50 protein-coding genes (2 of these 50 running past the window's edge) are annotated in these 57,671 nt (G+C 66.1%); 11 read left to right on the forward strand and 39 right to left on the reverse strand.

What is annotated here, in order from left to right:
- On the forward strand, positions 1-404 hold the 3' portion of the coding sequence (phoB, locus tag IE191_RS04925) for a phosphate regulon transcriptional regulator PhoB (protein ID WP_022676280.1). It extends 286 nt beyond the left edge of the window; 404 of the gene's 690 nt are visible here — the last part of the coding sequence; its start codon lies beyond the left edge, outside the window; the stop codon is at positions 402-404.
- 57 nt (positions 405-461) lie between these two features.
- Here phoB and IE191_RS04930 read toward each other — a convergent pair whose 3' ends face one another.
- Positions 462-1,343 carry a LysR family transcriptional regulator gene (locus IE191_RS04930; RefSeq protein WP_191323239.1) on the reverse strand — a complete coding sequence of 294 codons (882 nt, stop codon included), beginning with the start codon at positions 1,341-1,343 and terminating at the stop codon, positions 462-464.
- A gap of 233 nt (positions 1,344-1,576) precedes the next feature.
- On the opposite strand from IE191_RS04930, the gene IE191_RS04935 reads away from it, so the two are divergent.
- Both IE191_RS04935 and IE191_RS04940 read left to right on the forward strand, forming a co-directional pair.
- Positions 1,577-1,840: a hypothetical protein gene (locus IE191_RS04935; protein ID WP_229815111.1), complete on the forward strand. Its 264-nt coding sequence runs from the start codon at positions 1,577-1,579 to the stop codon at positions 1,838-1,840.
- Positions 1,841-1,858: 18 nt separating this feature from the next.
- Positions 1,859-2,743 (forward strand): bestrophin family protein, encoded by an 885-nt coding sequence (locus IE191_RS04940; protein WP_191323240.1) that lies wholly within the window; start codon positions 1,859-1,861, stop codon positions 2,741-2,743.
- 1 nt (position 2,744) lies between these two features.
- Here the strand turns inward: IE191_RS04940 and IE191_RS04945 are convergent, their stop codons facing one another.
- The 21 genes from IE191_RS04945 to IE191_RS05045 form a co-directional block, all read right to left on the reverse strand.
- Entirely contained in the window at positions 2,745-3,017 is a 273-nt protein-coding gene (locus IE191_RS04945) for a DUF1467 family protein (RefSeq protein WP_191323241.1), read from the reverse strand.
- A gap of 39 nt (positions 3,018-3,056) precedes the next feature.
- Positions 3,057-4,652 carry a ribonuclease J gene (locus IE191_RS04950; RefSeq protein ID WP_373299242.1) on the reverse strand — a complete coding sequence of 532 codons (1,596 nt, stop codon included), beginning with the start codon at positions 4,650-4,652 and terminating at the stop codon, positions 3,057-3,059.
- Between the two features lie 53 nt (positions 4,653-4,705).
- Positions 4,706-5,512 (reverse strand): type III pantothenate kinase, encoded by an 807-nt coding sequence (locus IE191_RS04955; protein ID WP_191323243.1) that lies wholly within the window; start codon positions 5,510-5,512, stop codon positions 4,706-4,708.
- Positions 5,512-6,258 (reverse strand): biotin--[acetyl-CoA-carboxylase] ligase, encoded by a 747-nt coding sequence (locus tag IE191_RS04960; protein WP_229815112.1) that lies wholly within the window; start codon positions 6,256-6,258, stop codon positions 5,512-5,514. Before IE191_RS04960 ends, IE191_RS04955 begins: the two co-directional genes overlap by 1 nt.
- Before the next feature lie 7 nt (positions 6,259-6,265).
- Entirely contained in the window at positions 6,266-7,729 is a 1,464-nt protein-coding gene (gene nuoN / locus IE191_RS04965; RefSeq protein ID WP_191323245.1) for an NADH-quinone oxidoreductase subunit NuoN, read from the reverse strand.
- A complete protein-coding gene (locus tag IE191_RS04970) occupies positions 7,729-9,261 on the reverse strand; it encodes an NADH-quinone oxidoreductase subunit M (RefSeq protein ID WP_191323246.1) in 1,533 nt (510 codons plus the stop codon). The genes nuoN and IE191_RS04970 overlap by 1 nt, the downstream gene beginning before the upstream one ends.
- The gene (gene nuoL / locus IE191_RS04975) at positions 9,258-11,306 is read right to left on the reverse strand and encodes an NADH-quinone oxidoreductase subunit L (RefSeq protein ID WP_191323247.1); all 2,049 of its coding nucleotides are present in this window, start codon (positions 11,304-11,306) and stop codon (positions 9,258-9,260) included. The genes IE191_RS04970 and nuoL overlap by 4 nt, the downstream gene beginning before the upstream one ends.
- A gap of 4 nt (positions 11,307-11,310) precedes the next feature.
- Positions 11,311-11,616 (reverse strand): NADH-quinone oxidoreductase subunit NuoK, encoded by a 306-nt coding sequence (gene nuoK, locus IE191_RS04980; RefSeq protein WP_110761368.1) that lies wholly within the window; start codon positions 11,614-11,616, stop codon positions 11,311-11,313.
- On the reverse strand, positions 11,616-12,233 hold the full coding sequence (locus IE191_RS04985; RefSeq protein WP_191323248.1) for an NADH-quinone oxidoreductase subunit J: 618 nt from the start codon (positions 12,231-12,233) through the stop codon (positions 11,616-11,618). The genes nuoK and IE191_RS04985 overlap by 1 nt, the downstream gene beginning before the upstream one ends.
- Positions 12,234-12,245: 12 nt before the next feature.
- Positions 12,246-12,731 carry an NADH-quinone oxidoreductase subunit NuoI gene (gene nuoI / locus IE191_RS04990; protein WP_022676294.1) on the reverse strand — a complete coding sequence of 162 codons (486 nt, stop codon included), beginning with the start codon at positions 12,729-12,731 and terminating at the stop codon, positions 12,246-12,248.
- Positions 12,728-13,774: an NADH-quinone oxidoreductase subunit NuoH gene (gene nuoH / locus IE191_RS04995; RefSeq protein WP_191323249.1), complete on the reverse strand. Its 1,047-nt coding sequence runs from the start codon at positions 13,772-13,774 to the stop codon at positions 12,728-12,730. The genes nuoI and nuoH overlap by 4 nt, the downstream gene beginning before the upstream one ends.
- Positions 13,771-15,777, reverse strand: a complete 2,007-nt coding sequence (nuoG, locus tag IE191_RS05000; RefSeq protein WP_191323250.1) for an NADH-quinone oxidoreductase subunit NuoG — start codon at positions 15,775-15,777, stop codon at positions 13,771-13,773. The genes nuoH and nuoG overlap by 4 nt, the downstream gene beginning before the upstream one ends.
- The gene (gene nuoF / locus IE191_RS05005; RefSeq protein ID WP_191323251.1) at positions 15,777-17,069 is read right to left on the reverse strand and encodes an NADH-quinone oxidoreductase subunit NuoF; all 1,293 of its coding nucleotides are present in this window, start codon (positions 17,067-17,069) and stop codon (positions 15,777-15,779) included. Before nuoF ends, nuoG begins: the two co-directional genes overlap by 1 nt.
- 3 nt (positions 17,070-17,072) lie before the next feature.
- Entirely contained in the window at positions 17,073-17,741 is a 669-nt protein-coding gene (locus tag IE191_RS05010; RefSeq protein ID WP_191323252.1) for a complex I 24 kDa subunit family protein, read from the reverse strand.
- The gene (locus IE191_RS05015) at positions 17,741-18,076 is read right to left on the reverse strand and encodes a nuclear transport factor 2 family protein (RefSeq protein WP_191323253.1); all 336 of its coding nucleotides are present in this window, start codon (positions 18,074-18,076) and stop codon (positions 17,741-17,743) included. The genes IE191_RS05010 and IE191_RS05015 overlap by 1 nt, the downstream gene beginning before the upstream one ends.
- Before the next feature lies 1 nt (position 18,077).
- Positions 18,078-18,287: a hypothetical protein gene (locus IE191_RS05020; protein ID WP_191323254.1), complete on the reverse strand. Its 210-nt coding sequence runs from the start codon at positions 18,285-18,287 to the stop codon at positions 18,078-18,080.
- Complete coding sequence (locus IE191_RS05025) at positions 18,284-19,495, reverse strand: NADH-quinone oxidoreductase subunit D (RefSeq protein ID WP_191323255.1); 1,212 nt, start codon at positions 19,493-19,495, stop codon at positions 18,284-18,286. Before IE191_RS05025 ends, IE191_RS05020 begins: the two co-directional genes overlap by 4 nt.
- Positions 19,492-20,238, reverse strand: a complete 747-nt coding sequence (locus tag IE191_RS05030; RefSeq protein WP_191323256.1) for an NADH-quinone oxidoreductase subunit C — start codon at positions 20,236-20,238, stop codon at positions 19,492-19,494. The genes IE191_RS05025 and IE191_RS05030 overlap by 4 nt, the downstream gene beginning before the upstream one ends.
- A gap of 13 nt (positions 20,239-20,251) precedes the next feature.
- The gene (locus IE191_RS05035; RefSeq protein ID WP_191323257.1) at positions 20,252-20,809 is read right to left on the reverse strand and encodes a NuoB/complex I 20 kDa subunit family protein; all 558 of its coding nucleotides are present in this window, start codon (positions 20,807-20,809) and stop codon (positions 20,252-20,254) included.
- On the reverse strand, positions 20,806-21,180 hold the full coding sequence (ndhC, locus tag IE191_RS05040) for an NADH-quinone oxidoreductase subunit A (protein ID WP_022676304.1): 375 nt from the start codon (positions 21,178-21,180) through the stop codon (positions 20,806-20,808). Before ndhC ends, IE191_RS05035 begins: the two co-directional genes overlap by 4 nt.
- A 251-nt stretch (positions 21,181-21,431) precedes the next feature.
- Positions 21,432-22,226 (reverse strand): A24 family peptidase, encoded by a 795-nt coding sequence (locus tag IE191_RS05045; RefSeq protein ID WP_308432875.1) that lies wholly within the window; start codon positions 22,224-22,226, stop codon positions 21,432-21,434.
- Positions 22,227-22,424: 198 nt separating this feature from the next.
- On the opposite strand from IE191_RS05045, the gene IE191_RS05050 reads away from it, so the two are divergent.
- Positions 22,425-23,621, forward strand: a complete 1,197-nt coding sequence (locus IE191_RS05050; protein ID WP_191323259.1) for an acetyl-CoA C-acyltransferase — start codon at positions 22,425-22,427, stop codon at positions 23,619-23,621.
- A gap of 148 nt (positions 23,622-23,769) precedes the next feature.
- On the opposite strand, the gene IE191_RS05055 is transcribed toward IE191_RS05050, so the two are convergent.
- Positions 23,770-24,270 (reverse strand): SH3 domain-containing protein, encoded by a 501-nt coding sequence (locus tag IE191_RS05055; RefSeq protein ID WP_229815114.1) that lies wholly within the window; start codon positions 24,268-24,270, stop codon positions 23,770-23,772.
- Between the two features lie 228 nt (positions 24,271-24,498).
- Here IE191_RS05055 and IE191_RS05060 point away from each other — a divergent pair, with 228 nt between their 5' ends.
- Positions 24,499-25,527: a 2-hydroxyacid dehydrogenase gene (locus IE191_RS05060; RefSeq protein ID WP_191323312.1), complete on the forward strand. Its 1,029-nt coding sequence runs from the start codon at positions 24,499-24,501 to the stop codon at positions 25,525-25,527.
- Positions 25,528-25,613: 86 nt separating this feature from the next.
- Positions 25,614-26,936, forward strand: a complete 1,323-nt coding sequence (locus IE191_RS05065; RefSeq protein WP_191323261.1) for an ammonium transporter — start codon at positions 25,614-25,616, stop codon at positions 26,934-26,936.
- Positions 26,937-27,021: 85 nt separating this feature from the next.
- Here IE191_RS05065 and IE191_RS05070 read toward each other — a convergent pair whose 3' ends face one another.
- The 5 genes from IE191_RS05070 to IE191_RS05090 all read right to left on the reverse strand — a co-directional run bounded on the left by IE191_RS05070 (position 27,022) and on the right by IE191_RS05090 (position 34,061).
- A complete protein-coding gene (locus IE191_RS05070) occupies positions 27,022-28,431 on the reverse strand; it encodes an NAD(P)H-dependent flavin oxidoreductase (protein ID WP_191323262.1) in 1,410 nt (469 codons plus the stop codon).
- Between the two features lie 240 nt (positions 28,432-28,671).
- Positions 28,672-29,799 (reverse strand): peptide chain release factor 2, encoded by a 1,128-nt coding sequence (gene prfB, locus IE191_RS05075; RefSeq protein ID WP_191323263.1) that lies wholly within the window; start codon positions 29,797-29,799, stop codon positions 28,672-28,674.
- Between the two features lie 115 nt (positions 29,800-29,914).
- Positions 29,915-30,472: a peroxiredoxin gene (locus tag IE191_RS05080; RefSeq protein WP_229815115.1), complete on the reverse strand. Its 558-nt coding sequence runs from the start codon at positions 30,470-30,472 to the stop codon at positions 29,915-29,917.
- Positions 30,473-30,502: 30 nt separating this feature from the next.
- Entirely contained in the window at positions 30,503-33,073 is a 2,571-nt protein-coding gene (locus IE191_RS05085) for a penicillin-binding protein 1A (RefSeq protein WP_191323265.1), read from the reverse strand.
- A 73-nt stretch (positions 33,074-33,146) separates the two neighbouring features.
- On the reverse strand, positions 33,147-34,061 hold the full coding sequence (locus IE191_RS05090; RefSeq protein WP_191323266.1) for an N-acetylmuramoyl-L-alanine amidase family protein: 915 nt from the start codon (positions 34,059-34,061) through the stop codon (positions 33,147-33,149).
- A 766-nt stretch (positions 34,062-34,827) separates the two neighbouring features.
- On the opposite strand from IE191_RS05090, the gene IE191_RS05095 reads away from it, so the two are divergent.
- The 3 genes from IE191_RS05095 (at position 34,828) to IE191_RS05105 (ending at position 39,470) form a co-directional block, all read left to right on the forward strand.
- A complete protein-coding gene (locus IE191_RS05095) occupies positions 34,828-37,605 on the forward strand; it encodes an Rne/Rng family ribonuclease (RefSeq protein WP_191323267.1) in 2,778 nt (925 codons plus the stop codon).
- Positions 37,606-37,774: 169 nt separating this feature from the next.
- Positions 37,775-38,356, forward strand: a complete 582-nt coding sequence (locus IE191_RS05100; RefSeq protein WP_191323268.1) for a GbsR/MarR family transcriptional regulator — start codon at positions 37,775-37,777, stop codon at positions 38,354-38,356.
- Between the two features lie 109 nt (positions 38,357-38,465).
- Positions 38,466-39,470, forward strand: a complete 1,005-nt coding sequence (locus IE191_RS05105; protein ID WP_191323269.1) for an SRPBCC family protein — start codon at positions 38,466-38,468, stop codon at positions 39,468-39,470.
- Between the two features lie 6 nt (positions 39,471-39,476).
- Here IE191_RS05105 and IE191_RS05110 read toward each other — a convergent pair whose 3' ends face one another.
- On the reverse strand, positions 39,477-41,537 hold the full coding sequence (locus IE191_RS05110; RefSeq protein ID WP_191323270.1) for an alpha/beta hydrolase family protein: 2,061 nt from the start codon (positions 41,535-41,537) through the stop codon (positions 39,477-39,479).
- Between the two features lie 307 nt (positions 41,538-41,844).
- On the opposite strand from IE191_RS05110, the gene IE191_RS05115 reads away from it, so the two are divergent.
- Both IE191_RS05115 and zapE read left to right on the forward strand, forming a co-directional pair.
- Entirely contained in the window at positions 41,845-42,627 is a 783-nt protein-coding gene (locus IE191_RS05115) for a succinate dehydrogenase iron-sulfur subunit (RefSeq protein WP_191323271.1), read from the forward strand.
- A 94-nt stretch (positions 42,628-42,721) separates the two neighbouring features.
- Positions 42,722-43,840 (forward strand): cell division protein ZapE, encoded by a 1,119-nt coding sequence (gene zapE, locus IE191_RS05120; protein WP_191323272.1) that lies wholly within the window; start codon positions 42,722-42,724, stop codon positions 43,838-43,840.
- Between the two features lie 448 nt (positions 43,841-44,288).
- Here zapE and IE191_RS21005 read toward each other — a convergent pair whose 3' ends face one another.
- The 10 genes from IE191_RS21005 to IE191_RS05170 form a co-directional block, all read right to left on the reverse strand.
- Positions 44,289-46,508, reverse strand: coding sequence for an EAL domain-containing protein (locus IE191_RS21005; RefSeq protein WP_229815116.1), 2,220 nt, complete (start codon positions 46,506-46,508; stop codon positions 44,289-44,291).
- A 148-nt stretch (positions 46,509-46,656) separates the two neighbouring features.
- Positions 46,657-48,561 (reverse strand): XrtA/PEP-CTERM system amidotransferase, encoded by a 1,905-nt coding sequence (locus tag IE191_RS05130; protein WP_191323273.1) that lies wholly within the window; start codon positions 48,559-48,561, stop codon positions 46,657-46,659.
- A gap of 17 nt (positions 48,562-48,578) precedes the next feature.
- Positions 48,579-50,069, reverse strand: coding sequence for an exosortase A (gene xrtA / locus IE191_RS05135; protein WP_191323274.1), 1,491 nt, complete (start codon positions 50,067-50,069; stop codon positions 48,579-48,581).
- 109 nt (positions 50,070-50,178) lie between these two features.
- Entirely contained in the window at positions 50,179-51,405 is a 1,227-nt protein-coding gene (locus IE191_RS05140; protein WP_191323275.1) for a TIGR03087 family PEP-CTERM/XrtA system glycosyltransferase, read from the reverse strand.
- 1 nt (position 51,406) lies between these two features.
- Complete coding sequence (locus IE191_RS05145) at positions 51,407-52,468, reverse strand: FemAB family XrtA/PEP-CTERM system-associated protein (protein ID WP_191323276.1); 1,062 nt, start codon at positions 52,466-52,468, stop codon at positions 51,407-51,409.
- Positions 52,465-53,367: an XrtA system polysaccharide deacetylase gene (locus IE191_RS05150; protein ID WP_191323277.1), complete on the reverse strand. Its 903-nt coding sequence runs from the start codon at positions 53,365-53,367 to the stop codon at positions 52,465-52,467. The genes IE191_RS05145 and IE191_RS05150 overlap by 4 nt, the downstream gene beginning before the upstream one ends.
- A 13-nt stretch (positions 53,368-53,380) precedes the next feature.
- Positions 53,381-54,625 (reverse strand): XrtA/PEP-CTERM system-associated ATPase, encoded by a 1,245-nt coding sequence (locus IE191_RS05155; RefSeq protein ID WP_191323278.1) that lies wholly within the window; start codon positions 54,623-54,625, stop codon positions 53,381-53,383.
- Positions 54,626-54,647: 22 nt separating this feature from the next.
- Positions 54,648-56,324 carry a preprotein translocase subunit YajC gene (locus IE191_RS05160; RefSeq protein WP_373299241.1) on the reverse strand — a complete coding sequence of 559 codons (1,677 nt, stop codon included), beginning with the start codon at positions 56,322-56,324 and terminating at the stop codon, positions 54,648-54,650.
- Positions 56,321-57,421 (reverse strand): AAA family ATPase, encoded by a 1,101-nt coding sequence (locus IE191_RS05165; protein WP_191323280.1) that lies wholly within the window; start codon positions 57,419-57,421, stop codon positions 56,321-56,323. The genes IE191_RS05160 and IE191_RS05165 overlap by 4 nt, the downstream gene beginning before the upstream one ends.
- Positions 57,422-57,432: 11 nt before the next feature.
- Positions 57,433-57,671, reverse strand: partial view of an XrtA system polysaccharide chain length determinant gene (locus IE191_RS05170; protein ID WP_191323281.1) — the end only. It continues 1,279 nt past the right edge of the window; 239 of the gene's 1,518 nt are visible here — the last part of the coding sequence; its start codon lies off the right edge, out of view; its stop codon occupies positions 57,433-57,435.

The following is a 57,671-nucleotide window of genomic DNA, read 5'->3' on the forward strand; positions in this document are numbered from 1 at the left end:
TGGAAACCGGCGCGGACGACTATGTCACCAAGCCATTCTCGCCGCGCGAACTGATCGCCCGCGTCGGCGCGGTGCTGCGCCGCGTGCGCCCGGCGCTGGCCGGTGAGACGATCACCGTGGGGGACATGAGCCTCGATCCCACCGCGCACCGCGTCACGCGCCGCGGCCAGACGATCAAGATCGGCCCCACCGAATTCCGCCTGCTCAAGCACTTCATGGAGCATCCCGGCCGCGTCTTCTCGCGCGGGCAACTGCTCGATGCGGTGTGGGGCAGCGGCAGCGACATCGAACTGCGCACCGTGGACGTCCATATCCGCCGCCTGCGCCAGGCCATTGCCCTGCCCGGCGCGGCCGACCCGGTCCGCACCGTCCGCTCCGCCGGCTACGCCCTCGAAGGCGTCTAAGCTCCTCCCCCACCGGGGGAGGTGGCGGCCGCAGGCCGTCGGAGGGGGCGAACCCCCTCAAGCCAGCGCCGGCACCTGATGTGCCAGGAACTGCAAGCAGCGCCGCAAGCGCGGCATGCGCCCCTGGCGCGGTTCGAACAGGGCGACCACCGGCAGGGGCGGCAGTTCGATTTCGGGCAGCACCGCTTCGAGCGCGCCGCTTTCCAGATCCTCTGCCACTTCCCACAGCGAATGCAGCGTGATCCCGGCGCCATCGAGCGCCCAGGCGCGCGCCACGTCGGCATCGTTGGTGGCAAGGCCAGCGGGCAGCGCCAGGCTTTCCGGCAGTCCCTCGCGCAGCACGGCCCCGGCCTCGTCCAGCACCACCACGTGATCGTGCCGCGCCAGGTCATCCACTGCGCGGGGGCGGCCGCGCCGCTCCAGATAGGACGGCGCCGCGCAGAGCAGGCGCGGATTGCTGCCCAGGCGCCGGCAGATCAACGATGAATTGGGCGGCGGGGCAAAGCTGATCACCAGGTCGTGCCCACTTTCCACCGGATTGGCGAGCGTCTGCACGCTGTCGAGATGCACCGTCACGTCGGCATGGGCGCGGGCGAAGCGCTGCAACAAGTCACCCAGGCGCCGCCGCCCGAAGGCGAGCGTGGTGGCCACCTTGAGCGTTCCGGCCGGGCCGGTGCCGCGATTGCGGACCGCGCTTTCCGCACGCTCCATGTCCGCCAGCGCTTGCCCGGCCTGACGGTAGAACATCTCGCCTTCCTCGGTCAGCGACAGGTGCCGGCTGTTGCGGCGCACCAGGGCCACGCCCAGGCGCGCCTCCAGTTGCGCCAGGCGGCGGCTCACCACCGGCAGCGACAGGCCCAGACGCGCGGCCGCCTGCGACAGGCTGCCGGCCTCGGCCACGCGGACGAATGAAAGCAGTTCGGAAAATCGATCAGCCATGCTTCCACGATAGGAAGCGGGTGTTGCGTCGCAATACGGCCAAGGTTGCAGAACTGTTTGAAATCGTTGCCCGCCCTTGAAATGTTCGCAAAAGACTTTGGAAACACTCATGTTTTCCAAATCTGCAAGTCACTCTTGCGCCCACGAGGCATTCCCATTGGCCTGGCGCATCGCAAAATGAAGGGCTGTTGGCGGGCCATCACGGCCAGCCCGAAAGACATGGGAACCTGTCTATGGCCTCTGCATTTCCTTTCCCCAGACCGTTTCGCAACGCGGCCCATGGCGGCGAGACGCCGCTGCGCTGGAACGATATCGAGGCTTTGCCGGTGCATTGCGCCTTGCTGGCCATGGTCGTCCTTGCCTGGCTGGCGATCAACGAAGAAGGACAGACACTGCAACTGGCGCTGGCCAAAGTGATCGGTATTATCGGCTGCATCGCGCTGCGGCGCGCCTGGCTGGGCATGGATCGCGCTGGCCAGGCGGACGAGCGCCCCTGATCAAAGGTTTCATCACGCATGATCGTTGGCAAGACACCCCGCATCCGCATGACATTCGTGGCCGCGTGGAACACGCTGCTCGCCCTGTTCGTGTGGGACGTGGCGGTAACGGTCTTCTATTATTTCACGCCCTTCCCCGCCCCCGCGCTGCCGCTCACCATCTTCGGCACGGGCCTCGCCCTCCTGCTCGGGTTCCGGGTCAATTCCGCCTATGCGCGCTGGTGGGAAGGGCGCATCGTCTGGGGCGCGATGACCAACGCTTCGCGCAGCCTGGCGCGCGCGGTCGGTTCGGCCCTGCCCGATCATGCCGAGGGACAGGCCTTGCGCCACGAGATCGTGCGCCGCCACATCGCCTATGTCCATGTACTGCGCCACCAGTTGCGCGGGGAGGACACGGCCGAAAGCGCCCACCGCGTGCTGGGGCCTGACCCGATCCCGGAACTCGCGCGTCGCAACGCGGCCAATGGCCTGCTCGAAGGCAATGGCCTGCGGCTCGCCAGCGCGCAGCGCAAGGGCTGGATCGATTCGATGAAATGGAACCGCCTGGAAGCGATCCTGGTCGACATCAGCAATGCCCAGGGCGCCATGGAGCGACTGCGCAACACGCCATTGCCGGCGCAATACCGCAGCTTCCCCACGTTCTTCACGCGGCTGTTCTGCGCGCTGCTGCCGATCGGCCTCGTTGAAACGCTCGGGCCTGCAACGCCATTGGGCTCGGCGCTCGCCGGCTTCATGTTCCTGGCCGCGCTCCAGATCGGCGACGACCTGGTCAATCCGTTCGCCAACACGATCCACGACGCCCCGCTGACCGCGATGTGCGCAACGATCGAATCCGATTGCAACGAGAGCCTGGGCCTGCCCCCCGTTCCGGTGGTTCAGCCCGAAGGCGGCATTCTCTGGTAACTTACAGGCCAATCAGCGGCGAAATGTCGAGATCCGAGACCGTGATCCAGCCCTCGCGGAAATTGGCGTAGAGCAGCGCGAACACCAGGGCAGAGACGACCGTGGCGCGCAAGACCACCAGGCGCGGCCGGAAATTGACCGGCGCGCTGGTGGCATGGCCCTTGGCCGGCGCCACCCCGGCTTCATGCGGGGTGCGCAGGCCGAAGGGAAGCACGGCAAAGGCAGAGATCACCCAGATCAGGGCATAGACCGCGAGCATGGAGCCCCAACGCATCGTCCTTCTCCCTCTTGCGCCAATCGCCTGCGCCGTGGCTCAGCGCTCGCGCAGCAGAACCTGCACCACCGGCTTCTTGCCGCACCAGCGCTGCGCCGTGCGTCGTACCGCAAGCCGCACGCATTCGGCAACGGCCACACGATCGCGCTTGCGGTCGCCTTTCAAGGCCTTGAGCGCCTTGGACACGTCTTCGCGCGCTTCTTCCAGGAACGGCGCCATGTCCTCCTCCAACGGCACGCCGACGCAGCCGATGTCGACACCTGAGGCCTGCTTGCCTTCCAGGGTCACTGCCAGCGCCACGCTGATCAGGCCATTGTTGCCCAGCTTGCGCCGCGCCGCCATGGCTTCGCCATCGGCCGGGGCGATGATATCGCCGTCCAGCACCAGGCGCCCATTGCGCTCGCTGCTGAGCTTGACCGGCCCGTTGGGCGCCAGGCGCACCAGATCGCCGTTCTTTTGCAGGATGGTCTTGGGAATGCCCTCGGCCTTGCCTAGGCGGGCCTGCTCGGCCATGTGGCGCACTTCGCCATGCACCGGCACCAGGATCTTGGGCCGCAGCCATTCATAGAGCGCGACCAGTTCCGGGCGGCCGGGATGGCCCGACACATGGATCAGCGATTGCTTGTCGGTGATCAGGCGCACGCCCTTTTCCACCAGCGCGTTCTGCACGCGGCCAATGGCCAGTTCGTTGCCGGGAATCTGGCGGCTGGAAAAGACCACAGCGTCGCCCGCTTCCAGCTTGATCGGATGCTGGTCCCCCGCGATCCGGGCCAGCGCCGCGCGCGCTTCGCCCTGCCCACCCGTGGCCAGGATCAGCACTTCGCCGCGCGGCAGGTCCATCGCCGCGTCCATGCTGATCGGCTCGGGGAAATCGAGCAGATAGCCCGAAGCCTGCGAAACCTTGATGATGCGATCGAGCGAGCGGCCGGCCACGCAGAGCTGGCGCCCGGTCGCCTCGGCCACTTCGGCCAGGGTCTGCAAGCGCGCCACGTTGGAAGCAAACGTGGTCACCACCACGCGGCGCCCCTTCAACTCGGCAATGGTTTCCAGCAGCCCGGCGCGCACCGCGCCTTCCGAACCGGAAGGCTTGGGATTGAACACGTTGGTCGAATCGCAGACGAGCGCGAGCACGCCTTCGTCGCCGATCGCGGTCAGCTCTTCCTCGGTCGCGGGCGTGCCCACGCGCGGCTCGTCGTCCAGCTTCCAGTCGCCGGTGTGGAACACGCGGCCATAGGGCGTGTCGATCAGCAGCGCGTTGCCTTCGGCGATCGAGTGGGCCAGCGGCACATAGCGGATATCGAACGCGCCCAGCGACAGGCTGCCCTCGTTCTCGATCACGTTGAGCTCGACAACGTCCTCGATCCCGGCCTCGACCAGCTTTTCATACACCAGGCGCGCGGTGAACGGCGTGGCATAGAGCGGCACGCCCAGTTCCTGCGCGAAATAGGGCACGGCGCCGATATGATCTTCGTGCGCGTGGGTCAGCACGATGCCGAGCAGATCCTTCTTGCGCTCCTCTATGAAATCGAGATCGGCAAAGACCAGTTCCACGCCCGGATACCAGGGATCGGCAAAGGTCATGCCCAGGTCGACCATCAGCCATTTGCCGTCACACCCATAGAGGTTGACGTTCATCCCGATCTCGCCCGAACCACCAAGGGCGAGAAACAGCAATTCCTTTCCGGGCTTCACTCTGTTGTCCTGTTCTGGGCGGCCGCAAGGGCGCGCTCTGCAAGCAAGGCCATGCCATCCAACGTAAGATCGGCATCGACATGGTCAAAAATCCGCGTGTGGCGGTCAAATAGCACGGCAAGGCCGCCCGTGGCGATCACCTTGGCCGGTTCCCCGATTTCGGCGCGCATGCGGGCGATCAGGCCTTCCATCATCGCCACATAGCCCCAGAAGACGCCGATGTGCATCTGGTCTTCGGTGTTGCGGCCGATCACGCTTTCGCCCTGGCGTGGCACCGAAATGGCAATGCGCGGCAGCTTGGCCGCCGCGCTCACCAGCGCATCGAGCGACAGGTTGATGCCCGGCGCGATGATCCCGCCCTTGTAGGTGCCGGCGCGGTCCACCCAGTCAAACGTCGTCGCCGTGCCGAAATCGATGATGATCAGATGCTCGCCGGGATGGCGGGCATGGCCGGCAATCACGTTGAGCGCACGGTCGGCGCCCAGCGAGCGCGGTTCGTCCACATCGGCGACGAAGCCCCACTCGGCATCGCCCTGCCCCGCCACCAGCGCTTCCAGCCCGAAATACTTGTCGGCCAGGACTTGCAGGTTGTGCAGCGCGCGCGGCACCACCGTGGAAATCACGATCTGGCGCACGGCCTCGCGGGCAAAGCCCTGGATCTGCATCAGTTGCAGCAGCCACACCGCATATTCGTCCGCCGTGCGGCGCGGATCAGTGGCCACGCGCCAGCGCGCGCGGATCGTGCGATCCTCGAACAGCGCGAACACAACGTTGGTATTGCCGACATCAACCGCCAGCAGCATCACGCATCTCCCCGGGCAGCAGGCGGCGCCGGCTCCCCCACCAGATCGACATCGCCGGCGTGAATCGCAAGCACCCGGCCATCGGCCAGGCGCAATTGCGCCACGCCATCCGCGTCGATTCCGGCAAATCCGCCCATGATCGGGCCATGATCGCGATCGTTGACCGAAACCAGCGTGCCACGCGGCACCGCGCGCTCTTCCCAGGCCGCGCGCAAGGCGGGCCACTGCCCGGCATGCCAGGCGCCCAAGTGCGCGGCCCAGCGCTCCGCGAGAATGGCGGCGAAAGCGTCACGCGCCACCGGATGCCCCAGCGCGGCAAGCGATGCGGTTTCACGCCCAGGCACCACGGGCGCGGACGCGAGATTCACGCCGATCCCGACAATCACTGTGTTCCCCACACGCTCCAGCAGGATACCGGCCAGCTTGGCCTGCCCCACCAGCACGTCGTTGGGCCATTTGAGATAGAGCGCGGGCAGCCCCGGCGCGCAGACGGCGATCGCGTCCCACAGCGCCAGCCCGGCGACCAGCGCCAGTGTCTGCGGCGCGGTTTCGTGCGGCGCCAGGCGCACCGGCGTGGAACCCATGAAATTGCCGAAGCCGTCGCTCCACACCCGCCCGGCGCGACCGCGCCCGGCGGTCTGGCGATCGGCAATCAGCCAGTGCCCTTCCAAAAGGCAATCCCCCCCACCAACGCGCGCAACCAGGGCGGCGTTGGTGGAGGGGATTTCTTGTACCAGTTCGAGCAAGGGCGGCTCAGGCCACGTGGAACAGCGCGGCTGCGGCATTGCCGGCCAGGCCGTGCAGCCAGTTGGTCAGCAGGTAGCCCAGCGGCGAGATGAACAGCGTGGCGATCACCAGCAGCACGGTGTGCGCCAGGTCGCTCTTGCCCGTCACCTTGTCGGTCGCTTCATCGAAATAGAGCACCTTCACCACCTTGAGGTAGTAGAACGCGCCGATCACCGAAGCGGCGATACCGATCGCGGCGAGCGCCAGCAGGTTGGCCTGCACCGCCGCCTGGAACACCACGAACTTGCCCCAGAAGCCGAACAGCGGCGGAATGCCCGCCAGGCTGAACATCACCGCGGCCAGCGCAGCGGCGAGCCCAGGGCGCGTCTTGGACAGGCCGGCCATGTCGGAAATGGCTTCGACCGGTTCGCCATCAGCGTCCTTGAGCATCAGCACGGCCACGAAACCCGCCACCGACATCGCCACGTAGATCGCCAGGTAGATCAGCATCGCGGCCGCGCCCGGCTGGTTGGCGCAGGCGAGACCAATGAGCATGAAGCCGACGTTGTTGATCGACGAATAGGCCATCAGGCGCTTGATGTTGTTCTGGCCAATCGCGCCCAGCGCACCGATCACGATCGACAGCAGCGCGGCAAAGATCACGATCTGCTGCCAGGCGTGGGGCTGTGCCCCGAAGGCTTCCAGGCTCACGCGCATCAGCAGCGAAAGCGCGGCCACCTTGGGCGCGGTGGCAAAGAAAGTCGTCACCGGGGTCGGCGCACCTTCATAGACGTCGGGCGTCCACATGTGAAACGGCGCGGCGCTGATCTTGAACGCCAGGCCGGCGAGCACGAAGACCACGCCGAACGTTGCCCCGGTCGACAGGCCATGGCCCAGCGCCAGGCGAATGCCTTCAAAGCTGGTCGTGCCGGTGAAGCCATAGGTCAGGCTGACACCATAGAGCAGGATGCCCGAAGCGAGCGAGCCGAGCACGAAGTACTTGAGGCCCGATTCCGCCGAACGCTCGTCGCTGCGCAGCATCGAAGCGAGCACATAGGAGGCAAGGCTGTTGAGTTCGAGGCCGATGTACAGCGCCAGCAGGTCCCCGGCCGACACCATGATGCCCATGCCGAGCGCCGCGAACAGCACCAGCAGCGGGAATTCGGCGCGCATGCCGCGCACCCGCTCGAAGAAGGCAGGCGCCACGATCAGCGTCACGCCAGCACCGGCATAGATCAGCAGCTTGGCAAAGGCAGCAAAGGCATCGGCGCGATACTGGCCGGCAAAGGCCGTCACATCAGGCCCCATGGCCGACCCGCACAGCGCGGGCGCGGCAATCAGCGCGCAGACCGCGAGCACGGCGACCGACAGGATGGAGATCAGGCGCGCGGCCTTGTCCCCACCCCAGGCGGCGACCAGCAGGAGCACCAGGCCGGAAACGCTGAGCACTTCCTCGGCCAGGGTGATCTGGAGAGAGCGAAGCAGTTCCATCAGTGCGCCTCCCCGTGCGCGGCTTCTTCATGGGCGGGCTGGCCCACCCCGAGTTTAAATTGCAGGTCGCCCTTGGGCTTGGTCGGGGCGACGCGCGCCTCGATCGCGGCGATATCCTTGCGCATCGGCGCCAGGAAGCTTTCGGGGTAGACGCCCATCCACAGCACGACAGCGGCCAGCGGCACCATCATCGCCCACTCGCGCTTGTCGAGATCGAGCATGGCGGCGGCATCAGCGTTCTTCTGATCGCCGAAGATAACCCGGCGATAGAGATAGAGCATATAGGCCGCGCCCAGGATGATCCCGGTGGTGCAGACCAGGCCCACCCAACTGCTTTCGGCATAGACGCCCATCAGCGACAGGAACTCGCCGACGAACCCGCTGGTGCCCGGCAGGCCGATCGAGGCCATGGTGAACAGCAGCATGAATAGCGCGTAGTAGGGCATGTTGATCGCCAGGCCACCGTAACGGGTGATCTCGCGGGTGTGCAGGCGATCGTAGATCACGCCGACGCCAAGGAACAGCGCACCGGCGACCAAGCCGTGGCTGAGCATGATCAGCATCGAGCCTTCCAACCCTTGCGTGTTGAAGGCGAACAGGCCGATCGTCACGATCGCCATGTGCGCGACCGACGAATAGGCGATCAGCTTCTTGATGTCGTGCTGGACCAGCGCGATCAGCGAAGTGATCACCACCGCCGCCATCGACATGCCCCACACCAGCGGCGCAAGCTGCGCCGAGGCCTGCGGGAACATCGGCAGTGAGAAGCGGATGAAGCCATAGCCACCCATCTTGAGCAGCACGCCGGCCAGGATCACCGAACCGGCAGTCGGCGCCTGCACGTGCGCGTCGGGCAGCCAGGTGTGCACCGGCCACATCGGCATCTTCACCGCAAAGCTGGCAAAGAACGCGAGCCACAGCCAGGTCTGGGCCTGGACCGGGAAGTTGTAGGCCATCAGCGTGGGAATGTCGCTGGTGCCGGCCACGTTGACCATCCAGAACATCGCGATGAGCATCAGCACCGAGCCGAGCAGCGTGTAGAGGAAGAACTTGTAGCTGGCGTAGATGCGATCCGCCCCGCCCCAGATGCCGATGATCAGGTACATCGGGATCAGGCCGGCCTCGAACATGATGTAGAACAGGAACAGGTCCTGCGCGGTGAAGACGCCGATCATCAGCGTCTCCATCAGCAGGAAGGCGGCATAGTATTCGCCTGCCCGCTTCTCGATCGAGTTCCAGCTCGCGCCGATGCAGATCGGCATGAGGAACACGGTCAGCGCGATCAGCAGCAGGGCAATGCCGTCAATGCCGAGCTTCCATTCAAAGCCCGAGAACAGCGCGGCACGCTCCTGGAACTGCCATTGCGCGCCGCCCACGTCGAAGTGCATCCATAGGACGACGCCGAGGACGAAATCGATGAGGGTGGCGATCAGCGCGATCAGGCGGGCCTGCTCGCGATTGGCCTTGAGGACGAGGCCGGCGCCGACGAGCGGCACCAGCAGCATGAGCGAAAGGATCGGAAAGCCGGTCATTGTGCGATCACCCAGCTGATCGCGCCGACGAGACCGACGAGCATGACCAGCGCATAGCTGTAGAGATATCCGGACTGGAGCTTGACCGCCCCGCGGCTGCCCTGCGCCACCAGCCAGGCGGCGCCGTTCGGGCCAAAGCGATCGATGATCCCGATGTCACCCACCTTCCAGAACACGCGGCCGAGCCAGAGCGCGGGGCGCACGAAGATGAAGTGATAGAGTTCGTCGAAGTACCACTTGTTGAGCAGGAAGCGGTAGAGGAAGCCGAACTGCTCGACGAAGGCCGCCGGGAACCCAGGGTTCACGATGTAGGCATAGGTCGCGATCAGGAAACCCGTGACCATCACTGCGAACGGCGACCACTTCACCCAGGTCGGCACATGGTGCGCGGCGTGGATCAGGTGCTCGCTATAGACCAGCGCGCCCTTCCAGAATTCGCCGGTGCCTTCGCTGATGAAGGCATGCGCAAACACCCAACCGGCGAAAATGGCACCGAGCGACAGCACAACCAGCGGCACCAGCATGACCAGCGGGCTTTCGTGCGGGTGATAGCCCGCCGTGCCGTCGCTGTGTTCGTCATGGTGGTGATGATCGTGGCCGTGGCCATGGTCATGTCCATGGTCGCCATGGCCATGCGCATCGTGAACCGCATGCTGGATGTGCTCCGACTGCTCCCAGCGCGGCTTGCCGAAGAAGGTCAGATAGACCAGGCGCCAAGAATAGAAGCTGGTGAGCAGCGCGGCGAACACGCCCATGAAGAAGGCGAAGTGCCCCAGTTCGGTGCCCTTGGCCCAGGCGGCCTCGATGATCGCGTCCTTCGAGAAGAAACCGGCGAAACCGATCTCGAACGCACCCACCCCGGTAATGGCCAGCGTGCCGGCCATCATGGCGAAGAAGGTCAGCGGGATCTTCTTCCGCAGGCCGCCGTAATAGCGCATGTCCTGCTCGTGGTGCATCGCATGGATCACCGAGCCGGCACCCAGGAACAACAGCGCCTTGAAGAAGGCGTGGGTGAACAGGTGGAACATCGCCGCGCCATAGGCGCCGACGCCGGCGGCAAAGAACATGTAGCCGAGCTGCGAGCAGGTCGAATAGGCGATCACGCGCTTGATGTCGGTCTGCGTCGTGCCGATGGTGGCGGCAAAGAAGCAGGTCATCGCGCCGATGAAGGTCACGAAACCGGTCGCGGTCGGGCTGAGTTCAAACAGCGGCGACAGGCGGCAGACCATGAACACACCTGCGGTCACCATGGTGGCCGCGTGGATCAGCGCCGACACCGGGGTCGGGCCTTCCATCGCGTCGGGCAGCCAGGTGTGCAGGCCAAGCTGGGCGGACTTGCCCATCGCGCCGATGAACAGCAGGATGCACAGCACGGTCGCGGTGTCGAAGCGATGGCCCAGGAAGCCGACGGTCGAACCCGGCAGCACCGAAGGCGCGGCATGCAGGATCGCCGGGATCGAGACCGTGCCGAACACCCAGAACACGCCGAAGATGCCGAGCATGAAGCCAAGGTCGCCCACGCGGTTGACCACAAAGGCCTTCATCGCCGCAGCATTGGCGCTGGGCTTGCGGAACCAGAAGCCGATCAGCAAATAGGAAGCCAGACCGACGCCTTCCCAGCCGAAGAACATCTGCACCAGGTTGTCGGCCGTCACCAGCATGAGCATGGCGAAGGTGAACAGCGACAGATAGGCGAAGAAGCGCGGCTGATCCGGCTCCTCGCTCATGTACCCCCACGAATAGAGGTGCACGAGGAACGAGACGCTGGTGATCACCACCAGCATGATCGCGGTGAGCGTGTCGACCCGCAGCGCCCAGAGGAAGTCGAGATCGCCCGACTTCACCCATTGCAGCACCGGGGTGACGCTGGCTTGCGCGTGGCCACCCAGGAACGACAGGAAGATCGGCCACGACAGCGCGCACGAGACAGCGAGCGCGCCGGTGGTGATCACCTTGGCCGGGATCAGGCCGAGTTTCTTGTTGCCAAGGCCGGCAACGATCGCTGCCAGAAGCGGCAGGAAGACGATGACGTTGATGGACGACATGGGTTCAGCCCTTCATCCGGTTGACGTCGTCAACGGCAATCGTGCCGCGGCCACGGAAGTAGATGACAAGAATGGCAAGCCCGATCGCCGCTTCGCCCGCCGCCACCGTGAGCACGAACATTGCGAAGATCTGGCCGACCAGATCGTGAAGAAAGACGCTGAAGGCGACCAGGTTGAGGTTCACCGACAGCAGGATCAGCTCGATCGCCATCAAGAGGATGATGACGTTCTTGCGATTGAGGAAAATCCCCAGCACGCCGAGCACGAACAGGATCGCGCTGACGATGACATAGTGTTCGATGCCGATCATCAGAGCGTAACCCCCTTCCCGACTTCCGGCTGAAGATTGATGGTCGCCTCTTCCGGACGGCGCGAGATCTGGCTGCTCGGCTTCTGGCCGCGCACGTCACCACGCTGGCGATGGGTCAGCACGATGGCGCCGATCATCGCCACCAGCAGGATGATGCCGGCGGTTTCAAACAGGAAGAGATAGCGCGAATAGAGGAGCGCCCCGATCGCGGCGGTATTCGACAGGCCCGCCACCGGCGCAGTCGCCGCGTCGGGCGTGCCGAGTGCCAGGCCACCGGCCTTGTAGGCGCCCACGCCCATGACCAGTTCGGCCAGGAGCACGAAAGCCAGGGCAAAGCCGAGCGGGAAGTTTTTGATGAACCCGGCGCGAAGCTGCGCGAAGTCGATGTCCAGCATCATGACGACGAACAGGAACAGCACCGCGACGGCGCCGACATAGACGATCACCAGCAGCATCGCGATGAATTCGGCGCCGATGAGGATCATCAGCCCGGCCGCGTTGAAGAACGCCAGGATCAGCCACAGCACCGAATGCACCGGGTTGCGGGCGAGAATGGTCACCGCGCCCGAAAAGATCGTCAGCGTGGCGAAAAGGTAAAAGGCAATTGCCTGGATCATGACGCGCGCCCCTTACCGGTACGGTGCATCGGCTTCAAGGTTCGCGGCAATTGCCCGCTCCCACTTGTCCCCGTTCGCCAGAAGCTTGGCCTTGTCGTAAAGCAGTTCTTCGCGCGTTTCGGTCGCGTATTCGAAGTTCGGCCCTTCGACGATGGCATCGACCGGGCAGGCTTCCTGGCAAAAGCCGCAGAAGATGCACTTGGTCATGTCGATATCGTACCGCGTGGTGCGGCGGCTGCCGTCCTCGCGCGGCTGCGCCTCGATCGTGATCGCCTGCGCCGGGCACACGGCCTCGCACAGCTTGCACGCGATGCAGCGTTCCTCGCCGTTGGGATAACGGCGCAGGGCGTGTTCACCACGGAAGCGCGGCGAGATCGGGTTCTTCTCGAACGGGTAGTTCACGGTCGCCTTGGGCCTGAAGAAATACTTCAGGGTCAGCCAGTGCGCTTTCACGAACTCCCAGAGGGTGAAGCTCTTGACGAGCTGTCCGACAGTCATGCGAAGTGTCCGGTAGCCATGAGGTAGCCGCTGACGAGGAACACGAACAGCAGCGAGACGGGCAGGAAGATCTTCCAGCCAAGGCGCATCAGTTGGTCATAACGGTAACGGGGCACCGTCGCCTTGACCCAACTGAACACGAAGAAGCCGAAAGCAATCTTGAGGATGAGCCAGATCCAGCCAGGGATCAGGTAGAGAACCGCCAGTTCCACCGGCGGCAGGTAGCCCCCCCAGAACAGCGTGGCATTGAGCGCGCACATCAAGAGCACGTTGCCATATTCACCCAGCCAGAACAGGGCGAACGCCATCGACGAATATTCGGTCTGGTAACCGGCGACGAGTTCGCTTTCCGCTTCGGTCAGGTCGAACGGCGCGCGCTGGGTTTCGGCCATGCTGGAGATGAGGAACATCACCCACATCGGGAACAGCAGCGGGCTGCACCAGAAGCCGTTGATGAAGCCGAGCCCGAAGCCGTGCTGTGCCTTGACGATATCGTTCAGGTTGAACGAGTTGGCCCACAGCACCACGCAGACCAGGATGAAGCCGATCGAGACTTCATAGCTGATCATCTGGGCCGAGGCGCGCATCGCCGAGAAGAACGGATACTTCGAGTTGGACGACCAACCGGCGATGACGATGCCGTAAACCCCGAGCGACGAGATCGCCAGGATATAGAGCAGGCCGACGTTGATGTTGGCGAGGATCGCGCCCGAGTTGAACGGGATCACCGCCCAGGCGAGCAGCGCCACCGTGAAAGTGATGATCGGGGCGATCAGGAACAGGCCCTTGTTCGCCGCCGAAGGAATGATGGTTTCCTGAAGGAAGACCTTGAGGCCATCGGCAAACGACTGGAGGATGCCGAACGGACCGACCACGTTGGGGCCGCGACGCAGCGCCATCGAGGCCCAGACCTTGCGGTCAACATAGATGACCATGGCCACCGCCAGCATCACCGGCAGCGCGATCAGCAGGATGCCGCAGATCGTGGAGATGGTCCAGGCCGCCGCGAAGGGCAGGCCAAGACCCTGAAAGAACGCAGTCATTCCGCGGCCTCCGCCTGAAGTTCACCGTGGAGCAGTTCCGCCGAGCAGCGTTGCAGCGTCGGGCTGGCCCGGCCGATGGCGTTGTTGAGGTAGGGGTCCTTGATCGGATAGCCGATCGTACCCGCGCAATCCGCCGTGGCCGGGGCCGCCGGCAGCGCGCCGTAGTAGGCAAGGCCTTCTTGGCCGAGCGCAGGAACCTGCGCAATCATCGCAGCGCGGAGCTGTTCAAAGCTGTCGAAGCCGACATTGACGCCAAAGGCATCGGCCAGCGCGCGCAGGATCGTCCAGTCCTCACGCGCTTCGCCCGGAGCGAACACGGCGCGTTCGGCAAACTGCACGCGGCCTTCGGTGTTGACGTAAGTGCCGTCCTTTTCGCTGAACGCGGCAGCGGGCAGGATCACGTCGGCGGCATGGGCCGCCTTGTCACCGTGGTGGCCGATGTGCACGATCATGCTGTCGGCAAACTTGGTCCAGTCGACTTCGTCGGCGCCGAGCGAGATGACCATCCTGGGCTTCGCCGCCACGAGATCGGCCAGGCCGCCGGGCTGGGCATAGCCGAGCATCAGGCCGCCCATACGCGAAGCCGCCATGTGCAGCACGTTGAAGCCGTTCCAGCCCTCGCGCACCAGGTTGAAGCGTTCGGCAAAACCCAGGCCCGCTTCCAGCGCACCCTTGGCCAGCGCGCCACCGCCGATGATGATCGCCGGCTTGGCCGCCGCACCAAAGGCCTCGGTGACGTCGGCCGGCAGGTTGAACAGCAGGCTGGCATCTTCGCCCAGGAACGTGGCGGGATAGGTCGTATCCCAGACCGGGCCGATCACGAAGACCTTGGCGCCGCGCTTGACCGCCTTGCGCAGGCGGGCGTTGAGCAGCGGGGCTTCGTCGCGGATCTGGCTGCCCACGATCAGGATCGCGTCGGATTCCTCGATCCCGCCCAGAGTCGAATTGAACGCCACGGCAGCCAAGTTGGACGCGGTGTAGGCGAGGCCCGTCTGGCGCCCTTCGAGCAGCGAAGACCCGAGCGCGCCGGCCAGTTGCTTGGCCGCGAACATGGTTTCGCAATCAACCAGGTCACCGGCGACGACCGCCACCGACGCGCTCGGATTGATCGAGGCCACGGCAGCAAAGGCTTCGGCCCAGGTCGCGGCGACCAGCTTGCCGTCGCGGCGCAGCCACGGACGATCGAGACGACGGCGGGTGAGGCCATCGACCATGAAGCGGCCGCGGTCGGCCAGCCATTCCTCGTTCACGTCGTCGTTCACGCGCGGCAGGATGCGCAGCACTTCGCGGCCACGGCTGTCGAGGCGGATGTTGGCGCCGATCGCGTCCGAAACGTCGATCGAGAGCGTCTTCTTCAGCTCCCACGGACGCGCTTCAAACGCATAGGGCTTGCTGGTCAGCGCGCCGACCGGGCAGAGGTCGATCACATTGGCCGAAAGCTCGTGCTTGGCGGCCTTTTCCAGATAGGTGCTGATCTGCATGGTTTCGCCGCGATAGAGCGCGCCGATTTCGTCCACGCCGGCGATCTCTTCGGAGAAACGCACGCAGCGGGTGCAGTGGATGCAGCGCGTCATCGTGGTCTTGATGAGCGGCCCCATGTACTTCTCGGTCACGGCGCGCTTGTGCTCGTGATAGCGCGAGCCACCACGGCCATAGGCCACCGACTGGTCCTGAAGGTCGCACTCGCCGCCCTGGTCGCAGATCGGGCAATCGAGCGGGTGGTTGATGAGGAGGAACTCCATCACCCCTTCCCGCGCCTTCTTGACCATTTCGCTGTCGGTGCGGATTTCCTGGCCTTCGCTGGCCGGAAGCGCGCACGAAGCCTGCGGCTTGGGCGGCCCGGGCTTCACTTCGACCAGGCACATGCGGCAGTTGCCGGCGATGCTCAGTCGCTCGTGATAGCAGAAGCGGGGGATTTCCTTGCCGGCGAGTTCGCAGGCCTGGAGCACGGTGGCCCCGGCCGGAACTTCGAGTTCGACGCCGTCTACTTTGACCTTGGGCATTATTCTGCGGCCTCCCGAACGTCGGCGCGCGCGGCGATGCGACGTTCGATTTCGGGGCGGAAGTGGCGGATCAGGCCCTGGATCGGCCAGGCGGCCGCATCACCCAGAGCGCAGATGGTGTGGCCTTCGACCTGCTTGGTCACGTTGAAGAGCATGTCGATCTCTTCCACGTCAGCATCGCCGGTGCGCAGGCGCTCCATCACGCGCCACATCCAGCCGGTGCCTTCGCGGCAGGGGGTGCACTGGCCGCAGCTCTCGTGCTTGTAGAAGTACGACAAGCGGCTGATCGCGCGGACGATGTCGGTGGACTTGTCCATGACGATGACCGCCGCCGTGCCCAGGCCGGAGCCGAGCGCGCGCAACCCGTCGAAATCCATCGGCGCGTCCATGATCTCGGCGGCCGGCACCAGCGGCACCGAGGAACCACCGGGGATCACGGCCAGCAGATTGTCCCAGCCGCCACGAATGCCACCGCAGTGCTTTTCGATCAGTTCGCGGAACGGGATCGACATCTCTTCTTCGACCACGCAGGGCGTGTTCACGTGCCCGCTGATCTGGAACAGCTTGGTGCCCTTGTTGTTCTCGCGGCCGAAGCTGGAGAACCAGGACGCGCCACGGCGCAGGATTGTCGGGGCAACCGCGATCGATTCCACGTTGTTCACCGTGGTCGGGCAGCCATAGAGACCGGCGCCGGCCGGGAACGGGGGCTTGAGGCGGGGCTGGCCCTTCTTGCCTTCGATCGATTCAATCATCGCGGTTTCTTCGCCGCAGATGTAGGCGCCCGCGCCGCGATGGACGAAGACGTCGAAATCATAGCCCGAACCGGCCGCGTTCTTGCCCAGCAGGCCCGCGTCGTATGCTTCGGCCACGGCGGCGAACAGCGTCTCGGCTTCGCGGATATATTCACCGCGAATGTAGATGTAGGCCGCGCGCGCGCCCATGGCGAACCCGGCGACCAGCGCGCCTTCGATCAGCTTGTGCGGATCGTGGCGGATGATCTCGCGGTCCTTGCAGGAACCCGGTTCGGATTCGTCGGCGTTGATCACCAGGAAGCTGGGACGGCCATCCTTGGATTCCTTGGGCATGAACGACCACTTCATGCCGGTGGGGAAGCCCGCACCGCCACGGCCGCGCAGGCCGGAGTCCTTCATTTCCTGGATGATCGCGTCGCGCCCGCGGGCGATCAGATCCTTGGTGTTGTCCCAATCACCGCGCGCCTGGGCGGCCGCGAGGTTCCACGGCTGGTAGCCGTAGAGATTGGTGAAGATGCGATCCTTGTCGGCAAGGGCCATGGCTTACCACTCCCCTCGGTAATCGTGGTTTTCAGAAACCATCGCCGTCAGCGAGGTCGGCCCGCCCACCGGTTCCACGGTGTGGCGGCCCGGCTCCTGCGTGCCGGTCTTGGGCTGGCGCCCGGCAGCCAGTTCGTCGAGGATGTGCTCGATCCGCTCGGCCGTCAGGTCTTCATAGTTGTCGTCGTTGATCTGCACCATCGGGGCCGAAGCGCAGTTGCCCATGCATTCCACTTCGGTCAGCGTGAACAGGCCATCGGCCGTGGTGTGGCCCTTCTTCATGCCCTTGGCCTTGCAGGCCGCGAGAATGTCGTCGGAGCCGCGCAGCATGCACGGCGTGGTGCCGCAGACCTGGACGTGGAAGCGGCCGACCGGCGCGATGTTGTACATCGTGTAGAATGTCGCCACTTCCAGCACGCGGATGATCGGCATGTCGAGCTGGGTGGCGACATATTCCATCACCGGCAGCGGCAGCCAACCCTGCGTGTTTTCCTCGGCGCCCACCTGGCGCTGCGCCAGATCGAGCAGCGGCATGACCGCCGAACGCTGGCGACCGGCGGGATAGCGCGCCACGATTTCCCTCGCCTTGGCCGCATTGGCCTCGGTCCAGGCAAAGTTGCCCCAGCGCGCGCGCAGCTCGGGGCTATCGGGTTCGGGATGACGATCAGCCATTAGCGAATGAACTCCACGCGGGCGCACTTGTCGCCGTCGAAGCTGTAGACGGCAATCACGTCAAACGGCTCGGCGGCGGCAGAGCGCCAGACGCGCTCGTGAAACACGACATAGTTGCCCAGCTCGTTCGAACCGATCACTTCGGCGCGGTTTTCCGGAAACTCGGCAAACATCTTCTTGAGGCCCTCGCGGGTGCCTTCCTTGCCTTCGCGCACCACCGCGCCGCGATAGCCTGCCTCGCAGGCATCGTCGGTCATGTAGGTGACGTAAGTATCGGCATCCTGGGCGTTGTAGGCCGCGATCATGGCCGTGGCGATTTCGGTCAGGCCCGGCATCTCAGCGCCCTCCCGTGCGACGGCGGGCGCGGCCGAACCACAGCCCCTGGCCGAAGTGGAACAGCTCGAAGCCACCGACTGCGCTCGCCAGCATGGCCAGGCTTTCCGGCGCCGTGCCGGTCACGGCAAAGGCAATGAACCATGCCGCTGTCAGGACCAACCCGGTGAGGCAGGCCAGGATCGAAACCTGGTCGATCTGCGCGCGGCTCACCGGTCGCACTCCCCGAACACCACGTCGATCGCGCCCAGGATGGCAGTGGCGTCGGGCAGCATGTGGCCCTTCGACATGAAATCCATCGCCTGGAGGTGCGAGAACGCCGTGGGGCGGATCTTGCAGCGATAGGGCTTGTTGCTACCGTCGGAGACCAGATAGACGCCAAATTCGCCCTTGGGGCTTTCGGTGGCGACATAGACTTCGCCGGCCGGCACGTGGAACCCTTCGGTGTAGAGCTTGAAGTGATGGATCAGGCTTTCCATCGAGCTCTTCATCTCGGCGCGCTTGGGCGGCACCACCTTGCGGTCGGTGCTCTGCACCGGGCCTTCGGGCATCTGCGCCAGGCACTGCTTCATGATCCGGGCGGACTGGCGGACTTCCTCGACGCGCACCATCATGCGGTCATAGCAGTCCCCGCGCGTGCCGACCGGAATATCGAATTCCATGCGGTCATAGACGTCATAGGGCTGCGCCTTGCGGATATCCCAGGGAATGCCCGAGCCGCGGATCATCGGGCCGGAGAAGCCCCAGGCCACCGCGTCTTCCTTGCTCACCACGGCGATATCGACGTTGCGCTGCTTGAAGATGCGGTTGTCCACCACCAGGCTCATCGCGTCGTCGAACAGTTGCGGCAGGCGCGTGTCGAGCCAGTCGGCAATGTCGGTCAAGAGCTTGAGCGGCACGTCCTGGTGCACGCCGCCGGGGCGGAACCAGGCCGAGTGCATACGCGCGCCCGAAGCGCGTTCGAAGAACGTGAGGCAGTCCTCGCGGATTTCGAACAGCCACAGGTTCGGCGTCATCGCCCCCACGTCCATGACGTGCGAGCCGATGTTGAGCATGTGGTTGCAGATGCGCGTCAGCTCGGCGAACAGCACGCGCAGGTATTGCGCGCGCAGCGGCACTTCGATGTTGAGCAGCTTTTCCACCGCGAGCACGTAGGAGTGCTCCATCGCCAGCGGCGAGCAGTAGTCCAGGCGGTCGAAATAGGGCAGCGCCTGGAGATAGGTCTTGTGCTCGATCAGCTTTTCCGTGCCGCGATGCAGCAGGCCAACGTGCGGATCGATCCGCTCGATGATTTCGCCGTCCAGCTCCATGACCATGCGCAGCACGCCGTGCGCGGCCGGGTGCTGCGGGCCAAAGTTGATCGTGTAGTTGGTGATGACCTCGTCGCCCGTGGTGGGCGACTGTTCGAGCGAAAAGCTCATGCCTTGTCTCCCACTGGCTTGTCTCCCGCAGGCTTGGCCGCGTCCTTGTTGGCAGCAGCGCCAGCACCGGTCTGCGCCGGGGTCGGCGTGTCCTTGGGCGTCGCCACCGGCGCCGGAGCGGCCGCCTGCGCGGCCTTCTCGTCACCCGGCAGCACGTAGTCCGCGCCTTCCCACGGGCTCATGAAGTCGAACTGGCGCAAGTCCTGGGCCAGGCGCACGGGTTCATAGACCACGCGCTGGTCTTCCTCGGAATAGCGCAGCTCGACATAGCCGGTCAGCGGGAAATCCTTGCGGAACGGATGGCCCTGGAAACCGTAGTCCGTCAGGATGCGGCGTAGGTCCGGGTTGCCCGCGAACAGCACGCCATACATGTCGTAGACTTCGCGCTCCAGCCAGCCAGCCACCGGCCACAGCACCGTGGCGGTCGGCACCGGGGTGCTCTCGTCGGTGCGGACCTTGACGATCAGGCGATGGTTGCGGGTCAGCGACAGCAGGCAATAGACCACCTCGAAGCGGTCGAGCCGCTGCGGATAGTCCGCCCCGGCAATCTCCATCAACTGCTGGTATTCGTGCTCGTCACGCAGGGTGCGCAGCACGTCCTGGATGCGCTCGCGCACCACCAGCAGGACGATTTCGCCGTGCTCTTCCTTGGCTTCGATCACCAGATCGCCGAGCGCGGCCGCCAGCGTATCCTTGACCCCGTCAAACGGAGCGTAGCGCGGCGCGGAATGCAGAATGGCCATGTGCCCTACCCCCTCAACGCTCAAGCGTGCCGACGCGGCGGATCTTCCGCTGCAACTGCATCACGCCGTACAGCAGCGCTTCGGCAGTCGGCGGGCAACCCGGCACATAGATGTCGACCGGAACGATGCGATCGCAGCCACGCACCACCGAATAGCTATAGTGGTAATAGCCGCCGCCATTGGCGCACGAGCCCATCGAGATGACGTACTTGGGGTCCGACATCTGATCATAGACCTTGCGCAGCGCCGGGGCCATCTTGTTGCACAGCGTACCGGCCACGATCATCACGTCGGACTGGCGCGGCGAGGCGCGCGGGGCAACGCCGAAGCGCTCCATGTCATAGCGCGGCATGTTGACGTGGATCATTTCCACGGCGCAGCAGGCCAGGCCGAAGGTCATCCACCACAGCGAGCCGGTACGCGCCCACTGGAACAGTTCCTCGGTCGAGGTGACGAGAAAGCCCTTGTCCGAAACCTCGGCATTGATGCTTTCGAAAAAGGCCTGGTCGGGCGCGACGATCGGCGAGCCGGGCACAGGCGAGAGAGCAGGGTTGGTAGCCATGTCGTTCATTCCCAATCCAGTGCGCCCTTCTTCCAGGCGTAGATGAAGCCCAGCACCAGTTCGGCGAGGAAGACCATCATGGTCGCCCAGCCGGCCCAACCGGTCTGCTTCAGGCTCACCGCCCAGGGAAACAGGAACGCTGCTTCCAGGTCGAAGATGATGAACAGGATCGCCACCAGGTAGAACCGCACGTCGAACTGGCTGCGCGGGTCTTCAAAGGCGGGGAAGCCGCACTCGTATTCGGCCAGCTTGTCTGCCGTGGGGTTGTGCGTGCCCGTCAGACGGGCCGCCCCCATAGGCAGGAAGACGAAAGCCGTCGAGAGCGCGAGCGCGATCCCGAGAAAGATCAGGATCGGCAGATATTGGATGAGGTCGACCAAGGGGCTGACTCGCGATGAAATGCACTTGGCACGGGGCACTAGTCCCCCCTTGGCGCATGTGCAAGTGGGGTGCAGCGCAATAAAGGGGATTGACCACGCCCATTTGGGCAAGACCGTGACAATACCGAGCCAAAAACCCCTAGATTTTGGCGCAATGGCCCATCACCGCCGCGCCGAATGCCGCATCGCGAGATCGAGTTTGCAGGATTTGCGCAGACGATTGCAGGGCATGCAATCCATCCGCCAACGGTTCACGCCAGGCCGAAGACGAAAACGGGCCAGGCCGCCACGGCCAGGAACGTTCCAAACGGCAGCATCGTAGCGCCGTGGATCGGCCGCCCGCACAGGCGCATGAGGCCGGCCACGGCCAGGCCCAGCCCCGCCGCCCCGAGCAGCACCGGCGGCACCCCGAGTGGCCCCACCCAGGTGCCGATCGCGCCCAGCAGCAGTGGATCGCCACCGCCAAGCCCGGCGCGGCCACGCCAGCGGCGATAGAACGCGGCGACCAGCGCCAGCAGGCCATAGCCCAGCCCGCCGCCGAGGATGGCCCATGCCAGCGCGTCCGCACCTGCCAGCGCGGCCAAACCCAGACCGCTCGCGGCCAGCAGCGCGTTCAGCCGCCAGGGCAGCCACAACGCCCTGGCATCGAGCAGCGCCAGCAACAGCAGTTGCCAGCCCAGAACCATCGCCGGCAGACCCGGAAGAACCGTATCAGGCGGCCCCAGCCAGGCCAGGGCGCCAATCAGCGCGCCGCCCGCTTCGGCAACGAGTTGCCCGGTTCCGATCGACGCGCCGCAATGGCGGCAGCGGCCGCGCAGCGCCAGCCACGAAAGGATCGGCACGAGATCGCGCGGCGCCAGCCGCCGCCCACAGCCATCGCACGCCGAGGGCGCGGCCACGATCGAACGCCCGGCGGGTAGCCGCATCGCCACGGTCCCCAGGAACGATCCGACGATTGCCCCCAATATGGCGCCAATTGCCAAGAGCAGTCCCGGACGCGCTCCCGCAATCAGCATCTGCGCCGCATTTCCCAGACTTGGCCCCATCCCTTGCCGACCCTGCCGCCCTCCGCGCACGCGAGACCACGCGCCAGACCATGCTGCGATGCGTCATGAAACGGCAACCTGGCGCCGCCTTCAATTGCATTCGCGTCGCCCGCTCTCTACATCGGCGCTGGCAACGACAAGATGCCGCCGCCCGTCCAGAGCCGTGGCGGCTGCTTAGCACAGGAAGGACCTGTTACCATGGCCCAGTTCTCCGCCGCCGATCCGATCGTCATCCTCAGCTATGCCCGCACGCCGATGGGCAGCATGCAGGGCGCCCTCGCCGATGTGGCCGCGACCGATCTTGGCGCGACTGCCGTGAAGGCCGCGGTTGAGCGCGCCGGTGTCGACGGCGCCGATGTCGAACGGGTCTACATGGGCTGCGTGCTGCCCGCCGGCCTTGGCCAGGCCCCGGCACGCCAGGCGGCGATCAAGGCGGGCCTGCCCAAGTCGGCCCAGGCCACCACGGTCAACAAGGTCTGCGGCTCGGGCATGCAGACGGTGATCATGGCGTCCGAAGCGCTCGCGGCCGGCAGCATCGACCTGGCTGTCGCCGGCGGCATGGAATCGATGACCAACGCCCCCTACCTGCTCAAGAAGCATCGCTCGGGCGCGCGCATCGGCCACGACATGGCCTATGACCACATGTTCCTCGATGGCCTTGAAGACGCCTATGACGCCGGCCGCGCGATGGGCACTTTCGCGCAGGATACCGCCAATGATTATGGCCTGACGCGCGAGAACCAGGACGAATACACCATCGAATCGCTGCGCCGCGCCAAGGCCGCGATCGCGGAAGGCGCCTTCGTCGAAGAAATCGCGCCGGTCACGGTCAAGACCCGCGCGGGCGAAGTCACCGTCGACACCGACGAAGCGCCCGGCAAGGCTCGCCCTGACAAGATCCCGACGCTCAAGCCCGCCTTCGCCAAGGACGGCACGATCACGGCGGCGACTTCCTCGTCGATCTCCGACGGCGCCGCTGCCCTCGCCCTGACCCGCCAGAGCGTGGCCGACGCCAAGGGTCTCAAGCCGGTGGCCCGCATCGTCGCGCTGGCCGCCCACGCCCAGGAACCCAAGGACTTCACCATCGCCCCGGTCGGCGCGATCAAGAAAGTGCTCGACAAGGCCGGCTGGAGCGTGGCCGACGTCGACCTGTTCGAAGTGAACGAAGCCTTTGCCTGCGTCGCCATGTTCGCGATGCACGACCTCGGCATCGGGCATGACAAGGTCAACGTCCACGGCGGCGCCACCGCGCTCGGCCATCCCATCGGCGCCTCGGGTGCGCGTATCATCACCACCCTGCTGGGCGCCCTCAAGCGCCACGGCAAGACCAAGGGCGTGGCCAGCCTGTGCATCGGCGGCGGCGAAGCCACTGCCTTGGCCATCGAACTGCTGTGAATTGGATCGGGGGTCGTGCAAGGTATCGCACCACCCCCAACCCCCTCCTCTAAAGAGGATGGGGCTTGATCGGCTCTCTCCCCCTCCTTTTCAGAGGAGGGGGTCGGGGGGTGGTGGAAAACTGAAGCAAACTCTGAAGCGTCCGCCCTCAAGGCGTCCCGGCGCCCCACAGCGCATCCTGCGCCATGAAGCCCTTGCGGCCAGCGATATCGACGGGGCACCAGCCATCGCGGCAATCGCCCAGAGCCGCCTGCACGCCTGGCGCCGCGCGCCACAGCACCGGGCCGCTGCCATCCTTGTTGGCGCGGATCGGGGCTATCGCGCCCTTGACCAGCCCGGCGCGGCTGCGGCTGAGGAACTGGGCCAGAACCCAGCCCCGCGCGCCGTCCGGATCCTCGATCAGGCGCCAGCCACCCATCACGCGCAGCACTTTCACCGGTAGGCCGCGCCGCACATAGACCCAGTTGATGCGATATTCGCGCCCCGGCCCGACGCGCATGTTGGTCTGGTCCTTGGACAGCGAGGCCCAATAGGGGGCGTTGCCGTCATCGGCCGCGTGCAGATGCGCCGGCCGCCCGGCCAGGCCCACGGCGCCAGCCACCAGGGCCAGCGCAACGGCCGAACGGATGAGGAAGCGAAACTGGATCACGACAAGACTTCTCCCGCCGCCCTGGAAGGGCGCGCCACGCCTGTTGCGATACAGGATTGATCGCCAAGGGCAACCGCCACAACGGCGATGCGCCCCGCACGATCCCGGCTGTCCACCAAAGATCGCGCCGGTCCGGTCCAACGTCCACTCCGGAGTCCTCTCCAGCATCCGATATCGTCCTTGGTCCGGCTTGACCGCCCCCGCCCCATGCGCATAGCCATGGTGGCGATGAGTCAGCACGCCCGCCCGCAAGACTTGCGCCTCACGCGCCGCATCGAAGGCAAGCCCCGCGTGGTTGTCACGCGCCGGCTGCTGCCCGAAACCCAGCGCCGCATGGCCGAGTTGTTTGACGTCACGCTCAATGCCGATGATCGCCCGCTCTCGCGCCAGGCGCTGCTCGATGCGGTGGCGCAGGCCCATGTCCTGGTGCCGACCGTGACCGACGCGATCGACGCCGAACTGATTGCTGCGGCGGGACCGGGCCTTGGCCTGATTGCCAATTTCGGCGCGGGCATCGAGCATATCGACCTTGCGGCGGCCCGCGCGCGCAAGATCATCGTTACCAACACTCCCGGCGTGTTCACCGACGACACGGCGGACATGACCATGGCGCTGATCATCTCGGTGCCGCGCCGGCTGGCCGATGGCGAGCGCGTGATCCGCGAACAGACCTGGGAAGGCTGGTCCCCTTCCAGCCTGCTCGGCCACCGTCTGGGCGGCAAGATGCTGGGCATCATCGGCATGGGCCGAATCGGCCAGGCCGTCGCCCTGCGCGCGCGCGCCTTCGGGCTGGCGGTGGTCTACCACAACCGCCATCGCCTGCCCGCCGCCGCCGAAGCGGCGCTGGGCGCGCGCTATGAACCCGATCTCGATCGCCTGGTGCGCGAGGCGGATATTCTCTCGCTGCATTGCCCGCACACCGCCGAGACCCATCACCTGATCAACGCGCGCCGCCTGGCGATGATGAAGCGCCACGCCTATGTGGTGAACACCGCGCGCGGCGAACTGATCGAGGAAGCTGCCCTGATTGCCGCGCTGGAAGCCGGCGCGATCGGCGGCGCGGGGCTCGATGTCTTTGCCCACGAACCGGAAGTTGATGCCCGCCTTCGCCGCATGCCCAACGTCGTGTTGCTGCCGCACATGGGCAGCGCCACGTTCGAGGGGCGCCTGGCCTCGGGCGACAAGGTGATCGCCAATATCCGTTTCTGGGCCGATGGCCATCGCCCGCCCGACCAGGTGATCGAAGGCTGGGCCTGACCGGCTATCTCGCCACGGCGCGGTTATCCTCACCATCGCGCTAACCATTTCGGATTTGTCAAAGACTTGGGCCTAGGGTGCCGCGCATGATTGATTCGCTGCGACTTCGCGCAGGCCACGTTCTGGCCGCCCTCACCTTGCTGGCCTTGCCTTCCTTGGCGCATGCGCAGGATGCCGGGCTCGACCCGGCCGATAGCGGCGATACCGCCTGGCTGCTCGCCGCCACGCTGTTCGGGCTGCTGCTGGTGCTGCCGGGCCTGGCGCTGTTCCATGCCGGGCGCGTGCGCGCGGCCAGCGTCGTCTCCATGATCACCCAGACCGCCGCAATCGTCGCGCTGGTTTCGGTGCTGTGGATCGTGGTTGGCTATACGCTGGCGTTCGGCGCGGTCAGCAATGGTTGGCTGGGCAGCGGCAATGCCTGGATGCTGATCGACCTGGGCAATGTGCGCGCCGATACGCTGATCCCCGAAAGCGCCTATGCGCTGTTCGAGATGGTCTTTGCCCTCGCCGCCCCGGCCCTTCTCGTTGGCGCCTGGGCAGATCGCGCGCGGTTTGGCTGGGTCATCGGCTTCGCCGCGCTGTGGAGCCTGATCGTCTATGCCCCGGTGGCGCACTGGGTCTGGGGCGGCGGCTGGCTCGCCACGCGGCTCGGCACGGTGGACTATGCCGGCGGGCTGGTCGTGCATACCAGCGCAGGCGTTTCCGCGCTCGTCGTTGCCCTGCTGATGGGCCGTCGCGAACGCTTCTCCCCCGGCGCGGCACAAAGCGGCAGCAGCCCCGTGCTGACGCTGACCGGCGCGGCGCTGGTCTGGGTCGGCGGGCTGGCACTGGCCGGTGGCAGTGCCTTTGCTGCTGGGGATGATGCCGCCATGGCGCTGGTCAACACGCACGTTGCAACAGGCGTCGCGGCGCTGGCCTGGCTGCTGCTCGACCGCCTGGGCGGCAAACGCCCCGGCCCCACCGGCCTGGCGCGTGGCGCGATGGCGGGCCTCGCGCTGATCGCACCGATGGCTGCCTATGTCAGCCCTGGCATGGCCGTGGTGCTGGGCCTCGCTGCGGCAGTCCTCGCCAAGGGCGCGGCGCATGTGATGCAGCAGCGCTTGCAGATCGACGATTCGCTGGGCGTGTTCGCCGGCCACGGCGTAACCGGCGCGGCCGGCACGCTGCTCACCGCCGTGGTGCTCAGCCCCTCGCTGGGCGGCACCGGCTATGGCCCCGGCATGGACCTGGCGCGCCAGGTGGTGGGCCAGGCGATCGGCGTGGCCGCCGTCGCGGCCTGGAGCGCGATTGCCACCGCGATTGCCGCGCTGATGGTCTCCATGGCCCTGCCCATGCGCGTTACCCGCGAGGATGAACTGGCCGGGCTGGATCGCACCAGCCACGGCGAAGGCGCGTTCGACACGGACTGAACAAGCGCGCCCAACCAACGGTGTTGCAACAAAAAAGCCCGGAGTTTCCTCCGGGCTTTTTTATCAGAAGACCAACCGGATCGGCTCAGTCGCCGGTCAGGATGCGATCCACCAACTGCTTCACCGTGGGGGTGAAGTTGTTGGAATAGAACGGGTCCTGCTTGAAACGATAGGCCGCGTGGCCGGCAAACATCAGGTTCTGGTTGACATCGCCGCCATGGGCGATGTCTTGCAGCGTCTTCTGGATGCAGAAGCTGCGCGGATCGGCAAGGCGCCCGGTGGTGTAGTCGTCATGGTCCTTCCACGACGAGAAGCCGCAGTGCGACAGGCAGCCCATGCAGTCGGCCTGGTCCTTGCGGATTTCGTCGCGCTCTTGCGGATTGACGAAGATCACGGTGTCGTCCGGCGTGCGCAGCGCAGTGGTGAACCCGGCACCGAACCATTCGCGCGCGCGGGCAAGGTCTGCCGGCGTCACCCAGAAGTTCTTGCCCTTCACGCCCACGTCCAGTTGCACGGTGTGCTCGCCCGCTTCCACCTTGGAATAGGGCACCTGGCGTTCGGACCGCGCTTCCAGCGCGCGCAGAAACGGATTGCGCACCGCCGAGGAATAGAACCCGGTTGGCGAGAACTTGTGCAGCAACACGTCGCCCGGCTCGAGCGTGCGCAGGTGATCCTTCCACGCCTGCGGGATCGGGCTTTCCTCGGTGAGCAGCGGCCGCGTGCCGAACTGGAAGGCAATGGCCCCCAGTTCCGGATTGTCGATCCAGTTGTTCCATTCGCGCAGGAACCACACGCCGCCGGCCATCACGATCGGCACGTCATCGCTCACGCCCTCGGCGCGCATCGTGTCGCGCAGCGCCTTGACGCGGGGATAGGGATCTTCCGGCTGGCGCGGGTTTTCCGCGTTGGACAGGCCGTTGTGCCCACCCGCCAGCCACGGGTCTTCATAGACCACCGCCGCCATCAGGTGCGCCACCTTGTGATAGGCGCGCTTCCACAGCGCGCGGAACGCGCGGCCGGACGAAACGATCGGCAGGTAGCTGACGTTGAAGCGCGCGGCGATTTCCGACAGCTTGTAGGGCATGCCGGCGCCGCAGGTCACGCCCGAGACCAGGCCCCGGGTGCGTTCCAGCACGCCTTCAAGCACCTGCTGCGCGCCGCCCATTTCCCACAGCACGTTGATGTTGATCGCGCCCTTGCCGCTGGCGATGTCATAGGCGCGGCGCACCTGTTCCACCGCGCCATCGATGGCATAGCGGATCAGCTCCTCGTGACGCTCCTTGCGCGTGAGCGCGTTGTAGATCTGCGGGATGATCTTGCCTTCAGCGTCATAGCTGTCGGCATTCACCGCGCTGACCGTGCCGATTCCCCCGGCGGCAGCCCACGCTCCCGAACTCATGTGATTGGTTGCGGCAACCCCCTTGCCACCTTCCACCAGCGGCCAGACTTCACGGCCACCATAAAGGATCGGCTTCAACCCCTTGAACGCAGACATATCATTCCTTCGACGCGACCCGGCGCGTGGCATTTGCCGGCTTGCTGCGCGGCACGTGCGATCGATCCCTTGCGATCGTCCGTGCACCGTTGCGCTTGGCCGGCCCTGAAAAACCCGAATACGCTGCTTTACGGCGAAACGCCGCCAAGCGAAAGTCCGGTGTCGTGCTTTTGCCGCATCAACGCGCCGAAATGGGGCGTTGCATCGTCAAAAATCCTCTCCAAAGCGGCGGAAAGACGCTCAATCGTCGTCTTCCACCGCCACCTTTTCGCCCGTCACGCGCTGCGACAGGGCCGCCGCCATGAACGGATCGAGCGCCCCGTCAAGCACGTCGGTGGGATTGGTGCTGACCACGCCCGTGCGCAAGTCCTTGACCTGCTGATAGGGTTGCAGGACGTAGGAGCGGATCTGGTGGCCCCAGCCGATCTCGGTCTTGGCGGCATATTCGCCCGAAGCCGCCGCCTCGCGCTTGGCCAGTTCCGCTTCGTAGATTCGCGCCTTCAGCATGTTCATCGCGGTGGCGCGGTTCTTGTGCTGGCTGCGGTCGTTCTGGCTGGCCACGATGATCCCGGTGGGCACGTGGGTGATACGCACCGCCGAGTCCGTGGTGTTGACGTGCTGACCGCCCGCGCCCGAAGCGCGATAGGTGTCGATCTTGAGGTCGGCCGGATTGATTTCGACTTCGATGTTGTCGTCGATCTCGGGATAGACCCACACCGAGCTGAACGAGGTATGCCGGCGGGCCGAGCTGTCATAGGGGCTGATGCGGACCAGGCGATGCACGCCGCTTTCGGTCTTGGCATAGCCATAGGCGTTCTCGCCCTTGATCAGCAGCGTGGCGCTCTTGATCCCGGCGGCTTCCCCGGCGTGGTAATCGACCAGGTCGACCTTGTAGCCATGGCGTTCGGCCCAGCGCGTGTACATGCGCTGGAGCATTTCGGCCCAGTCCTGGCTTTCGGTGCCGCCGGCGCCAGCATGCACTTCGAGATAGGCGTTGTTGGCATCGGCTTCACCGGCCAGCAGCGCCTGGACCTTGTCGGCATCGGCGCGATTGGCCAGCGCGGCCAGCGTCGCCAGCCCTTCGGCCACCGTCTCGTCATCGCCTTCCATCTCGCCGAGCTCGACGAACTCGATGGCGTCGGCCATTTCCTGGCCGATCTGGTTGACGGTGCCGATCGAGGCTTCCAGCCGCCGGCGCTCGCGCATCACGGCTTCGGCGTTCTTCGGATCGTCCCACAGCTTGGGATCTTCGACACGGGCGTTGAGTTCGTCGAGCCGGCGCACGGCGCGGTCCCAGTCGAGGAACTTGCGCACCAGCGCCAACGCCGCCTCGATGCGGTCGATATGAGCCTGCCCTTCGGCACGCATGACGGTCTTACTCCATACAAACGAACTGGCCGCTTAGCGAAGCCCGCCCGTTTGTAAAGGTGCGCGCTGGCAACCCATCGCGAAACACTCCGCGAACGGGCCGCCAGCGCGGCCTTCAGCCGTGACGGCGGTGCATCGCCTGGACGGCGGCGAGCGTGAGCTTCACGTGATCGCGATAATCGAGGTCGGAATGGACCAGCGTGATCCGGCCATCGGGCGCGATGACATAGCTGGTGCGCGAGGTCAGCCCGGTGGACTTGCCACCCTGCTGGAGATCGACGTCATAGGCCCGGACGATCGCCGGGGTGGCCGCCGCCACGGCAAACTTGTTGCGGCATTCCTCGGTCGAAAAGCGGGTCAGCGTCGCTACATCGTCGTTCGACATGCCGATCACCGTGGCGCCGGCCTTGGCGAAATCGGCCGTGGCGTCGGCAAAGGCATGGGCTTCGAGTGTGCAGCCTTGCGTGAACGCCTTGGGGTAGAAATAGAGCACGACCGGGCCGCGCTTGAGCGCCTGGCGCAGGTTGAAGCTGAACGGCTTGCCGCCCAGCGCGCCTTGCGCGGTGAAATCGGGCGCGCGGGCGCCCTGCGGCAGCGCGGCATGGGCAGCCGCCATCGGCGTGAGGGAAAGGGCGAAGGCCGCCAACGCGGCAAGGGGGGAGCGCGTGATCATGGCCATGCCTCTAGCACAGCGATCGCGCCCTCAATAGATGCCCCCTTGGTCCTCCACGAAGTTGCTCCCGGCCGGGCGCGCGGCCGGCGCCGCCGCCGGGCCACGCGCCGCCCGCGCCTTGCGCAGCGCATCGAGCACGGCTTCCTTGGCGGTGATTTCCGAAGGCTGCACGGTGCGGCGCGGCTCGGTATCGGGCTTGAACGCTTCCCAGATGATCGAGGCCTTGCGGTCGTTGTCCTGCGGCGTGCCGCCGAACACCCGCTTGCCCGAAACGCGATCGATCTTCACCATCGAGACGCCGGCAGGCGCGGTAAACGGAATGTCGGACCAGCGCGGCCGCGTGGCCAGCACGAACTGCTTGAAGATCGGCGCGGCGATGCGCCCACCCTGGGCATAGCCGCCCAGGCTGCGCGGCTGGTCATAGCCCATGTAGACGCCGGCGATGATATCGGGCGAACCGCCCACGAACCACACGTTGGTCGGCCCGCTGGTCGTGCCGGTCTTGCCGAACAGCGGCAGGCCCAGATCGTGCAGCGTCTCGGCCGTGCCGCGCACCACCACGCCTTCCAGCATGTGCACCACCTGGTAAGCGGTGCGCGGATCGAGCACCTGCTTGCCTGCCGGGCGCAGGCGCGGCATCGCCGTGCCATCCCAGCGCGGCATGTTGCAGCCGGTGCAGGCGCGGTTGTCGGCGCGCCAGATCACCTTGCCGTTGCGATCCTGGACATAGTCGATCAGCGTGGCTTCGCGCTGGCGGCCATGGTTGGCGAGCGCAGCATAGGCATTGACCATGCGCGTCACCGTCGTGTCACCCGCGCCCAGCGCCATCGACAGATAGGGCTGGTAATCGCCGATGCCCACGGCCTTGATCGTGCGCACCACCTTGTCCATGCCGGTGTCGTTGGCCACGCGCACGGTCATCAGGTTACGCGACTGTTCCAGGCCCCAGCGCATGGTGTGGCTGCCCGATCCGCCCTCGTTGCCAAAGTTGCGGAAGCACTTCTGCCCCAGCGCCGCGCCCTGGTAGACGCAGAACGTGCCATCGACGATCATCGAGGCCGGCGTCATGCCGTTGTCGAGCGCGGTGGCATAGACGAAGGGCTTGATCGTGGAGCCGGGCTGGCGCTGCGCCTGAGTGGCGCGGTTGAACGAGCCCAGCCGCGCGTCGAACCCGCCCTGCATGGCGAGTATCCGGCTGCTCTGCGGGTCTTCCACCACCATGCCGCCCGAAACCTCGGGCACCACGCGCAGCGCCCAGGTGCCACTGCCCGCCGGGGCAACGGTGATCACGTCACCCACTTTCATCGCGTCGGGCACGCCATAAAGGGTGCCGGTCTGCCCATCGGCAAAGCCCACCTGCCCGCTGCTGCCCCGGCGCGACACCAATACGGCCACGCGCCAGTCGAGATAGCGGATCGACAGGTTGCTGTTGATCAGTTGCGCCTGCCAGTTGCCCTCTTCCATGTCGATGTGCGCGATCGGCCCGTGCCAGGGCCGCCCGGCGGCATAGCGCAACAGCCCGGCGCGCAACGCATCCTGCGCCGCCGTCTGCAATTGCTGGTCGAGCGAGGTCCGCACCCACAGGCCACCGGCATAGACGCTATTCGGCCCATCCTTGGCCTGTTCGCCGAACTGGTCGATCAACTGGCGGCGCACTTCCTCCAGGAAATAGCCGGCATCGGCGGTGTAGCTTTCGGTGCGGCGCGGCACCAGGCCCAGCGGCTGCGCCTTGGCCTGGGCCACGTCGGCCGCGCTCGCCCAGCCGTTCTTCTGCATCTGGTCCAGCACCCAGTTGCGGCGGGTGATGGCCTTTTCGGCAAACTTGGCGCGGCTGTAGGTTTCCGGTGCCTTGGGCAGGATCGCCAGGAACGCCGCTTCATGCAGCGCCAGGTCGCCCACGTCCTTGTCGAAATAGGCGCGCGCCGCGGCCTGTACGCCAAAGCTCTGCCGGCCCAGCGGGATCTCGTTGAGATAGAGCTCCAGGATCTGCTGCTTGGTCAGCACGCTTTCGATGCGCCGCGCCAGAAGCATTTCCTTGAGCTTGCGCGTCACCGAATATTCGTTGCCGATCAGGATGTTCTTGGCGACCTGCTGGGTAATGGTGGAGCCGCCCCGCGCGCGCTCGCCCGAGCCCAGCTTGGTGGCATAGTCCACCACCGCGCCGGCCAGCCCGGTCAGGTCCACCCCGCCATGGGTCCAGAACGTCTTGTCCTCGGCCGAAAGGAACGCATTGATCAGTTGCGGCGGGAAATCAACGAAGCGCAACTGCACCCGCCGCTCGCGCGCATAGCTCGACACGATCTGCCCATCGGCACCGCGCACCATCGTGGGCAGCGGCGGCTGGTAGGTCAGCAGCGTATCGGCAGACGGCAGCGTGCGCTCCACCGTCACCCACAGCAGGCCACGCAGCACCAGCAGCACCAGCACGAGCCAACCCGCGCGGCGGAGCCACTTCGATCGCTGCCACAGGCCGCGAATCCGGCCGAACGGATTGCCGCCCCGCCTGATGCGGAATCGACGGCCATTCGGCTCGCCTTCGGGCTCACGGTCTGGTTCGGGCGCATCGCCGCGCGCAATGATCGGGGGCAGGTCGTCGGCCATCGTGGCCGCGCTCTAGCACGGGGCTTTGCGCGCGCACCAGTGCCTATCGCGTCGCCGGCGTTTCGGCCGGCCGCTATCCGACGCCCGGCGACCGACTGTCCTGCTCGGCAAGAAAAATCGCGATGGCCCGCGCCACGGCGGCGGCAAAGCCGTTGCGCCAGGCCTTGTCGGTCATCGACCGCGCGTCGGCCGCGTTGCTGATATAGCCCGCTTCCATCAGCGCCGACGGCAAATCGAGCGACTTGAGCACGACGAACGCCGCCTCGCGCCGGGGATCGACATGAAAGCGGATCGGCCCCTGCCCTTCGCGCAAAATCAGGTCGGCCAGGCGGATCGAACGGGTGCGCATCTCGCGGCGCGACAGGTCCACCAGGATCGAGCTGACCGCGCCCGATTGCCCTTCGAGAGTCACGCCGTTTACCGTGTCCGCCCGGTTTTCGCGCCGCGCCAGGGCATCGGCCACGGCGTCCGATCCCTTGTCGGACAGGGTATAGACCGTCGCCCCGCCCGCATCGGCGCTGGGCGCGGAATCGGCGTGGATCGACAGGAACAGGTCGGCATGCAGGCGCCGGGCAATGCCCGAGCGCTCTTCCAGCGCGAGGAAGCGATCGTCGCTGCGGGTCAGGGCCACGCGCACATGGCCTTGCGCCAGCAGCGCATCGCGCAGCGCAAGCGCAAGCGCCAGGGTCAACTGCTTTTCGCGCAAGCTGCCTTCCCCGCTGGCGCCGGGATCATGACCGCCATGGCCGGCATCGATCACCACCAGCGGGCGGCTGGCATCGGCCGGGCCGAGGATCGGCGGCAGGTCGATCGGGCGCGTGCCATCCGGCAAGGCCACGCGCACCACATAGGCCGGCACTTGCCCGCCCCGCCCCGCTCCCACGCCAAGCACCACCCGCGCCCACACCACGGCCGCCAGCAACGGCACCACGAACAGCGCGGCGATTGCAAGCCATTGCGGAACCGGCAGGCGGGGAAGCTTAACCATGATCCGCCCGCCTATGCCGCGCCGCGCGCCCCATGGTCCAGTGTTAATCGCCAAGGCCTGTCACCGCGCGTCCGCGTGCCGGATCAGGGTCGCCGCGCATCCGCAGAAAGACGGAGCGTTTCAGGACACGGTTTTAATTGCCGCTTTGTGATTGGGGTGCTAGCACCCATCTAACGGAGCAGTCCGACCGGCTGCTTTCCTCGCCGCGTTGCCGCCGCGCCCAACAGGTGCGCCATGGCAGCAACGCCCACGGCCGATGCGCCAATGGCAGGGGGATGAAGCGGTCGGGCTTGGTCCGGGCGGGCAGGAAGGGAAAAGGCACAGACGCCGCCCTCGCCCGCGCTTGAGGTTGATGCCGTGATGAAGAGCCGCGTACCGTTCCAGCCAAAGCGCCCCACCGGGGCCTTTGTGCTTTGTACGGATACCGGCACGCACGAAGACACCGGCGCTTTTGCCCGTGCAATCGGCAACCGGGGCTCCCGCGCGGAGCCATCGTCGCACGTCTTCACCACCGCAGACGCACACCAACCGCCGCCGGGCGGCGAGCATCATGGCCCCTTGTTGCACAGATTTCTGCCGCGCAGATTTCTGTCGCGCAGCAGCCGGCCCATGCTCCGATCCGGCACATCCGCATTTGCAAGGCGCCTTCGGCCCGTCCGCGTTCCTCACCAGGATCGCGGGCGCACGCCAGGCCCTTGCACCACCACAAGAAACCGCGCCGATTTCCCGGGCACCGACCCGTGGCCGCGCGGCTGGAGACAATGGAATGACCCAGCGCATGCTGATCGATGCGCGCCACCAGGAAGAAACCCGGGTGGCTGTGCTCAAGGGCAACCGTATTGAAGAATTCGACTTTGAATCTGCCGATCACAAGCAGATCAAGGGCAATATCTACCTCGCCAAGGTCACCCGCGTAGAGCCGTCGCTCCAGGCGGCTTTCGTGGATTTCGGTGGCAACCGCCACGGCTTCCTGGCGTTCAGCGAAATCCACCCGGATTACTACCAGATTCCCAAGGAAGATCGCGAAGCGCTGCTGGCCGAAGAGGCTGCGCACGCCGAGGAAGAAGCCGCCCTGCGCGCCGCCGAAGACGGTGACGACGAGGATTACGAAGGCGGCGCCGACTACGAAGGCGGCTACGACGACGCCGAAGGCGTGACCGAGGTGGACACCTCGGAAAAGGACCAGGTCGCCACGATCGAGGGCGGCGTGGTCGAAAACGGTTTCGACCATGACGCCGAAGAGGGCGAGGAAGCCCAGGGCGAAGGCGGCCGTCGCCAGCGCCGTCCGCGCCGCCAGGGCCGTGGCCAGAGCAAGGAAGCCGAAGAACTGCGCGCTAAGCGCATGGCCCTGCGCCGCCGCTACAAGATCCAGGACGTGATCCAGCGCCGCCAGGTGCTGCTGGTCCAGGTCGTCAAGGAAGAACGCGGCAACAAGGGCGCGGCGCTCACCACCTATCTCAGCCTGGCCGGCCGCTATTGCGTGCTCATGCCCAATTCCAGCCATGGCGGCGGTATCAGCCGCAAGATCAGCTCGGCCTCCGACCGCAAGCGGCTGAAGCAGATCATCGCCGAAATGGAACTGCCCCGCTCGATGAGCTGCATCGTCCGCACTGCGGGCCTCCAGCGCACCAAGCCGGAAATCAAGCGCGACTTCGACTATCTCGCTCGCCTGTGGGACGAGATCCGCGAAAGCACGATGCGCTCGTCCGCCCCGGCGCTGATCCATTCCGACAGCGACCTGATCAAGCGCGCGATCCGCGACATCTACAACCGCGATATCGAGGAAGTGGTCGTCGAAGGCGAAGCGGGCTATCGCGCCGCCAAGGACTTCATGAAGCTGCTGATGCCCAGCCACGCCAAGCGGGTGCGCCAGTATGCCGATCCGGTCCCGCTGTTCCAGCGCTATGGCGCCGAAGACCAGCTTTCGGCGATGTATGATCCCGTGGTGCAGCTCAAGTCGGGCGGCTACCTGGTGATCAACCCGACCGAAGCGCTGGTTTCGATCGACATCAACTCGGGCCGCTCCACCAAGGAGCACGGCATCGAGCAGACCGCCGTGGCCACCAATCTGGAAGCCGCGCGCGAAATCGCCCGCCAGTTGCGCCTGCGCGACATGGCCGGCCTCGTCGTGATCGACTTCATCGACATGGAATACGGATCGAACATCCGCAAGGTCGAGAAGGCGATGAAGGACGCGCTCAAGGACGACCGCGCGCGCATCCAGGTCGGCCGCATTTCCGGCTTCGGCCTGATGGAAATGAGCCGCCAGCGCCTGCGCACCGGCGTACTGGAAGCCACCACCCGCGCCTGCCCGCACTGCGATGGTTCGGGCCTGGTCCGCACCGCATCGTCCGCCGGCCTCTCCGCGCTGCGCATGATCGAGGACGAAGCCGCCAAGGGCAAGGGCAGCGTCATCACGCTCTATGCCAGCCAGGAAGCGGCGATCTACGTGCTCAATGCCAAGCGCGCCGATCTCGCCGAGATCGAGATGCGCTATGGCGTGAACGTGGAAGTGATCCCCGAAGGCGAAAACGAAGGCGCCAAGATGCGCGTCGCCTCCCGCGGGCCCAAGCCGGAATTCGTGCCCCGCTTCGAACCCATCGTCGAGCCTGAAGAAGACGATGTGATCGAGGACACCTACGACGAAGAAGAAGAAATCGTCGAGGAACGCCGCGAGCGCGAGGAAAGCCGCGAAGGCCGCAGCGAGGGCGACGGCAATGGCCGCCGCAAGCGCCGCAAGCGTCGTCGTGGCCGCAACCGCGACCGTCGCGACGAAAACGGCAACAGCGAAGCTGGTGACGAGTTCGACACCGACGATGGCGAAGGTCATGACGCCGAAGGCAGTGCCGACGAGGCCGCCGAAGCCGACGCTGCCGACGAAGAAGCGACCGTGGACGGCCAGGCCGATGCCGACGACGATCGTGGCCCGCGCAAGCGCCGCCGCCGCAACCGCCGCCGTCGCGGTGGCCAGCGCGACGATGTCGCAGAGGGTCAGGCCGAAGATGGCGAAGCGCAAGCGGTGAGCGAGGACGCCCCCGCTCCGGCAGAAGCGATCGAAGCGCCCGTCGCTGCGTCAGAGCCGGCACCGGTGGTCGAAGCTCCGGTGGAAGCGGCCCCGGCCGCCGAAGAGGTTGCTCCGGCAAAGCCCAAGCGCGTCCGCAAGAAGAAGGTGGTCGAAGCGCCGGCAGAAGCGCCCGCTGCTGAAGCAGAGGTTGCTGCGCCCGAAGCGCCGGTCGAAGACGCCGCTCCGGCCAAGCCCAAGCGCGTGCGCAAGAAGAAGGTGGTCGAGGCTCCGGCCGAAGCCGCCGTCGCCGCGCCCGCGCCGGAAGCGCCGGTCGAAGAGGCCGCTCCGGCCAAGCCCAAGCGCGTCCGCAAGAAGAAGGTGGTCGAAGCGCCGGCAGAAGCCGCGCTTGCACCGGAAGCCCCGGTTGCGGAAGCAGCCCCTGCTCCGGCCCCCGCTGATGCCGGCGAAGACGCCGCCGCAGAGGGTGACGACAACACGGCCCCGCGTCGTGGCTGGTGGCAGCGCACGTTTGGTGCCTGACAACCGGCCTCGCGAGGCCTGACAAAAAGACCCGCCATCGTCCTGCGATGGCGGGTCTTTCTCGTTTCAACCGCAGTCGCTCGGTCCTTTACGGCAAAGGCCGACACGGCATCGGCTTTGCCGTGTCCAGACGCTTGACTCCATCACGCCAATGACAGATATTTCTGTCATGACAGAAATTGCCGACAGTCCTGAGTCCCTTCCCCCCTCGGTGGAACAGTTCGTGCTGCGCTGGGGCGACATGGGCACGCAATGGGGTGTCAACCGCTCGGTGGCGCAGATACAGGCGCTGCTGTTTCTTTCGGAGCGCCCGCTGACCGCCGAGGATATCGCCGCCAAGCTCGGCATGGCGCGTTCCAATGTCTCGAACAGCCTCAAGGAACTGCTGGCGTGGAAACTCATCCACCGCGTGCCCGTGCTGGGTGACCGGCGCGATCACTACGAGGCCGAGGCCGACCTGTGGCAGATGGCCACGAAAGTCGCGCAGGGGCGCAAGGCGCGCGAGATCGACCCGATGGTCGCCGCGATCGGTGCCGCGATGCAGGATATCGACGATCCCCGGATCAGCGCCAAGGTTCGCCAGCGCCTGGTGACGATGCACGAATTCGTCACCACCGTCGATGGCTGGTACCAGCAGATGCTCCAGGTGCCCCCGGCGCAGATCATGACGCTGATCCGCATGGGCGCCAAAGTCGTCGGCCTGCTCCGCTTCGTCAGCGGCCGGGGCGGCAGCAAGACCGACCAGACCTGACCATCCTTCCCGGCCCTGGACCAAGGCGGCGGAGCCTTGGTCCAGGGTTCGCAGCAAAACCAATTTCTGTCGTTTCAGAAATGCCTGAATTTACGAAAGGTCCCAAACCATGGCCCGCTACCCGGAAGACGATCCCGCCCCGCCCCCCGCGCTCAAGGGCCGGATCGTGGCCGGCTTTTCGCTGGCCCTGGTCATCGCATTGAGCGTCTATCTGCTGATGAGCGCCAGCCGCGCGGGCAACGAAGCCTTTGCCAGCCTGTGGTTCCTGGCCGTGCTCCCGGCCTATCTCTGTGCACTGATCTGCTATGTCGGTGATCCAGCGGGCACGCGGTCGTCCAATTTCTATCTCAGCGTGCCGCCGATTCTCGTCGGCCTGGTGATCATCGGCTCGGCCGCGTTTCTGGGGGAAGGCATCATCTGCCTGGTCATGTTGTCCCCGATCTGGCTGATCTGCGGGCTGATCGGCGCGTTCACCGTGCGCCGCATGCGCCGGCGGCGCAATGATGCGGCCCGCTTCCATGCCTCCCTGCTGTTCCTCCCCCTGTTTGCCGGCTCGATCGAAAGCCAGATGCCGGTGCCGCATGAGACGGTGACGCTGACCCGCTCGGTGATCGTCCACGCCAGCCCGTCGGAAATCTGGCCCTATGCCGTCAGCAATGCCCATATCGGCAACAATGAAGGCCGCTGGACCTTCTCGCAAAGCGTGCTGGGCCTGCCCCGCCCCCGCGCCACAGTGCTCGATCGCCCCGGCGTCGGCGGTGAGCGGACCGCCTATTGGAGCGAAGGCATCGATTTCCAGGAGCGCGTCACCGATTGGCAGACGGGCCGGCGCCTGGCCTGGCGCTTTGCCTTCACCAACAGCACCTTGCAGCATCATACCGACGAACACATCGCGCCTGATGGACCGCTGCTCAAGATCGACACCGGCGACTATCGCCTCACCCCGCTGCCCGATGGCACCACGCGGCTGACCTTGCGTACCAACTACGTGGCGATGACGCACGTGAACTTCTACGCCCGCTGGTGGGGCGAACTGCTGCTCGGCGATATCCAGGACAACGTTCTGGCCGTGGTCAAGCAGCGGGCCGAAGCCCGCCACGCCACGGCCGGATGACCGCTGTCACGACGGGTTGTACTTGGCCAACCAGGCGCCGATCGCATCAAGCATCGCCTTGCGGTCTTCCAGGCGGGTGAAATAGTGGTCCGCCTTGGGCAGACTGACATAGTCCACCGTCTTGCCCGCCGCGCGCATCCGGCTGGCCATGGCATCGGACTGCCCCACCGCCACGGTCACATCCTTGCGACCATGGATCAAAAGGAGCGGCGCGGTGATCCGGTCCACCGCGTTGAGCGGGGAGACAGCGGCGAAATCGGGCGTCATTTCCTTCCAGTCATCGGAAAACTTCCCTTGCATGTAGAAGCCGCCGAAATCGTTCACTTCGCGCCGCAAGCTGGCCACGCCGGAAATCGAGACGCCGCACCGATAGAGCCCCGGATCCTTGGCCAGCCCCCACATCGTGGCATAGCCGCCATACGACGCGCCCACGATGCAGGCGCGCTTGGGATCGGCCAAGCCTTGCGCGGCGGCCCAGGCCAGGCCGTCGGAAATATCGTCCTGCATGGCCAGGCCCATCTGCCCCTCGCCCTTGCGGCGGAATGCGGTGCCATAGCCGGTTGAACCGCGGAAATTGGGTTGGATCACCAGATAGCCGCGGCTGGCGATGTACTGCGCCAGATAGTCCCAGCTTGCCACGTCCTGCGCCCAGGGGCCGCCGTGCGGCAGCATCACCACGGGTAGGTCGTGTGCCTCGCGCCCCTTTGGCACGGTCATCACCGCTTCGATCTCCAGGCCGTCGCGCGCCTTGTAACGCACGATCTTTACCGGCGAGACCGGCACCTGCTTGAGCTGGTCGTTGAACACCGCGATGCGCTGCATCGTGCCATTGGCCACGCTGAAGTAATAGAGCGCCCCCGGGCTATCCGGCCGTGCCAGCGTCACCAGCATCGCGCTGCGATCCGCGCTCAGGCTGGAAATCTCCACCGTCACCCCCTGCTTGGCGACGGACTTGTCGAACGCGGCCTGGATTTCCGCCATTTCGGGATCGAGCCAGTGTACGCGGCTGGGCGCATCGCTGGTCGCCACGCCCAGCACCGCTGAGCGATCCTGCGACATAACCACGTGGTCGATTTCCGTCCCGGCCGGCGCCTCGAACAGCATGCGGCCGGTCTGCTGCGTCAGCATGTTCACTTCGAAGAGCTGGTCGCGCCCTTCGTCGCTGGTGAACGTGGCAATGGCGTTGTCGGTGCCAGGCTCGAACAGCAGAGGGTCCAGCAGCGCTTCGTGCGCCTTGCTGTTGGCCTTGTCGATGGTGCGCAGCGGCTGGTCCGGGTCCGCCCCGCGATAGACCAGTTGCGCCAGGCGGCCGGACTTGGTGTAGGACACGCCGCTGCGCACCACGCCGTTGCCATCGGCCTGCCAGTCCATCACGCCATCACGCGCGCTTTGCACTTCCCGCCCGCGTCCGGTCGCCAGGTTGATCCGGTGCACGGTGGGAAAGAAGCCTTCGTCAAGGTACATCGAATGCTGTGCGGAAACGAGGATTTCCGGCGCGCCGTCGCGGGCCGTCCACAGCACGTCAGAGGCGTTCTGCCCCCCCAGGTTCCACAGGATGCGCGTGACTTTGCCGGTCGCCCGCTCGATCGCAATCAGCCGCGTGACATAGCCGCGATCGCCCTGGCCCAGCGGCACCAGCGCGCGCAGCTTGACCAGCACATAGTCGTTGCCAACCCAGTGCACCCAGTCCGCTTCGGTCTGGTCCGGCACGGCGAGTTGCACCGGCTTTTCCGTGGTGTCGAACAGGTTGCGGATGCCGATCACCTGGGTGCCACCGATCCCGAACTTGCCCGCGATGCGGGTGCCATCGGGCGAGAGTGCGCCATCGGCAAAGAACGGAATCTGGGCAAAGGCATCCGAGCCCGGCAAGGCCGCGGGAACGCCCGGCTGCCCCATGGCCGCCTGTCCGCCTGCCCCGTTCGTCGCTCCATTCTGCGCGCCGGCCGTCGCGGGCGCCGCCGATTGCCCCAGAGCCGGAGAGACAGCCATCATTCCCGCCATGGCGCAGGCGGCAGCCCGCAGCCAGCCCTGCCCGCGCCCCGACGCGCTTCCACCGCGGTTCTTCATTTCGCCCCCGTATCCAAACGATATCAATGTATTGCATACTGCGCGCAACAGTCCATCCCGCGTTGCGCGAAATACCACCACGGTGGATCGGATTGATCGGGAACGGCGTGATCAAAAACGCCACCTTCGCAGGGGCAGCAGGCTTGACCGCCCAGCCCATGTCCGTGCGGATGCTGGCAATAGCGCCTATACCATGGGGCAGACATGGCACTCTCCGCTTGCCCCATGCTGCGTTTGCGCTAAGGACGACTCGTTGAAGCCGACCTGGCCTTGCCGGCCAGCGGCCAGTGCAGCAGGACCCGGTTTTATGGCGACTTTCACGCTCCCCAAGAACTCCACGATCACCGGCAAGGCGCGCCATCACGCCGCCGCCACCAACGGCAAGATCAAGAAGTTCAAGGTCTATCGCTATGATCCCGACAGCGGCGAAAACCCGCGCTACGACACGTTCGAGATCGATCTCGAACAGTGCGGCCCGATGGTGCTCGACGCACTGATCAAGATGAAGGGTGAGCAGGACCCGACGCTGACTTTCCGCCGGTCGTGCCGTGAAGGCATCTGCGGCTCGTGCGCGATGAACATCAATGGCCGCAATGGCCTCGCCTGCACCACCGCGATCGAGGATCTCAAGGGCGAGATCCGCATCACCCCGCTGCCGCACATGGAAGTGATCAAGGATCTCGTTCCCGATTTCACCCACTTCTATGCGCAGTATGCCTCGATCCGCCCCTGGTTGCAGACCGTCTCGCCCACCCCTTCGGGCAAGGAACGCCTGCAAAGCCCGGAACAGCGTGAAAAGCTCGATGGTCTCTACGAGTGCATCCTCTGCGCCTGCTGCTCGACCTCGTGCCCCAGCTACTGGTGGAATTCCGACAAGTTCCTGGGCCCGGCGATCCTGCTCCAGGCCTATCGCTGGCTGGCCGACAGCCGCGACGAAATGACCGGTGAGCGTCTCGACGAGCTGGAAGATCCCTTCCGCCTCTATCGCTGCCACACCATCATGAACTGCGCCAACGTGTGCCCCAAGGGCCTCTCGCCGGCGCGCGCGATTGCCGAAATCAAGAAGATGCAGGCCGAACGCGCCATCTGACGCGCGCGCCCGGCCTCTTTTCGCGTCGTTTCCCGAACGCCGGCCGGCTCCACCCGGCCGGCGTTTCGCATTTTGCAGGATTGTTTCCCTTCGCATGACCCGCATTACCCAGCGCTATGCGCAGCTCGTCGCCTCGGGCGAGTTGCGCCCCGATCGCGAGCAGGCCGCCGCCGCCGCGCGGCTCGACCAGTTGCAGCAGGAACTGGAAAACCCGCCGGCCGCGCCCGGCCTGATCGGCCGCCTGTTCGGCTCCAAGGCGCCGCCAGCGCCGCGCGGGCTGTACATGTGGGGGGGCGTCGGACGCGGCAAGTCGATGCTGATGGACCTGTTCCACGACAATCTGGCCGTCACGGCCAAGCGCCGCGCCCACTTCCACGCCTTCATGCTCGACGTTCACGCCCGCCTGCGCGAGGCGCGCAAGAGCGAGAGCGGCGATCCGATCGTGCCGGTGGCCGCCAGCATCGCGGCGGAATGCCGCGTGCTGTGCTTCGACGAAATGGTCGTCAACAACAGCGCCGATGCCATGATCATGAGCCGCCTGTTCACGGCGCTGATCGTCGAGCACCAGGTCGTGGTCGTCACCACCAGCAACCGCGCGCCTTACGAGCTTTACAAGAACGGGCTGAACCGCGAGCATTTCCTGCCGTTCATCGCCCTGGTCGAACAACGGCTCGACGTGCTCGCGCTCAACGGCCCGGTCGATTACCGCCTGGAACGGCTCCAGGGCGTGGGCACCTGGCACGTGCCCAATGGCCCGGCCGCCACGGAAGCCGTACGCGAAGCATTCTTCCGCATGACCGACTTTGCGCCGGAAGACAGCGAGCACGTGCCGAGCGCGGACCTCGATCTGGGCGGCGGGCGCAGGCTGCACGTGCCCAAAAGCCTCAAGGGCGTCGGCGTGTTCAGCTTCAAGCGCCTCTGCGCCCAACCGCGCGGCGCCGCAGACTACCTCGCCATCGCGCATGCCTACCACACGGTGATCATCGTCGGCATCCCGCGCCTCGGCCCCGAACAGCGCAACGAGGCAGCCCGGTTCGTGACGTTGATCGATGCCTTGTACGAACGGAAGGTCAAGCTGATCGCCACGGCCGATGCTGAGCCCGTTAACCTTTACGAATCAGGCGATGGAAGATTCGAATTCGAACGCACAGTCAGCCGCCTGATGGAAATGCAGAGCCAAGACTATCTCGCCCTGGGTCATGGCGAAGAGTAGCAACTCGCTTCCGAAAACCGACAGATTCGCAAAACACGAAAGCCCGCGATTATTCATCGCGGGCTTTTGCTTTTTATAGCTTTCATCACGCCAACCATCGCAAATAGGCTGGCTGGCATGATTAGCTCCGGCTCTTAGTAGCCGAACAGGATACGAAGCAGCATGAAAACCTCCATCCACGGTTAGAGGCCTCCAAATATCACTAAGCTCTGTGGTTAACAAGAAGTAAACAATTGCAAATTCGGGTGAAGCGCGGGGATGCGTCCCGTTTCGGAACACCCAAGGCCATAAAATCGTTCGGTAAAATGACGCAGGGCAATGACCCGCTCTGATTGCCGAAGCGGGGTTGCCCTTAAGACCTCTAGCGGTCGTTTTTACGATTCAGACGAAGACCAAGCGCCGCCGATCCACGAACATGGACGGCCACCATGATCGTGCGGGATAGACATCATACAGCTTTGCTGTGGCGGCCAAGTCGGGCCTGGTAATCCCGGAACATGACGTCGAATGGTTGCGGCTTGCTCAGATAATACCCTTGGGCATGATCGCATCCAAGGGCAGCCAGAAGCTGAAACGTCGCTTCATCCTCGATGCCCTCGGCAACCACGGCCTGGCCCAAGGCATGCGCCAAGCCGATCGTGCTGGTAATGATGGCACGGTCCCGATCGCTGGTCAGCAATCGCGAAACGAATCGGCGATCGATCTTGAGTTCGTCACTCGGCAGGTCAGCGAGATATGCAAGGCTGGCCTCGCCCGTACCAAAATCGTCGATCGAGAGGCGGAAGCCAAGATCGCGCAGCCGTGACAAGTTACGCACCGCGTCCGCGCGGTTGTTCAAGCCAGACGTCTCGGTGATCTCGATCGTCAGAAGACCTGGATCGATACCGCGCCGCGTCACGATCTCACGGAAGTTCTCTACCAGATCGGGCTTGTCGACCATCTGCCCGGAAAGGTTGATGCTCATCTGGAATCGCTGCCCCAGTGCGTTCACCGCCTGGGCCGCCGTGATTGCCTCCTCCAGCACCCAATAGGTCAAGGCATCGATGCGCCCTGCCCGCTCTGCTTGCAGGATGAAGGCGTCAGGGGCGATGAAGCCGCGCGTGGGATGGTTCCAACGGATCAGTGCCTCTGCACCAGAGATGCGTCCGGTGCGATAGTCCCACTGCGGCTGGAATGCCAACCAGATGTCGCCATTGCGCAGGCCTTCGTCGATGCGAGCATGCAGAGACAATTCCCAAGGCGCATCTGCCAGGCGTTCGGCTTCAAAGACTTCTACCGCCCGCCCATGCCCCAATGCCTCGTTGGCGCTGGCAAGCGCCGAGTTCACGCGAGTCAGCGTGTCGACACCCTCGTTACGATCGAGGCCGAAGTGAATGTTGGTGTCGAACGTATGGTGCCCGATATGCAGCGGCGCTGAAAACAGCGCGCGCAGGCCTTCGAGATGACTGATCTGGACATCCAGCGGCCGGGCTTCCTCGGCCCACGCGAAATGCCCGCCATCGCTGTGGTAGATTTGGCAGGCACCCGAACCGACAGACAGGCGGCGGGCAATCTGGCTGGCACATTCACTGTGCAGTTCCTGGGGCAACGTCGCCAGTATTTCTTCGTAGCGGCCCACGACGGCCACGATAACGTCACGCCCCACTTCAAGTGGTGTAGCAGAAAGCGCGATGAAATTGGGGAGTCCCGAGACACTGGTCTGCTGAATACGACGGGTGCGTTTCTGCCAGAGACGGATCGAGCCGTAGATGACCAAAACCATCAGTGCCAGGTCCGGCTGGAATACCAGACCAATGAAGCGCGCCGTGATCGGCAGGAAGAGATTGATGAACACGACCAGTGCGTAGATCAGAGTCTTGCTCGACCGGCCTGTCAAGCGGTGCGCGACAACCAGCGACAGCACTGTCAGGATGAACAGAGGGAAGACCGTGAGATCAACATTGAGCGGACGCTTGAGTGCCTCGGCACCGGCGATGTCGTGCGCGACAGGGGGGCTAATGTGATGCCCAAAATATCGCACCGGCGTCACGCCGGAGGACGAAGTCACGATAACCGTGCGTCCCGACAAGGTGCCCGCCGGAGCACCGGATTCCAACAGAGTGCTGGCGGCAATGCGCGGAATGCTCTCCGGATCGATCGTGAAGTCTGGGAAGTAATTGCCCGATGGCCGCGGCTGAACACCAGCCAAAGCGACCGACAGCGTCGGATAAGTTACGCCATCCAGCGTAACGGTGTACGGCGCAGACACGACGGCGTGGATGAAGTTGTCGTTCCAAGTCGACAGGTAGATCGGATGACCGGCCGAAATCTCCCTGGACGGAAACTTGAAGGCTCCCGGATCTCGCCGGTTCGCTTCACTGCCACGCACCACGAAGGCCAGGTCGCGGCCAAATCCTTGGACAACCCGCTTGAGCTTGGCGTCTCCAGCGGCATCGAGTCCGTAAGGAACACGCAGATCGACGAAGACACGGCGGGGCATCTGCCGTGCAACGCTGGCCAGGATCTTGGCTTCCTGTTCGGTATCGACGTCACTCATGCCATCGACCGATACAACCACGACGGACTTCGCCGCAGGCCGCGTCACGTAACGGAACGCCGTGCTCCAATACATGTGGCCCGAGACTTCGCTAAAACCCAACCATGGCAGCCACATCACCAGCGTGGCCACCGCAGCAATTCCGATCGGGGATCGCAGAAATTTTCGCATGGACCATCGGCGCAGTTGGGTTACCGATCTGAGCTAGTCCGAAATGGTTTAGATCACCTTACCGTTTACCATCGGTGGTAACGCGCAAGGCCCTATCGGCCGGCCAAATCTATGATCCCAAAGCCGGATCCAGCCGCGCGAGGCTGCGGTCGAGCATCAGCAGTTGCCACAGGACGCGGCTGTGATCGGCGCGGCCGGCGATGTGCGATTCGGCCAGGGCGGCAATCCGGGCCGAATCGAACCAGCCGGCGCGGCTGAGCGCGCTGCCGGTGGCGATCGCCCGGGCCGGGCCGGCAAGCGGCCCACGCAGCCAGGCGGCAATCGGCGTAACGAAGCCCATCTTGGGCCGGAACAGCACATCATCGGGCAGATAGCGCCGCATGGTCTGCTTCATCAGCCACTTGCCGGTGGCGCCGTGCACGCGCATCGGCTCGGGCAGGCGCGCGGCAAACTCGATCAGGCGATGGTCGAGCAGCGGCTCTCGCGCTTCCAGGCTCACCGCCATGCTGGCGCGATCAACCTTGGTCAGGATATCGCCGGGCAGCGTGAACTTGAGATCGGCATATTGCGCGCGGTCCAGCCCGCTGCGCGCAGGGGCCTGGCGCATCAAGTCGATCAGCGGCGTCTCGGCGCGGTAGTCACCACGTAGCCGGGCGAAATCCGGGCTGTAGAGCGCGGCGCGCGCTTCGGGCGCGGTCACCGCCAGGGCGCAGGCATAGCCCACCTCGCCATCCTCGGCCAGGCTCTGGAACGTGGCCTTGGCGCGCAGCGGGCGCGGCGCCCAGTCTGCCTTGGGATAGAGCCGCCCCAGCGCGCCGAAAACCGGGCGGCGCAACCCGACGGGCAGCAACGCCCGCGCCTGCTCCTCGCGATGATGGAACACCTGGCGGCGATAGCCGGCAAAGGCCTCGTCCGCGCCATCGCCCGAAAGCGCCACGGTGACATGCTGGCGCGCCAGTTCGCACACCCGGAACGTGGGCAGCGCCGAAGCATCGGCAAAGGGTTCGTCGAACATCGCCACCAGCCGATCGACCAGCGCAAAATCGTCGGCCGAAACCGTGCGGGCATGGTGCTGCGTGGCAAAGCGCTGCGCCACTGCGCCCGCCCAGCTTGTCTCGTCGAGCGCGGCCACGTCGAACCCGATCGCGCAGGTCTTCACGGGATCGCGGCTGGCTTCGGCCATCAGCGCGACCACGGTGGAACTGTCCACCCCGCCAGACAGGAACGCGCCCAGCGGCACATCGGCCGCCATGCGCGAGGTGACCGCCTTGCGCAGCCGGTGCAGCAAATGCGCCTCAAGGTCTTTCTGGCTGGCACTGTCGCGCTCGGCAAACGACACGTCCCACCACTGTACCGGTGGCGGCGGCGGCGCATCGTGGCGCAGCAGCCGGTAACGCCCGGCCGGCAGCTTTTCCACCCCGGCCAGGATCGATCGCGTATCGGGCACAAAGCCCCAGGCGAGATAATCTTCCACCGCCAGCGGATCGAGCCCGCGCCGCAGCATGGGATGGGCCAGCAACTGCTTGAGTTCGGAACCGAAGATCACGCTGCCATCAGCCAGCGTGGCCATGTGCAAAGGCTTTACCCCAAGCCGGTCGCGCGCCAGCAGCAGGGTGCGCGCGCGCAAGTCATAGAGCGCAAAGGCGAACATGCCGTTGAAGCGCGGCAGGCAGTCCACGCCCCAGTGCTGCCAGGCGGCAAGGATCACTTCGCTATCGCCATCGGTGCGGAATACCGCGCCCAGCGCGGCCAGTTCGCGGCGCAGTTCCTGGTAGTTGTAGATTTCGCCGTTGAACACCAGCATCGCCGCGCCATCGGCGCTGGCCATCGGCTGGGGCGATCCGGCCAGGTCGATGATCGACAGGCGGCGGTGCCCCAGGCCCACGCCCGGCGCCGTCCACACCCCGTCGCCATCCGGCCCACGATGCGCGATCACATCGCCCATCGCGCGCAGCCGCGCCGGATCGACCGGCTTCATCCCCTGGGTGTGAAAGATCCCCGCAATGCCGCACATGCCCCGAAAACTGCTCCTTACGTACCGCGCGCCACGCGGTCGATCCACTGGTCCAGCGGCCCCGTGGCGTCTACAAAAGCAGCCAAGGCCGATGCTGCCGGCGCACTGGCGTGATCTTCGCTCGACAGGATCAGCGTGGCGGTGGGCCGCGCGCGCAGCAAGAGGCGGTCGGCAATGTTCCACAGCTTGAGGTGCATGTTGCTGCCCCCCAGCCAGCCATCGGTGCGATACCAGGTCACCGCCAGGCGATGCACCGGGCCGGGCGCCTGGATCATCGCCCCGCTGCCACCGGCCAGGCCCGTGGCCGGCTTTTCCCAGGCCCAACCGCTGCCCGGTGGCACTGCGCCTTCGCCAAAGCCACCCGCCTCGCGCCCCTCGCCCTGCCCGGCATAGAGCGCGAACGAAACGTCCACGACATGGCCCTGCCCATCAGCATAGCGGCCCAGCAGGCGATGATCGGCCCCGCCATGGCGCGGCTGCCAGGGCCAACCCGAAGGGCCGCCCACGCGATGCCAGCCCGGCACGGTGGGCAGGTCGATCCGCGCCGGCAGCGGCGCCGCCAGCCGCCCGGCAGCCGCACCCCAGGCCACAAAGCCCAGCGCCAACCCGGCCAGGGCCGCCAGAATCACGCCCTGTGCCATGCTCCACCGCGCCGCCCAGGCCAGGCGCCGGTCGGCCAGGATCGGCGCCACCTGCACCGGCGGATCATCCCGCGCGCGGTCGAAAAACGGCCAACCCGCCAGCATGGTCAGCGCCATGACCACGGCAAAGAACACCCAGCCGTAGAACACATGGTCGAACCCGGCGGCAAACTGGATGCCCAGCTGCCCGGCCAGCACGATCGTGCCCCAGGCGCGCACCCCGTTGGCCAGCACCGGCACGACCAGCGCCAGCGCCATGAACGCCGCCCGACGCGGCCAGGACCGGAAGCAGACCTGGCACACCAGCACGCCATAGGCGGTCATGGCGATCAGGAACTTTACCCCCGAACAGGCCTCGGCCACTTTGAAATAGCCCGCCGGGGTGGTGATGAACACCCCGTCGAGCGCCGCCGGAATGCTCGCCAGATGCAGCAGCACCATCACGATCCGCGCCGTCACGATCTGCAGGATCGGGATCAGCTCGTCGCCAAACGGCACCAGGAACAGCATGTAGGCCAGCGGAAACAGCGCAGCCGCCGCCAGGCGCGGCCCCATCAGCGCCAGGAAGCTGGCCTGGAGCATCAGCACGCAGGCGGTCTGCGTGACCAGCGAAAAGCCGGCGAAATCGCCCAGCATCCACAGGAACGCCGCCCCGGCAAACAGCACCAGCCCCGGCCACCATCCCTGCGGCGCAATCTGGCGCAGCGCCGCCCAGCGCAGCGAAACCAGCCAGACGAGTATCGCCGGCACCAGCAGGATATGGTTGTAGGTGGACGAATCCCACCACTGCCCGGCCATCGCCGCCCAATCGGCATGAAACAGGGCAATCAGGCCCAGCCAGGCCAGGCCAAGCAACGCCCAAGGCATCAGATCCTCCCCCACAACGTGGGGGAGGTGGCGGGCCACAGGCCCGTCGGAGGGGGCATGGCCCACGCCGCCGCTCCCCCGCTGCACGAGCGAGAAACGAGAAAGACCATCACGCCGCACGGCGGCCAAACCGACGCTCGAAACCGACCAGCGCCGGCAGCGGTGCCAGAACCCGATCCCAGCCGCATTGCGCGATCACGAAAGCCCGCGCGGCGCGGCCCAGCCCATCGGCGCGGATCGGATCGGACAGCAGCCCCACCGCACGGGCCGCAAACTCCTCCGGCGCAGCGGGCGACACGGCAAAGTCGCGCCCGTCCACGGCGTCGATCCCGGTCGCCGCCTCGGCCGTCAACAGCACCGGGCGCGCCATGGCCATGGCTTCCAGCACCTTGTTCTGCACACCCCGCGCCAGGGTCAGCGGCACCACCACGAGGTCTGCACCAGCGAGCCAGGGCCGCACATCAGGCACCGCGCCGGTCACCCGCGTCCCGTTCACCCCGTCGAGCGCCAGCACCGCCGGGCTTGGCGCGCGGCCCACCACGTTGAATTGCGCGCCGGGAAAGCGCCCCTTGATCAAGGGCATGACCTGGCGGGCAAAGGCCACCACGGCCTCCACATTGGGCGGATAGTCCATCTGCCCGGTAAACACGATCTGCGGCCCGCCCATCACCAGCGGCGGCGCATTCGGAATGCCGGCCGGATCGAAATAGGCGGTGTCGATGCCGTTGCCCAGCGCGCGCACATCGGGCATCGGGCCGCGCCCCAGCCGGCTGCGCAACAGGGCCGCTTCCGCCTCGCTCACCAGCAGGCTGGTCGTCGCGCGGCGCGCCACGCGCGCTTCATAGCGGCGCAGCAGCCAGGCCTCGCGCATGTAGACCGGCGCGGAAAGGCCGGGACGCCGGGCATATTGGCCGAACTTGGCCGAATCAACATCGACAAAGTCCATCACCACCCGCCCCGCGAACCCGGCGGGCACATATTGCGCCATCTGCCCGGAAAACACGAAGATGGTGGTGATCGGCCGCGTGGCCAGCACCTGCCTGACATAGCGCGCCAGCTTGGCCGAGGCGAACGCTGCCAGGCTGATTGGCCGCCCGCCGAGGAGAGCCGCCAGCCCCGCCCCCACCAGCGATCCGCGCCGCCGCACCAGGCAGTGGCTGGTCGCCACGGCGGCCAATTCGGCCTCGTGCGCCATGTCTGCGGCATTGTCGGCCAGGCAGGCCACATGCACCGGCGCCAGCGTGGCCAGTGCTTTCAGGATATGGTGCGAGCGGATCTTGTCGCCCCGATCCGGCGGGAACGGGATGCGATGCGCGAGGAACAGGATTTCGCCCACGTCAGGCCAGCCCGCGCGCGATCAGCGGCCCGATCAGGTTGGCCAGCGGCAGCGGCAGCTTCAGCCACAGCCGGATCTTGGCCTGATAGCGCGGGCTCAGCGGGTTGACGTCGCGCGGGGCCTGTCCATCGGCAGTCCAGTGGGCGTAAGACAGCGGCTCGGGCACGAAACCCCAGTTGCGCTTGAAGTGATAGGCGCCGGAATCAACCTTGGACCGGCCGAAATCGAAGCGCGCCATGCCCCGCGCGCGGGCATGGTTCATCAGCGCATAATACATCACGTCGTTGGCCCGCAGCGCGCGGGCCGCCAGCACGCCGCCGCCCCAATAGGGCATCACCGCGCCGCGATGATAGAGGCTGAGCACGCTGGCCACGGGCTGGCCCTGGTGCAGCACGGTCAGGATATCGGCATCCTCGCCAAAGGCATCGAGCACGCGGGCGAACAGGCGGCGCGGAAACACCGGCGTGCCGAGGTTGCGCACGGATTCGCTATAGACGCGATAGTGCCAGGCGCGATCCTGCGCGCCGCTGCCGGTGCGCACCTCCAGCCCGTTGGCCAGCCCCTTGCGCAGTTCGGCGCGCTGCTTGCGCGGCACGGCCTGCAACTGCGCGGCATCGTCGGCCGCCAGCGCGCCAACAAACCCGGCGTGGCTATCCTGCTTCACATGCCAGCCCGGCCCCTGCGGCAGCACCCCGCCGCGCAGTTCGATGGTCGGGCTGCGCAACTGCCGCGCCAGATCCTGCGCCGCCGTCAGCAGCGCGGGCGCGGCGCTTTCATCCCCCACCACGCCGCCGCCCACGGCAAAGCCGGTGGAAACCAGCGCGCGGCCGAACAGCGGCGAAGACACGGCGTGCAACGGCAGCGCGGCAACGATGGCGTCGCCCTGCTCGGCCAGCAGCAGGTGGCTGGCATGGCCACTGCCCTGCGCCACGGCGGTGAGCCAGCGCGGATCGTGGAACACCCCGGCCAGCGGTTGCGCGGCCAGGAAGCGGGCATAGGCCGCCATGTCCGCCGGCCCGGCTTCGCGCACCTGCGGCGGCGCCAGGCGAAACGGCGCGTTCATGCCGCTGCCGAAAGAACCGGCGACGCGGGATGCTCGGCCAGGCGGGCCGCTTCCCGCGCGGCGACCTCGTCCATCCGGCCCCAGGCAAAATCGCGCAGCAGGCGCTCCAGCTTGGGCGCCATGACCGACAGGTTGGTATAGTGGCGAAAGCGCGAGCGCCACGGCGCGCGATCCTGGCGCGGTTGATCCGGATCGATTTCCCACGGGTGAAAATAGAACGCCGCCGGGCGCCCGGCGGCATTGACCTGGCGGATCGCCCAGGCCGAAACGCCATAGGGCAGCAGGCGGAAAAAGCCGCCGCCCCCGGCCGCCATGCGCCGCCCCGCCAGTTCCGCCGTGGTCACCGGAATTTCCAGCAAGGCGCTGTGTTCCAGCGGGCGGAAGGCAAAGCGCGGCGCCTCGCGCCAGCCATAGTGATCGTGCACGATCGGCGCGACGGAACTGGAATAGGCATAGCCCGCCTGCGCCAGCACCTCGTGCGCCCAGGGATTGCGCGCGTCGATCGAAAAGCTGGGCGCGCGATAGCCGGTCACCGCCTGGCCGCTGGCCTGCTCCAGCGCATCGCGCGCACGGGCAAGGTCGGCGGCAAAGGTGGCCGGGTCCAGCGTGAACACGCGCTGGTGGTCCCAGCCATGGCTCGCCACTTCATGCCCGGCATCGGCGATAGCGCGGATCAGCGCGGGATGGCGCTGCGCCACCCAACCCAGGGTAAAGAACGTGGCTTTCACCCCGGCGGCGTCGAACATCGCGAGGATGGCCTGCACGTTGCGCTCCACCCGCGAGGCCAGGCTGTCCCAATCGGCGCGGTCGATCACGTTCTCGAACGCGCCGACCTGGAACCATTCCTCCACATCGACGGAAAGGCCATTGATGACGGGAACAGGGTGTGGTGCGGGCATGGCGCTCTTTCGCTCAGGCCGCGCGCTTGGGGCGGTCGGTCTCGAACCACTCGATCAGCATGGTCAGAACATGGCGGATCGCCTGCTCCTGCTCGGCCAGGCGATGTTCCAGCACGCCGATGCGCGCGGCGGCATCGCTCAGCGCCGCTTCCAGCGCCTGCGTGCGGGCGGTGCCATCGGCCTGGGCGGCAGCCGCCTCGTCGCCATGGGCGGCGCGCATTTCCGCCACTTCGATCACCGCCTGCTGCAATTCGGCAATCTGCTCGTCGCGGCTGGCCATGGCCGCCTCGATCGCGGCCAGATCGAAATCATGGCGTGCGGGCGCCTCTGGCTTGGCATCGCCGTGGAACGCATCGGCAGTCAGGCCCAGCGCCTGCGACGACGTCGCTTCGACCGCGGGAGCAACCGGCGCGGGCGTTTCGGTAGCGGCAGCAGCCGGCGCCGCGCTGTCGGCGGCCATGTCGTCCAGCACGGCATGCAGCAGCCCGGCTTCGATCCGGCTGGCCTGTTCCAGCGCCCCGGCCAGCAGCACGCGGCTCAGGATCTGGTTGATCCGGCGCGGCACGCCGCCGCTGGCGCGGGCGAGATCGGCATAGAAGCGCGGCTCGAACGACGGGTTGCCGTTCCACCCCGCGCGCACCAGGCGATGCTCGACATAGGGGCCGACTTCCTCGGGCTCCATCGGCGCCAGGTGGTGCGTGGCGATCACCCGCTGGCGCAACTGTTCCAACCGGGGCGAGCCTTGCAGCAGGGTGCGGAACTCGGGCTGGCCGAGCAGCAGGATCTGCAACAGCGGATGCGCGCCCAACTGGAAGTTGGAGAGCATGCGCAGTTCCTCCAGCGCTTCCACGCTCAGGTTCTGCGCTTCGTCCACCACCAGCAGGCAGCGCCGCCCGGCGCGCGCCTCGTCATGCAGGAACATCTCGATCCGCGCCAGGGCGGCAGCTTTGTCGTGCCCGGCCACGTCCAGGCCAAAGGCGCGCGCAGCCATGTGCACCAGTTCCTGCCCATCCAGCTTGCTGGTCACGATCTGCGCCGCCGTCAGTTGCGCAGGGTCGATACTGGCCAACAGATGCGCGGCCAGCGTGGATTTGCCCGCGCCCACCTCGCCGGTGATCACGATGAAGCCCTCGCTCTGCGCCAGGCCATAGCCGAGGTATGACAGCGCCTTCTTGTGGGTGGCGCTTTCAAAATAGAACTCGGGATCGGGCGTCAACTGGAACGGACGGGCCGAAAGGCGGTAAAAATCATCGTACATCGGCGTTACGCCTCCTGAACCGTCATAGCGTGTAGCGCAGGCCGACCAGGCCTGTCGCTTCCAATTGATCCGCAGCCAGATCGCGGCTCACGCCGTCAAGCCCAACCGACGCCGTTGCGGTGAGACGATCGGCCAGGCGGCGATAATAGGACGCATAGATGCCATAGGAATTGGACGTGCCCAGCAGCGCCGTACCGCTGTCGTACCACGCATCATAGACCGCCACGCTGAAGCTGGCATCGCGGCCCAACTGGCCGGAAACGCCGCCGGTGACATACCAGCTCTGGTCCACCGTGCCGTTGGCCTGGGCCAGCACCGTGCCCGGCGCGGCGATGAAGCGGCGGCGGACATAGCCCGCACCCACGCCCAGCCGCAGCCGGCCCATGGCAAAGCCATAGGTCGCATTGACCCCGCGCGCGCGGAACACCGAGGACGAGACCGACGACAGCGCGCCGTTCACGCACGAACCGCCGGTCGCCCCGATGCCGCAGCCGGTGGCGCCGGTGGCAAAGTCGGTCGGCACCTGGCGCAGCGCGTTCGACAGGCTGGAGCCGAAACCGGAAATCCCGTCATAGACCGAGACATTGAGCGAGCTGCGCGTGTTGGGCGCATAGGAAAAGCTGCCGAAATAGGTCGTGCTGTCATAGCGCCGACCGATGAAGGCAGACAGCGAGGTGCGCGGGCTGGGCCGCCACATCACGCCTGCGTCCCAGATCAGGCCGTCGCTGTCATAGGCGATGGTGCGCGGCTTGCTGGTGTCCGTAACGTAACGTCCGTCGCTGCCGATCACCGGATTGCCATTGGCATCGCGCAGCGCATCGCGCGAGGAGACGCGGATATGCTCCCAGCCGACATCGCCCACCAGTTGCACCGTGCGGCTGACCGGCAGCGTCGCCTGAAGGCCGACGCGCTTGTCGTCGATGCGCTGGTCCAGATTGGAGATGTCTTCGCGGTCCCACCCCGCGCTGGCGACCAGCCCCACCGGCAGCACGGTGCCCGCCTTGGTTCCGGCCGAGACTTGCGCCGATTGCACCAGCGAATGGTTGAACAGGTCGATGCGCGGCTGGCCCGCCGCCGGCTGATAGGCGTTCTTCTGGGTCAGCTTGGTATAGCCGGCCAGATAGTTGGCATTGACCGCCACCTGCCCGGCATGCGTCGTCAGGCTCGGCCCGGCATAGAGCGAATAGACCTGGCTCACCGCATCGTTGACCGACAGCGGGTTGAGCGTGGCAGACCCATTGGCCTCCACCCGCGTGCGCGCGGCCAGCGCGCCGGCCTCGATGCTCAGCGTGCGCGGCACGAGTTGGTGCGACACACGCGCCAGGCCCGAAATCGTGTCGGCATCGCCGACCTGCCCCTTTTCCACGAAGCGGCGTTCATAGCGCACCGCGACCTGGCCCTGGGTGCGCCGCCCGGCCAAGGTGGCATCCACCCCCGCCGCCAGCGTGGTATAGGTAACCACGTCGTTGCCCGGCGTGATCTGCGCCAGCAGGTTCTGCGTCACTTCCAGATAGGGGCGGATCGTGGTGCGCACGGCCGGGCCACTACCACTGCCAGACCGGCCACTGCCACCGGCAGGCGTCGAGGGGCGATCGTCGCTGCCCACCTGGTAGGGCAGCACTTGCGCACAGGCCGTGGCTGCGGGAAGCAGGGCCGACCCGGCAAGGACACAGGCGATAATGGAACGCACCCGTTTCATTCCTTGTACCCATAATAGGTGCCGAAGCGCCGCCCGGTGGGCGAGAACCGCGTGCCGTTGAGCAGAAGCTTGATATCGGCGCAGCCCGAAAGGATGCCCACGGCATCGCGCAGCGCCGCTTCGCCGGTCACGTCGGCGCGCACCACCATCACCGCCTGCCCCACGTGCATTGCCAGTTCCGATGCGGGAGAGGCCGCCAGCGCGGGTGGGCTGTCGAAGATCACGATGCGGTTGGGCGCTTGCGCGGTCAGCCGGTCCAGGATCGCGCGGGTGCGGGCAGAGGCGAGATATTCGGTGTCCGAACCGGTCTGGTTGCCGGCCGGCAACACCGACAGGCCCGGAATGTCGGTGGGAATGATGCATTCCTCTACCATCACTTCCGGATCGGCCAGCGCGTCCATCAGCCCCGGCCCGCCCGGCAGGCCGAGCGTCGAAAGCACCGAAGGCTTGGCAAAGTCGGCATCGACCAGCAGCACTTCGTTGTCCTTTTCCGCCGCGATCGACAGCGCCAGGTTCACCGCGCAAAAGGTCTTGCCTTCGCCGGGATGGGCCGAGCAGACCAGAATGCGCTCGCCATGGCGCGCGGTGCGCCCGGCGCGCGAATCCGCCGCCGTCAGCAGAAGTTGCCGCTTCACGATGCGGAATTCCTCCAGCAGCGCGCTCACCGGGCCTTCCGGCTCGATCAGGCATTGCTCGCGCAGCAGGCGGCGATCGATCGGCTGCGGCGCCTTGCGGAAGCGCTGGCGCGAGGGAATGCCGTCGAGCGGCGTGGCCGCTGCATCGACAGCACTGTTGTCTTCCACGCCATCGGCCGCAGGAATGAACACTTGCGCGCCCTCGGGCGCGAAAGACACCGGCACGACCGCCTCGGGCAGCGGTTCCGGCGCAGGATCGGGCTCCGGTGCCGGCGCGGGTACAGCCGCCGGCGGAGCAGCGACCGGTTTGGGCGGCAGCGGCGGCACCGCCGGGGTGCGCAGATGCTGGCGGAAATCGAACGTTCCCGCCGCCCGCTCGATCAGCGAGGGCGCCGTCTTGCGGACGGGCACGCGATCGGGCCCGTCCTGCGGCGTCTGCGGCGTATCGCCCTGGTCGCTCATGTCCTGCGCCTTCATGCCACCATCCGCCGCTTCATGAATTCCACGGCCAGCAGCACCATCAATACCAGCACCAGGCCGGCCGTGGCACCACCGAACAACTTCAACTGCTTCCACTGCCGCGCCCGCGCCATGGCGGTCTGCGTCAGCGAGACCGAGCCGAGCACGATCATGCCGGTCGCCCGCTCCAACTGGCCAGTGGTGGCATAGCTCGATCGCAACTGCGCCATGGCAAACGCAGCGCCGCACCCGG

The organism is Novosphingobium pokkalii, assembly GCF_014652855.1.
Lineage (GTDB): Bacteria > Pseudomonadota > Alphaproteobacteria > Sphingomonadales > Sphingomonadaceae > Novosphingobium > Novosphingobium pokkalii.

Excerpts from the sequence above, each read along its gene's own strand:
- IE191_RS04985 (WP_191323248.1), bottom strand. The coding sequence starts at position 12,233 with ATGATCCAGGCAATTGCCTTTTACCTTTTCGCCACGCTGACGATCTTT.
- IE191_RS04930 (WP_191323239.1), bottom strand. The coding sequence starts at position 1,343 with ATGGCTGATCGATTTTCCGAACTGCTTTCATTCGTCCGCGTGGCCGAG.
- IE191_RS04935 (WP_229815111.1), top strand. The coding sequence starts at position 1,577 with ATGGCCTCTGCATTTCCTTTCCCCAGACCGTTTCGCAACGCGGCCCAT.
- IE191_RS05060 (WP_191323312.1), top strand. The coding sequence starts at position 24,499 with ATGAGTCAGCACGCCCGCCCGCAAGACTTGCGCCTCACGCGCCGCATC.
- IE191_RS05105 (WP_191323269.1), top strand. The coding sequence starts at position 38,466 with ATGGCCCGCTACCCGGAAGACGATCCCGCCCCGCCCCCCGCGCTCAAG.
- IE191_RS05130 (WP_191323273.1), bottom strand. The coding sequence starts at position 48,561 with ATGTGCGGCATTGCGGGGATCTTTCACACCCAGGGGATGAAGCCGGTC.
- IE191_RS05015 (WP_191323253.1), bottom strand. The coding sequence starts at position 18,076 with ATGCCGGGCCTGACCGAAATCGCCACGGCCATGATCGCGGCCTACAAC.
- IE191_RS04945 (WP_191323241.1), bottom strand. The coding sequence starts at position 3,017 with ATGCGTTGGGGCTCCATGCTCGCGGTCTATGCCCTGATCTGGGTGATC.
- xrtA (WP_191323274.1), bottom strand. The coding sequence starts at position 50,069 with ATGCCTTGGGCGTTGCTTGGCCTGGCCTGGCTGGGCCTGATTGCCCTG.
- IE191_RS05030 (WP_191323256.1), bottom strand. The coding sequence starts at position 20,238 with ATGGCCATTCTGCATTCCGCGCCGCGCTACGCTCCGTTTGACGGGGTC.
- IE191_RS05035 (WP_191323257.1), bottom strand. The coding sequence starts at position 20,809 with ATGAACGACATGGCTACCAACCCTGCTCTCTCGCCTGTGCCCGGCTCG.
- IE191_RS05115 (WP_191323271.1), top strand. The coding sequence starts at position 41,845 with ATGGCGACTTTCACGCTCCCCAAGAACTCCACGATCACCGGCAAGGCG.
- IE191_RS05165 (WP_191323280.1), bottom strand. The coding sequence starts at position 57,421 with ATGAGCGACCAGGGCGATACGCCGCAGACGCCGCAGGACGGGCCCGAT.
- IE191_RS05025 (WP_191323255.1), bottom strand. The coding sequence starts at position 19,495 with ATGAGCTTTTCGCTCGAACAGTCGCCCACCACGGGCGACGAGGTCATC.
- IE191_RS05080 (WP_229815115.1), bottom strand. The coding sequence starts at position 30,472 with ATGATCACGCGCTCCCCCCTTGCCGCGTTGGCGGCCTTCGCCCTTTCC.
- IE191_RS05090 (WP_191323266.1), bottom strand. The coding sequence starts at position 34,061 with ATGGTTAAGCTTCCCCGCCTGCCGGTTCCGCAATGGCTTGCAATCGCC.
- IE191_RS05160 (WP_373299241.1), bottom strand. The coding sequence starts at position 56,324 with ATGAAACGGGTGCGTTCCATTATCGCCTGTGTCCTTGCCGGGTCGGCC.
- IE191_RS05045 (WP_308432875.1), bottom strand. The coding sequence starts at position 22,226 with ATGGGGCCAAGTCTGGGAAATGCGGCGCAGATGCTGATTGCGGGAGCG.
- nuoN (WP_191323245.1), bottom strand. The coding sequence starts at position 7,729 with ATGGAACTGCTTCGCTCTCTCCAGATCACCCTGGCCGAGGAAGTGCTC.
- nuoK (WP_110761368.1), bottom strand. The coding sequence starts at position 11,616 with ATGATCGGCATCGAACACTATGTCATCGTCAGCGCGATCCTGTTCGTG.
- IE191_RS05070 (WP_191323262.1), bottom strand. The coding sequence starts at position 28,431 with ATGTCTGCGTTCAAGGGGTTGAAGCCGATCCTTTATGGTGGCCGTGAA.
- IE191_RS05110 (WP_191323270.1), bottom strand. The coding sequence starts at position 41,537 with ATGAAGAACCGCGGTGGAAGCGCGTCGGGGCGCGGGCAGGGCTGGCTG.
- IE191_RS05065 (WP_191323261.1), top strand. The coding sequence starts at position 25,614 with ATGATTGATTCGCTGCGACTTCGCGCAGGCCACGTTCTGGCCGCCCTC.
- IE191_RS05155 (WP_191323278.1), bottom strand. The coding sequence starts at position 54,625 with ATGTACGATGATTTTTACCGCCTTTCGGCCCGTCCGTTCCAGTTGACG.
- nuoI (WP_022676294.1), bottom strand. The coding sequence starts at position 12,731 with ATGACTGTCGGACAGCTCGTCAAGAGCTTCACCCTCTGGGAGTTCGTG.
- IE191_RS04955 (WP_191323243.1), bottom strand. The coding sequence starts at position 5,512 with ATGCTGCTGGCGGTTGATGTCGGCAATACCAACGTTGTGTTCGCGCTG.
- nuoG (WP_191323250.1), bottom strand. The coding sequence starts at position 15,777 with ATGCCCAAGGTCAAAGTAGACGGCGTCGAACTCGAAGTTCCGGCCGGG.
- IE191_RS04970 (WP_191323246.1), bottom strand. The coding sequence starts at position 9,261 with ATGACCGGCTTTCCGATCCTTTCGCTCATGCTGCTGGTGCCGCTCGTC.
- prfB (WP_191323263.1), bottom strand. The coding sequence starts at position 29,799 with ATGCGTGCCGAAGGGCAGGCTCATATCGACCGCATCGAGGCGGCGTTG.
- nuoH (WP_191323249.1), bottom strand. The coding sequence starts at position 13,774 with ATGACTGCGTTCTTTCAGGGTCTTGGCCTGCCCTTCGCGGCGGCCTGG.
- IE191_RS05050 (WP_191323259.1), top strand. The coding sequence starts at position 22,425 with ATGGCCCAGTTCTCCGCCGCCGATCCGATCGTCATCCTCAGCTATGCC.
- IE191_RS04940 (WP_191323240.1), top strand. The coding sequence starts at position 1,859 with ATGATCGTTGGCAAGACACCCCGCATCCGCATGACATTCGTGGCCGCG.
- zapE (WP_191323272.1), top strand. The coding sequence starts at position 42,722 with ATGACCCGCATTACCCAGCGCTATGCGCAGCTCGTCGCCTCGGGCGAG.
- IE191_RS04950 (WP_373299242.1), bottom strand. The coding sequence starts at position 4,652 with ATGAACGTCAACCTCTATGGGTGTGACGGCAAATGGCTGATGGTCGAC.
- nuoL (WP_191323247.1), bottom strand. The coding sequence starts at position 11,306 with ATGTCGTCCATCAACGTCATCGTCTTCCTGCCGCTTCTGGCAGCGATC.
- IE191_RS05095 (WP_191323267.1), top strand. The coding sequence starts at position 34,828 with ATGACCCAGCGCATGCTGATCGATGCGCGCCACCAGGAAGAAACCCGG.
- IE191_RS05010 (WP_191323252.1), bottom strand. The coding sequence starts at position 17,741 with ATGGCTGATCGTCATCCCGAACCCGATAGCCCCGAGCTGCGCGCGCGC.
- IE191_RS05100 (WP_191323268.1), top strand. The coding sequence starts at position 37,775 with ATGACAGAAATTGCCGACAGTCCTGAGTCCCTTCCCCCCTCGGTGGAA.
- IE191_RS05145 (WP_191323276.1), bottom strand. The coding sequence starts at position 52,468 with ATGAACGCGCCGTTTCGCCTGGCGCCGCCGCAGGTGCGCGAAGCCGGG.
- IE191_RS05150 (WP_191323277.1), bottom strand. The coding sequence starts at position 53,367 with ATGCCCGCACCACACCCTGTTCCCGTCATCAATGGCCTTTCCGTCGAT.
- IE191_RS05085 (WP_191323265.1), bottom strand. The coding sequence starts at position 33,073 with ATGGCCGACGACCTGCCCCCGATCATTGCGCGCGGCGATGCGCCCGAA.
- nuoF (WP_191323251.1), bottom strand. The coding sequence starts at position 17,069 with ATGGCCCTTGCCGACAAGGATCGCATCTTCACCAATCTCTACGGCTAC.